The sequence below is a fragment of the Endozoicomonas montiporae CL-33 genome (assembly GCF_001583435.1).
Classification (GTDB): Bacteria; Pseudomonadota; Gammaproteobacteria; order Pseudomonadales; family Endozoicomonadaceae; genus Endozoicomonas_A; species Endozoicomonas_A montiporae.
Genome location: NZ_CP013251.1, coordinates 3,206,915 through 3,264,585 on the forward strand (window position 1 = coordinate 3,206,915; position 57,671 = coordinate 3,264,585).

At 49.8% G+C, this 57,671-nt stretch carries 52 protein-coding genes and 1 pseudogene (2 of these 53 running past the window's edge); 16 read left to right on the forward strand and 37 right to left on the reverse strand.

Annotation, left to right across the window (positions count from 1 at the left end; all coding sequences use genetic code 11):
- From EZMO1_RS14665 to EZMO1_RS26890, 5 genes are all read right to left on the reverse strand, one after another.
- On the reverse strand, nucleotides 1-741 hold the 5' portion of the coding sequence (locus EZMO1_RS14665; protein ID WP_034872625.1) for a hypothetical protein. It extends 693 nt beyond the left edge of the window; 741 of the gene's 1,434 nt are visible here — the first part of the coding sequence; its start codon is at nucleotides 739-741; its stop codon lies beyond the left edge, outside the window.
- Nucleotides 742-832: 91 nt separating this feature from the next.
- The gene (locus tag EZMO1_RS14670; RefSeq protein ID WP_034872623.1) at nucleotides 833-1,282 is read right to left on the reverse strand and encodes a hypothetical protein; all 450 of its coding nucleotides are present in this window, start codon (nucleotides 1,280-1,282) and stop codon (nucleotides 833-835) included.
- Between the two features lie 199 nt (nucleotides 1,283-1,481).
- The gene (gene mazG, locus EZMO1_RS14675) at nucleotides 1,482-2,315 is read right to left on the reverse strand and encodes a nucleoside triphosphate pyrophosphohydrolase (protein ID WP_034872622.1); all 834 of its coding nucleotides are present in this window, start codon (nucleotides 2,313-2,315) and stop codon (nucleotides 1,482-1,484) included.
- 3 nt (nucleotides 2,316-2,318) lie between these two features.
- The gene (gene relA / locus EZMO1_RS14680; protein WP_034872620.1) at nucleotides 2,319-4,571 is read right to left on the reverse strand and encodes a GTP diphosphokinase; all 2,253 of its coding nucleotides are present in this window, start codon (nucleotides 4,569-4,571) and stop codon (nucleotides 2,319-2,321) included.
- Between the two features lie 146 nt (nucleotides 4,572-4,717).
- A complete protein-coding gene (locus EZMO1_RS26890; protein WP_160173996.1) occupies nucleotides 4,718-4,873 on the reverse strand; it encodes a hypothetical protein in 156 nt (51 codons plus the stop codon).
- Between the two features lie 481 nt (nucleotides 4,874-5,354).
- Between EZMO1_RS26890 and cysM the strand changes: the two genes are divergently transcribed.
- Complete coding sequence (cysM, locus tag EZMO1_RS14690) at nucleotides 5,355-6,233, forward strand: cysteine synthase CysM (RefSeq protein ID WP_034872616.1); 879 nt, start codon at nucleotides 5,355-5,357, stop codon at nucleotides 6,231-6,233.
- Between the two features lie 3 nt (nucleotides 6,234-6,236).
- Here the strand turns inward: cysM and EZMO1_RS14695 are convergent, their stop codons facing one another.
- Both EZMO1_RS14695 and EZMO1_RS14700 read right to left on the reverse strand, forming a co-directional pair.
- Entirely contained in the window at nucleotides 6,237-7,325 is a 1,089-nt protein-coding gene (locus tag EZMO1_RS14695; RefSeq protein WP_061509548.1) for a hypothetical protein, read from the reverse strand.
- The gene (locus tag EZMO1_RS14700; RefSeq protein WP_145912613.1) at nucleotides 7,318-8,886 is read right to left on the reverse strand and encodes a hypothetical protein; all 1,569 of its coding nucleotides are present in this window, start codon (nucleotides 8,884-8,886) and stop codon (nucleotides 7,318-7,320) included. The genes EZMO1_RS14695 and EZMO1_RS14700 overlap by 8 nt, the downstream gene beginning before the upstream one ends.
- Before the next feature lie 360 nt (nucleotides 8,887-9,246).
- Here EZMO1_RS14700 and EZMO1_RS14705 point away from each other — a divergent pair, with 360 nt between their 5' ends.
- The 3 genes from EZMO1_RS14705 (at nucleotide 9,247) to EZMO1_RS14720 (ending at nucleotide 13,381) form a co-directional block, all read left to right on the forward strand.
- Nucleotides 9,247-11,577, forward strand: a complete 2,331-nt coding sequence (locus EZMO1_RS14705; RefSeq protein ID WP_145912614.1) for an ATP-binding protein — start codon at nucleotides 9,247-9,249, stop codon at nucleotides 11,575-11,577.
- Nucleotides 11,578-11,623: 46 nt separating this feature from the next.
- A protein-coding gene (locus EZMO1_RS14715) for an IS3 family transposase (protein WP_145912435.1) occupies nucleotides 11,624-12,731 on the forward strand; the annotation gives its coding sequence in 2 pieces (ribosomal slippage) (nucleotides 11,624-11,892 and nucleotides 11,891-12,731; 1,110 coding nt in all).
- A gap of 68 nt (nucleotides 12,732-12,799) precedes the next feature.
- Nucleotides 12,800-13,381, forward strand: a complete 582-nt coding sequence (locus EZMO1_RS14720) for an Hpt domain-containing protein (RefSeq protein WP_061509553.1) — start codon at nucleotides 12,800-12,802, stop codon at nucleotides 13,379-13,381.
- Nucleotides 13,382-13,412: 31 nt separating this feature from the next.
- Here the strand turns inward: EZMO1_RS14720 and acpS are convergent, their stop codons facing one another.
- The 9 genes from acpS to EZMO1_RS14765 all read right to left on the reverse strand — a co-directional run bounded on the left by acpS (nucleotide 13,413) and on the right by EZMO1_RS14765 (nucleotide 22,574).
- Nucleotides 13,413-13,790 (reverse strand): holo-ACP synthase, encoded by a 378-nt coding sequence (acpS, locus tag EZMO1_RS14725; protein ID WP_034872606.1) that lies wholly within the window; start codon nucleotides 13,788-13,790, stop codon nucleotides 13,413-13,415.
- Nucleotides 13,787-14,533 (reverse strand): pyridoxine 5'-phosphate synthase, encoded by a 747-nt coding sequence (pdxJ, locus tag EZMO1_RS14730; protein ID WP_034872604.1) that lies wholly within the window; start codon nucleotides 14,531-14,533, stop codon nucleotides 13,787-13,789. The genes acpS and pdxJ overlap by 4 nt, the downstream gene beginning before the upstream one ends.
- Before the next feature lie 548 nt (nucleotides 14,534-15,081).
- The gene (gene recO / locus EZMO1_RS14735) at nucleotides 15,082-15,789 is read right to left on the reverse strand and encodes a DNA repair protein RecO (RefSeq protein ID WP_034872603.1); all 708 of its coding nucleotides are present in this window, start codon (nucleotides 15,787-15,789) and stop codon (nucleotides 15,082-15,084) included.
- A gap of 33 nt (nucleotides 15,790-15,822) precedes the next feature.
- Nucleotides 15,823-16,773 carry a GTPase Era gene (gene era, locus EZMO1_RS14740; protein WP_086936417.1) on the reverse strand — a complete coding sequence of 317 codons (951 nt, stop codon included), beginning with the start codon at nucleotides 16,771-16,773 and terminating at the stop codon, nucleotides 15,823-15,825.
- Nucleotides 16,770-17,459, reverse strand: a complete 690-nt coding sequence (gene rnc / locus EZMO1_RS14745; protein WP_061509555.1) for a ribonuclease III — start codon at nucleotides 17,457-17,459, stop codon at nucleotides 16,770-16,772. The genes era and rnc overlap by 4 nt, the downstream gene beginning before the upstream one ends.
- The gene (locus EZMO1_RS14750) at nucleotides 17,456-17,824 is read right to left on the reverse strand and encodes a DUF4845 domain-containing protein (protein ID WP_222842121.1); all 369 of its coding nucleotides are present in this window, start codon (nucleotides 17,822-17,824) and stop codon (nucleotides 17,456-17,458) included. The genes rnc and EZMO1_RS14750 overlap by 4 nt, the downstream gene beginning before the upstream one ends.
- A gap of 185 nt (nucleotides 17,825-18,009) precedes the next feature.
- Nucleotides 18,010-18,825, reverse strand: coding sequence for a signal peptidase I (lepB, locus tag EZMO1_RS14755; protein WP_034872600.1), 816 nt, complete (start codon nucleotides 18,823-18,825; stop codon nucleotides 18,010-18,012).
- Nucleotides 18,826-19,061: 236 nt separating this feature from the next.
- Nucleotides 19,062-20,861, reverse strand: a complete 1,800-nt coding sequence (gene lepA, locus EZMO1_RS14760) for a translation elongation factor 4 (protein ID WP_034872598.1) — start codon at nucleotides 20,859-20,861, stop codon at nucleotides 19,062-19,064.
- Nucleotides 20,862-21,089: 228 nt separating this feature from the next.
- Nucleotides 21,090-22,574, reverse strand: coding sequence for a DegQ family serine endoprotease (locus EZMO1_RS14765; RefSeq protein WP_236631923.1), 1,485 nt, complete (start codon nucleotides 22,572-22,574; stop codon nucleotides 21,090-21,092).
- A gap of 1,043 nt (nucleotides 22,575-23,617) precedes the next feature.
- Between EZMO1_RS14765 and EZMO1_RS14770 the strand changes: the two genes are divergently transcribed.
- Nucleotides 23,618-26,434 carry a hypothetical protein gene (locus EZMO1_RS14770; protein WP_145912615.1) on the forward strand — a complete coding sequence of 939 codons (2,817 nt, stop codon included), beginning with the start codon at nucleotides 23,618-23,620 and terminating at the stop codon, nucleotides 26,432-26,434.
- 23 nt (nucleotides 26,435-26,457) lie between these two features.
- On the opposite strand, the gene EZMO1_RS14775 is transcribed toward EZMO1_RS14770, so the two are convergent.
- The 4 genes from EZMO1_RS14775 to rpoE form a co-directional block, all read right to left on the reverse strand.
- Nucleotides 26,458-26,940 carry a SoxR reducing system RseC family protein gene (locus EZMO1_RS14775; protein ID WP_051789245.1) on the reverse strand — a complete coding sequence of 161 codons (483 nt, stop codon included), beginning with the start codon at nucleotides 26,938-26,940 and terminating at the stop codon, nucleotides 26,458-26,460.
- Nucleotides 26,937-27,947: a MucB/RseB C-terminal domain-containing protein gene (locus EZMO1_RS14780; protein ID WP_034872595.1), complete on the reverse strand. Its 1,011-nt coding sequence runs from the start codon at nucleotides 27,945-27,947 to the stop codon at nucleotides 26,937-26,939. Before EZMO1_RS14780 ends, EZMO1_RS14775 begins: the two co-directional genes overlap by 4 nt.
- A gap of 62 nt (nucleotides 27,948-28,009) precedes the next feature.
- On the reverse strand, nucleotides 28,010-28,702 hold the full coding sequence (locus tag EZMO1_RS14785) for a sigma-E factor negative regulatory protein (RefSeq protein ID WP_034872594.1): 693 nt from the start codon (nucleotides 28,700-28,702) through the stop codon (nucleotides 28,010-28,012).
- Nucleotides 28,703-28,804: 102 nt separating this feature from the next.
- On the reverse strand, nucleotides 28,805-29,389 hold the full coding sequence (gene rpoE, locus EZMO1_RS14790; RefSeq protein ID WP_034872593.1) for an RNA polymerase sigma factor RpoE: 585 nt from the start codon (nucleotides 29,387-29,389) through the stop codon (nucleotides 28,805-28,807).
- 711 nt (nucleotides 29,390-30,100) lie between these two features.
- On the opposite strand from rpoE, the gene nadB reads away from it, so the two are divergent.
- Nucleotides 30,101-31,726, forward strand: a complete 1,626-nt coding sequence (nadB, locus tag EZMO1_RS14800) for an L-aspartate oxidase (RefSeq protein ID WP_034872591.1) — start codon at nucleotides 30,101-30,103, stop codon at nucleotides 31,724-31,726.
- A gap of 104 nt (nucleotides 31,727-31,830) precedes the next feature.
- Here the strand turns inward: nadB and EZMO1_RS14805 are convergent, their stop codons facing one another.
- The 3 genes from EZMO1_RS14805 to EZMO1_RS14815 form a co-directional block, all read right to left on the reverse strand.
- The gene (locus tag EZMO1_RS14805; RefSeq protein ID WP_061509557.1) at nucleotides 31,831-32,349 is read right to left on the reverse strand and encodes a group II intron maturase-specific domain-containing protein; all 519 of its coding nucleotides are present in this window, start codon (nucleotides 32,347-32,349) and stop codon (nucleotides 31,831-31,833) included.
- Nucleotides 32,350-32,415: 66 nt separating this feature from the next.
- A complete protein-coding gene (locus EZMO1_RS14810) occupies nucleotides 32,416-33,813 on the reverse strand; it encodes an IS110 family RNA-guided transposase (RefSeq protein ID WP_061509303.1) in 1,398 nt (465 codons plus the stop codon).
- A gap of 236 nt (nucleotides 33,814-34,049) precedes the next feature.
- The gene (locus EZMO1_RS14815; RefSeq protein WP_244886701.1) at nucleotides 34,050-34,646 is read right to left on the reverse strand and encodes a reverse transcriptase domain-containing protein; all 597 of its coding nucleotides are present in this window, start codon (nucleotides 34,644-34,646) and stop codon (nucleotides 34,050-34,052) included.
- 170 nt (nucleotides 34,647-34,816) lie between these two features.
- Here EZMO1_RS14815 and EZMO1_RS14820 point away from each other — a divergent pair, with 170 nt between their 5' ends.
- Entirely contained in the window at nucleotides 34,817-36,244 is a 1,428-nt protein-coding gene (locus EZMO1_RS14820) for a transposase (protein WP_145912468.1), read from the forward strand.
- A 24-nt stretch (nucleotides 36,245-36,268) separates the two neighbouring features.
- Here EZMO1_RS14820 and EZMO1_RS14825 read toward each other — a convergent pair whose 3' ends face one another.
- From EZMO1_RS14825 to EZMO1_RS14850, 5 genes are all read right to left on the reverse strand, one after another.
- Complete coding sequence (locus tag EZMO1_RS14825; protein ID WP_034872589.1) at nucleotides 36,269-36,460, reverse strand: hypothetical protein; 192 nt, start codon at nucleotides 36,458-36,460, stop codon at nucleotides 36,269-36,271.
- Between the two features lie 458 nt (nucleotides 36,461-36,918).
- Nucleotides 36,919-37,245: a hypothetical protein gene (locus EZMO1_RS14835; protein WP_145912616.1), complete on the reverse strand. Its 327-nt coding sequence runs from the start codon at nucleotides 37,243-37,245 to the stop codon at nucleotides 36,919-36,921.
- 10 nt (nucleotides 37,246-37,255) lie between these two features.
- Complete coding sequence (locus EZMO1_RS14840; protein ID WP_145912617.1) at nucleotides 37,256-37,537, reverse strand: hypothetical protein; 282 nt, start codon at nucleotides 37,535-37,537, stop codon at nucleotides 37,256-37,258.
- 238 nt (nucleotides 37,538-37,775) lie between these two features.
- On the reverse strand, nucleotides 37,776-38,285 hold the full coding sequence (locus EZMO1_RS14845; protein ID WP_145912618.1) for a hypothetical protein: 510 nt from the start codon (nucleotides 38,283-38,285) through the stop codon (nucleotides 37,776-37,778).
- The gene (locus EZMO1_RS14850) at nucleotides 38,251-38,526 is read right to left on the reverse strand and encodes an FAD assembly factor SdhE (RefSeq protein WP_034872581.1); all 276 of its coding nucleotides are present in this window, start codon (nucleotides 38,524-38,526) and stop codon (nucleotides 38,251-38,253) included. Before EZMO1_RS14850 ends, EZMO1_RS14845 begins: the two co-directional genes overlap by 35 nt.
- 193 nt (nucleotides 38,527-38,719) lie before the next feature.
- Between EZMO1_RS14850 and ygfZ the strand changes: the two genes are divergently transcribed.
- Nucleotides 38,720-39,736 (forward strand): CAF17-like 4Fe-4S cluster assembly/insertion protein YgfZ, encoded by a 1,017-nt coding sequence (gene ygfZ / locus EZMO1_RS14855; protein ID WP_051789242.1) that lies wholly within the window; start codon nucleotides 38,720-38,722, stop codon nucleotides 39,734-39,736.
- Nucleotides 39,737-39,783: 47 nt separating this feature from the next.
- Here ygfZ and EZMO1_RS14860 read toward each other — a convergent pair whose 3' ends face one another.
- Nucleotides 39,784-40,005 carry a hypothetical protein gene (locus EZMO1_RS14860; RefSeq protein WP_034872579.1) on the reverse strand — a complete coding sequence of 74 codons (222 nt, stop codon included), beginning with the start codon at nucleotides 40,003-40,005 and terminating at the stop codon, nucleotides 39,784-39,786.
- 20 nt (nucleotides 40,006-40,025) lie between these two features.
- Nucleotides 40,026-40,490: a hypothetical protein gene (locus EZMO1_RS14865; RefSeq protein WP_222842122.1), complete on the reverse strand. Its 465-nt coding sequence runs from the start codon at nucleotides 40,488-40,490 to the stop codon at nucleotides 40,026-40,028.
- Nucleotides 40,491-40,763: 273 nt separating this feature from the next.
- Here EZMO1_RS14865 and EZMO1_RS26250 point away from each other — a divergent pair, with 273 nt between their 5' ends.
- Nucleotides 40,764-41,084 (forward strand): hypothetical protein, encoded by a 321-nt coding sequence (locus EZMO1_RS26250; RefSeq protein ID WP_145912619.1) that lies wholly within the window; start codon nucleotides 40,764-40,766, stop codon nucleotides 41,082-41,084.
- A gap of 84 nt (nucleotides 41,085-41,168) precedes the next feature.
- Here the strand turns inward: EZMO1_RS26250 and EZMO1_RS14870 are convergent, their stop codons facing one another.
- Nucleotides 41,169-41,900, reverse strand: coding sequence for a hypothetical protein (locus EZMO1_RS14870; RefSeq protein ID WP_034872575.1), 732 nt, complete (start codon nucleotides 41,898-41,900; stop codon nucleotides 41,169-41,171).
- A gap of 270 nt (nucleotides 41,901-42,170) precedes the next feature.
- Here EZMO1_RS14870 and EZMO1_RS14875 point away from each other — a divergent pair, with 270 nt between their 5' ends.
- Both EZMO1_RS14875 and EZMO1_RS14885 read left to right on the forward strand, forming a co-directional pair.
- On the forward strand, nucleotides 42,171-43,421 hold the full coding sequence (locus EZMO1_RS14875) for a DNA polymerase Y family protein (protein ID WP_034872573.1): 1,251 nt from the start codon (nucleotides 42,171-42,173) through the stop codon (nucleotides 43,419-43,421).
- A 343-nt stretch (nucleotides 43,422-43,764) separates the two neighbouring features.
- A complete protein-coding gene (locus EZMO1_RS14885; RefSeq protein ID WP_034872570.1) occupies nucleotides 43,765-44,754 on the forward strand; it encodes a hypothetical protein in 990 nt (329 codons plus the stop codon).
- A gap of 120 nt (nucleotides 44,755-44,874) precedes the next feature.
- Here the strand turns inward: EZMO1_RS14885 and EZMO1_RS14890 are convergent, their stop codons facing one another.
- The 3 genes from EZMO1_RS14890 to EZMO1_RS14900 form a co-directional block, all read right to left on the reverse strand.
- Nucleotides 44,875-45,228, reverse strand: a complete 354-nt coding sequence (locus EZMO1_RS14890) for a VOC family protein (protein WP_034872568.1) — start codon at nucleotides 45,226-45,228, stop codon at nucleotides 44,875-44,877.
- Between the two features lie 20 nt (nucleotides 45,229-45,248).
- Entirely contained in the window at nucleotides 45,249-45,584 is a 336-nt protein-coding gene (locus tag EZMO1_RS14895; protein WP_034872566.1) for a VOC family protein, read from the reverse strand.
- Nucleotides 45,585-45,723: 139 nt separating this feature from the next.
- On the reverse strand, nucleotides 45,724-46,356 hold the full coding sequence (locus EZMO1_RS14900) for a helix-turn-helix domain-containing protein (protein ID WP_034872564.1): 633 nt from the start codon (nucleotides 46,354-46,356) through the stop codon (nucleotides 45,724-45,726).
- Between the two features lie 577 nt (nucleotides 46,357-46,933).
- Here EZMO1_RS14900 and EZMO1_RS14905 point away from each other — a divergent pair.
- From EZMO1_RS14905 to gcvP, 3 genes are all read left to right on the forward strand, one after another.
- Nucleotides 46,934-48,316, forward strand: a complete 1,383-nt coding sequence (locus tag EZMO1_RS14905; protein ID WP_034872563.1) for an alanine/glycine:cation symporter family protein — start codon at nucleotides 46,934-46,936, stop codon at nucleotides 48,314-48,316.
- Nucleotides 48,317-48,625: 309 nt separating this feature from the next.
- Nucleotides 48,626-50,005 (forward strand): L-serine ammonia-lyase, encoded by a 1,380-nt coding sequence (locus EZMO1_RS14910; protein WP_034873425.1) that lies wholly within the window; start codon nucleotides 48,626-48,628, stop codon nucleotides 50,003-50,005.
- 90 nt (nucleotides 50,006-50,095) lie between these two features.
- Nucleotides 50,096-52,975, forward strand: a complete 2,880-nt coding sequence (gene gcvP, locus EZMO1_RS14915; protein WP_034872561.1) for an aminomethyl-transferring glycine dehydrogenase — start codon at nucleotides 50,096-50,098, stop codon at nucleotides 52,973-52,975.
- A 77-nt stretch (nucleotides 52,976-53,052) separates the two neighbouring features.
- On the opposite strand, the pseudogene EZMO1_RS14920 reads toward gcvP, so the two are convergent.
- A pseudogene (locus tag EZMO1_RS14920) lies at nucleotides 53,053-53,469 on the reverse strand (IS1595 family transposase); the annotation flags it as partial.
- Nucleotides 53,470-53,814: 345 nt separating this feature from the next.
- On the opposite strand from EZMO1_RS14920, the gene EZMO1_RS14925 reads away from it, so the two are divergent.
- Complete coding sequence (locus EZMO1_RS14925) at nucleotides 53,815-54,618, forward strand: hypothetical protein (protein WP_034872558.1); 804 nt, start codon at nucleotides 53,815-53,817, stop codon at nucleotides 54,616-54,618.
- Between the two features lie 78 nt (nucleotides 54,619-54,696).
- Here EZMO1_RS14925 and EZMO1_RS14930 read toward each other — a convergent pair whose 3' ends face one another.
- Nucleotides 54,697-56,274 carry an AbgT family transporter gene (locus EZMO1_RS14930; protein ID WP_051789510.1) on the reverse strand — a complete coding sequence of 526 codons (1,578 nt, stop codon included), beginning with the start codon at nucleotides 56,272-56,274 and terminating at the stop codon, nucleotides 54,697-54,699.
- Between the two features lie 417 nt (nucleotides 56,275-56,691).
- Between EZMO1_RS14930 and EZMO1_RS14935 the strand changes: the two genes are divergently transcribed.
- Nucleotides 56,692-57,048: a RidA family protein gene (locus EZMO1_RS14935; protein ID WP_034872557.1), complete on the forward strand. Its 357-nt coding sequence runs from the start codon at nucleotides 56,692-56,694 to the stop codon at nucleotides 57,046-57,048.
- A gap of 40 nt (nucleotides 57,049-57,088) precedes the next feature.
- On the opposite strand, the gene pepT is transcribed toward EZMO1_RS14935, so the two are convergent.
- Nucleotides 57,089-57,671, reverse strand: the final stretch of a protein-coding gene (gene pepT / locus EZMO1_RS14940) for a peptidase T (protein WP_034872556.1). Its footprint extends 635 nt past the window's final position; 583 of the gene's 1,218 nt are visible here — the last part of the coding sequence; its start codon lies off the right edge, out of view; the stop codon is at nucleotides 57,089-57,091.

Below are 57,671 nucleotides of genomic sequence, written 5' to 3' on the forward strand. Positions count from 1 at the left end.
ATAACCTGCCCAGCGAGCGCCGGAAGCATTGCCAAAGGAGTAATAGTCTTTGCCATTCTGGTCTACGGGGCGATCACTGGATACCAGCACTTTAACAATACGTTCAGCCAGCGACGGGTCATTCAGGCTAACCCCGACAAACCCTCCGGGGTAAAGCCGGATTATTTGCTGTAACAGCGGTTTACCCAAAGGGGATGCAGCATAGCCAGCCAATGCACCCAATAGAAAACAGGTATGTCGCCGATCCAGTTGAGCAATATCAGAGGGTTCAGGAACACCATCGTTAAAAAGAACCGCCTTTTCCTGATGGGCAAACCCCTCGGTAGCGTCAGCCATATTACCGAGCAGGCTCTGATCTGGCACAAACATATCGACCTGATTGTCATACAGCTGCTCTTTCCACTCCGAAGCTGGAAAACGTGCCTGTTTCCATTCTGGCACCGGTTGCGGATCGGCAATACGCGACGGTGTCATAAGCGCTTTAGCCTTGCCAAAGGTACGCAAAAGCCTTTTGCCTATTGCCTGTTGAAAACGTGAAATTTTTCCCTGGTAAGGTTTCAAGCTTAAGCGCATTTCAGGCTCATGCTTTTCAACACTGTGCAGGCCAAACCGGGCTTTGAAACGGTTATGCAACTCAGGGTTTGCAGCACTGCCAGTGTCCTGAGAATCAGAAACCACAAAAGAGTCCGGCAAACCCTGAGAATGACTTGTCCGGTTATCGGGGGAAAGAGGATCAGACATAAGCGCAGCCACTAATGATCGTTTTAAAGTGATCGCCTTAAAGCGATTATCGACGGCGAACTGAACTTTTACAGACAGAGGTCAAACCGGGTTAGTTTGTCGAATCAGTTTCGTCTGACGGGTCTCGACGATTGCAGCAGGTAAAATAGTAGTTTCTGCCCAGATAGATAATATGCAACGATGCAGCCAGCGGCAGCAGGTATAGAAATGCCCAGACTTCAAACAACTTCTCGATGGCATCCGCATAATAAAGAATCGCAATGGACGACAACATGCCCATCAACGACAGCAGGCGAATTTTACCATCACAAATGGTATTCGATTTCGGATTACAGATTTTGTAGCACAGGGCCAGCAGAGCAAAGAGACCAATGATACCGCCCACAACCATCATCACCATGGTGATGGCCTGAAACTCGCCACTCAGCGCAGACAATATCCAGAAAGGTATAAAAGCAATACCAATAATCAGGTAACAGAGGGATGGTCCGTAACAGATCATCAACTCGAGCATTAACAGTAATTTACCGATTGGCTTCATGTATCAGTCAACATCTCTTCAATGGTTGACGCACCCGGATCTGCTCCAAACTACAGCTTTCCCAAGCCGTAGCCCTTCCAAAACCATAGAAAGGCGCGTTCTATTTTTATCACATCCTGCATCAACTCAGATACATCTCAGCCTCTGATCAAACAGAAATACAATCTTTATAACAAAAATGACAAAAGTAACACTTCCTTTAATCGTTATGTCTTTTGCTTTGCTGCCAGTAATCTTCCATCTCTTCCAGTGTCAGCTGCTGAAATTCCAGTTCTTCAGTCTGCGCCAGTGATTCCATGGTACGGAATCGCTGCTCAAATTTCCCTGTGGCTTGCCGCAGCGCCAGTTCAGGATCTACCTGCAAATGACGACCTAGATTGACGCAAGCGAACAGCAGATCACCAAATTCTTCAGCCACTCGCTCCTGACTTTCGGTTTCAGCTTCCTGAAGTTCGGCAAGCTCTTCCTGTATTTTGTCGTACACCGGTGAGCAGTCCGGCCAGTCGAACCCGGTTTTCGCAGCCGCTTTCTGGATTTTTTTAGCTCGTTCCATGGCTGGCAGTGCTGCGGGCAGCTTATCGGGCATCGCAGAAAGCGGTCCGGACTTTACAGCTGCCTTTTCCTGCTGTTTGATCTGCCCCCAGCGCTCGGTCACCTGCTCCGGTGTTGTAGTTTCGTCTCCGGTACGCTCAGAGTGCAGATGCCCGTCAGGAAACACATGGGGATGACGGCGAACCATTTTACTGACCAGACCATGCACCACATCAGACAGATCGAACAAAGACTCTTCCTGTGCCATTCGGGCATGAAAGATCACCTGAAACAGCAAGTCACCCAATTCTTCTTTCAGGTTTTCATGATCTTTGCTGGCAATGGCTTCCAGCACTTCACAGGTTTCTTCCAGAGTGTAGGGCGCAATGGTGTCAAAGCTTTGCTTCAGATCCCAGGGGCAGCCCGTCACCGGGTCCCGAAGACGGTTCATCAAATACACCAGATCGTCGTAACTGAATCGTCTGTCAGAACCCTGTGTCATGGCTTACTTTCCTCTCGCTTCTTTACGGTAACGCACCGCTTCAATGACATTAGGCAGTTTATCCACCTTGGCTAACACCACGCCCAGTTGTTGCAGGCTATTCACTTCCAGCAGCAGTCGCATCGTTGCCATATTGTCTTCCTTGCTGGTGCGGGTGCTGACTTCCAACACGTTCACTTTTTCATTGGCGAGTACAACGGTAATGTCCCTTAACAGCCCCGACCGGTCATAGGCCAGAATCTGCACTTCCACCGGGTAAGCGTACTCGGGAGAGTGACCCCAGTTGACCTCAATCAGACGTTCCGGCTCCTGATTCTGCAGAATCAGCGCATTGTTACAATCCTGACGATGGATACTGACACCGCGACCGGTCGTGATGTAACCGATGATGGCATCACCCGGCACAGGCTGGCAGCAACCGGCCATCTGCGTTAACAGGTTACCAACGCCATCAATGTTAATGGTGCTGTCGGAGGTTTTTTCCTGCCTTGGTTTGGTGCGAATCTCAAAGTCTTTCTCTTCTTCCGGCGACAACTCGCGCTGCGCCAGCGTAGTGATCTGTGCCATCCGATAGTCACCGGCACCAATAGCCGCGTACATATCATCCAGACTTTCAAACGGTGTTTGCTTCAACAAGGGTTGAAGGTCAACAGCGGTCAGAGCCAGACGCTTCAGCTCGGCATCCAGCTGGCTGCGACCATCGATCAGGTTGGACTCCCGATCCTGCTTTTTGAGCCAGCTGGTAATTTTGGCACGTGCCCGGTTGGTGGTGACATAACCCAGATCCGGGTTCAGCCAGTCACGACTCGGGTGAGCGTTGGAAGCGGTAAGGATCTCCACCTGATCCCCTGTTTTCAGGGTGTGATTCAGGGGAACAATGCGCCCGCCCACTTTGGCACCACGACACTTAAGACCCACTTCCGAGTGAATACGGAAGGCAAAGTCCACCGGTGTCGCGCCCACCGACAAATCCACCACATGACCATTGCGGGTGAAGACATAAATCCGGTCCGGCTCAATATCGGTGCGCCACTCTTCTGCAATACCACTCAGGTCGCCCAGTTCTTCATGCCACTCCATAACCTGACGCAGCCAGGCCAGCTTTTCTTCGTAACTGTCGCTTTTGGCATTAACGTCAGTGCCCTTATATTTCCAGTGAGCACACACACCCAGCTCGGCTTCTTCGTGCATATCCTCGGTGCGAATCTGCACTTCGAGTGTTTTGCCATTCGGACCAAACACCGCCGTGTGCAACGAGCGATAACCATTTTCCTTGGGGGTTGCGATGTAATCATCAAACTCCTGGGGGATATGGTTAAACAAGGAATGCACCACACCCAGAGCGGCATAACAGTCCCGCACCTGATGGGTAATGATCCGGAAAGCCCGGATATCAAACAGTTCGCGGAAGTCGAGCCCTTTGCGCTTCATTTTGCGCCAGATACTGTAGATGTGCTTGGCACGACCATAGATTTCACACTCTATGTCCGCCTCTTTCATGGCTTCCTGCAGCTGCTCAACCACATTGTCGATGTACTCCTGTCTGTCCAGACGTTTTTCATCCAGCAGACGGGCAATCTTCTTGTAGTCCTGAGGCTTCAGATAGCGGAAAGACAGGTCTTCCAGCTCCCATTTGATGTAACCAATGCCCAGACGGTGCGCCAGCGGTGCATAGATTTCAAATACTTCACGGGCCACGCGCTGACGTTTTTCCTTGTCCGCATCCCGCAGGGCACGAATAGCACAGGTACGCTCGGCCAGTTTGATCAATGCAACCCGCACATCATCAATAATGGACACCAGCATCTTGCGGACTTTTTCCAGCTGATCCTGGGACTGATCCAGCACCTGTGTTCGTGCAGGATTCAGCAACGTACTGATGGCAGCCATTCCCTGAACAGACTTGATAAGGGCGGCAACCGTTGTGCCAAAGTGCTCTTCAACCGTTTTCAGTGCCAGCTTTCGCTCACGCACCGCCCGGTAAAGCGCTGCAGCGACCAGACAGTCCGGGTCAACTTTCAGCTCGGCCAGGATTTCGATCATTTCCAGACCGGTTCGATAAGCGCCCGGCCCCGTTGGCCATACGGTATCGGCCTGCAAACGCGCCTGCTCTTCGGCAGTACGGCTCATTTCGCAGGCTTCCCGAAGACGTGCGGTATCGTTGATACCATGGGCATCGGCCAGACGTCTTAACCAGACATCCAGATCGACAGACCCATCGTACCGGGTTGGGTGATCTTCTCTTACCTTGACCATATCAGTCTTTCCATATCCGATGCGCCGGGGTGTTCTCCGGCGGGCAGATAACTGCCTTCAATTACTCTTTCATTCTGATCTGAGATCATGCTGTGAGCCCTCAACTTCCCCAGACTCGCCAGCTTCTGACAAATAAGCCCATGGATTCAACATGGGCCGTTTGCGGAAACATATCCATACCCCCAAGCCTTGCCAGCTTGAACCCTTGTTCCGCCAAAACGCCTGCATCTCTGGCCAGGGTTGCAGGAAATATAGAGTATACGATCAGGCAATCTCTGTGCCATTTGCTCAATAATCTCCATGGCACCGATGCGCGGCGGGTCAAGCAGCAGAATGTCATAATCCCGCGCGAACCAATCGTTGCCCTTTGACAGTGCAGACAGGCCGGCCTGATGGAAATCACCGTTTTCCAGATGGTTCAGTGTCGCATTATAACGAGATGCCTGCGGCTACAGCCAGTCCACTGACTGAGCCACCATTAGCAGTCACACCCAATGGAAAGGATTCCGACTGCCCTGAAAGTGCAAACACTTATTGTATCGGGATTCGCTGTCAAGATCAGTGTCTGAATGTTAAAAATCTGCATGGAATCATTGACTGAGTTTCTGCAGGTGTTTCTGCCCGTTAACAAACCCTTGTAGTAACGTTGATAAAATAGTGACGCTTCGTACTGCAAACAGACGAGGAATATCGTCATGACCTTTGAGTATGGGACACACTGTTTAGTGATGAGTTATCCTTCTGAAAAATAAAATTAATGAACCTGTAATGGAATTTTGCGTTATGAACTACCCAACCATTGAGTCACTGGTCGGCAATACACCGTTGATTCGCCTGCAGCGACTGACCAGCAGTTCATCCAGTACTGTTTTATTAAAAATGGAAGGGCAAAATCCTGCGGGTTCGGTTAAAGATCGTCCGGCTTTATCCATGATTACTGAAGCGGAGTCCAGAGGCGACATTCAACCAGGCGACACCCTGATAGAAGCCACCAGCGGAAACACAGGCATCGCTCTGGCTATGGCTGCCGCGATTCGTGGCTACCGGATGGTTTTGATCATGCCTGACAATATGACTGAAGAACGTCGCAAATCCATGTCAGCCTATGGTGCCGAATTGATAGAGGTAGCACAGGCACAAGGTATGGAAGGCGCCCGGGATCTCGCTCTGGAAATGGAACGAAGTGGTCAGGGCAAAGTGCTCAATCAGTTTGCCAACGAGGATAACCCACTCGCTCATTATAAAGGTACTGGACCTGAAATCTGGGAACAGACTCGGGGCACCATCACACACTTTGTCAGTGCCATGGGCACCACGGGAACCATTATGGGCACTTCCCGTTATCTCAAGAAACAAAATCCGGGCATTGCAATTGTTGGCCTGCAGCCCGCTGAAGGCGCAAGCATTCCCGGCATTCGCCGCTGGGCTCCAGAGTACCTGCCACAAATATACGATAAAAGCCGTGTGGATCAGGTACTGGACATTTCCCAACAGGAAGCGGAACAGACCATGCGCGAACTTTCAACTAAAGAGGGTATCTTCTGCGGCCTGTCATCAGGTGGTGCTGTAGCAGGTGCATTGCGTGTGGCACAGGCAGTTAAAGGTGCCACCATTGTCTGCATTATCTGTGATCGTGGTGACCGGTATCTGTCTATTCTCTGAAGCTCAAAAATCACCGTACTCACCATCAAATCTCCTACTTTTGATGTGCCTGTTAAAATCTTGTGACATCGACGTTGCCAATGAACAAACTACCAGAAAGGCAGCCGTACAGAGGATTGCAGTGGTAGCTACGATTGCCCTCGTCATTGTATCCCGTTCAGTTTGATCACATTGGAAGTACCTTAGATCGGGGTATATTGTGCGGGCTTCGTATGAACAGCCATACTCACATTTCTGATTCCACAACCACTGCTGACTAGCACAGGCCCCGGCAGAACAATGCGCTTTAAAATGATCAGGGACATAACTGAAGTTACAGAAAGCGCCGGACTGACATCCTACCCGGTTCGGTCGAATATGAGAACCATAAGAGAGCTGGCAACTTTTGCCATCTTCGCAAAGATTCAAGCAGTAATAGGATTTATGGGGACACTCAAAGTTAAGATTTGCGGATGTTCTGCTAACAGCAGCACAGGAATACTGTCCACCCCAGTCAAGAAAAGGCTCTTTCAAAGCCAGACAGCTTTGACCATGCTTTTCAACCATGCAAAACGGGCTATTACCTTTGTAAACCAGGATACCAGATGCATTCAAAGCAAGGGGCTGGGTAATGTTAAACTTGCCACTCCCCATATCTTCAAGGTTTTTTTCTGAGTAAGTCACATCTTTCCGGGCAAAATCGGGATACCAGACCAGAGTCGTATTGCTGGCAGGTTTGAACAACCCTTCGATATCAGGTCGGCTTTTTTTGGGTCGTATATCAAAAACAGAAAAATCATTCATACGAACCAGAGATAAATAACTATCTTCTGCATGCAGGGTTCCGTCAATACCGACCAGACTGACAGACAATAACCGAATCCTGGCAACCTGATCAGCGCAGGGGTTGCTAAAGACATAGACACCCTTTGTTATCTCATTGGCTAAACAGTACTCACCACCTGCTGTATAAACTCCCTGAATAAAGTAAACGCCAGGTCTTTCAACCTCCTGCTCATCAGCAACAGTCAAAGCACCATTGCCAAGTCCCAGCAGCAGTATCAGGAGCCTGAAAAAAGTAGCGGCCCAGTCTTCAGTAAATGGTCTATTCATGGCTGTTCATCCGGTGTGGAACAAGCACATCGTAAGCCCCGTCATTACCTGGATTCCCAAGAGTAGGTGTCTGACCGGGCGGGTCATCGGGGGGAATGGGGGGAAGGGGTCCAAGTAATGCATCGTAAGCCCCGTCATTACCTGGATTCCGAGCAGGCATCTGACCGGACGGGTCATCGGGGGGAAGGTTCGGCAGCTCATAAGCGGGCTGTTCCTGTTGCTGATCAGATTCAGTCCTGATACAGATACCATATGTCCCACAACAGCTCAGCCATCGAACAAAGACTGTCCAGAAATGTTCAAGACGACCCGACTCGATTTGACCGGATTCCAACATTACTCTCCAAATAGATTCCCGCATTAAAAAAGCACTGTCAGAACTGGCTCGCGCCCGTTTTAAAAAGCTTTCGTTGACCTTGTCAAACAAGAGATTTTCAGGGACATAATGAGTATAATAGAGATGGATTACCATACTCTGCGTGTCGCTCGGAGAGACACCCGATATGACGTACTTAAAGCAGTCACTAACGGACAGACCACCCACAGAAGCAACGACTCTTTTAACAAAATCAATTTCAGACTCACCCTCTTTCTGTACATAGGAAATCTGATAGTAATATTTTCTGTAGTTGACAAGGCTTCCGGAAGGCGGAGTGCGTACGTTTTGAGTGTTTTGAGTGTTTTGAGTGTTTTGAGTGTTTTGAGTGTTTTCCAGAAAAGTCGTGAAAATTAACATTTCGGTGTCCAGAGTATCTGGCCGGTCAGACAGTAGGAAAGTATTATCACTGGTCACAGAAATTCCTGAGAAAAATCTGTTTAGATTCAGGATAGGAATGAATCGGTATAATCCGTCGGTTTTTTGTTCAAGGTCGTGTGAAGTTGACAGCACATAAAATGGTTTGGTTGATGACGGATGTTCTTTTTTTTCTTCCACCCGGTACAGATACATGATTGCTGTCGGTAGTGGGCGCTGGTCTGTTACTATCCCCCCCACGGCCCCTTCTTCACTGGACTGAATCTCTTCACTGACTTCCAACGACCCGGAACCAGACGGATCATTCCCGGTTATCTGACGACTCATATTTTGATAGAGTTTGTCAAACTGATCCCGATTGCCCGTCGCCAGGCTTTGCTGAATTTGCGAGAGATATTCAGGCTGTTCACTGGCTGAAGAGGCGGCGGTCCGAAAGGTAAAAAAACCAGCAAATTCCTTGCTTAATTCCACAGCCAACTGTTGTTGAGGTAATGACGTCACAACCCCAATGACCATTGACCCTCTTCTACCCAGACGGGATATTATATAGCGAATAGTGTAACTGCTGATCACATTTCTACAAATCAGGGCTGACAAAGCATCATTCACATATGCCTTCATAGGCTCAAGCTCCCCAGTGAGCTGAAAGGCAAAATCAACCTCCAGAGTGTCTGGCTGGGCAGTCTGAGTTCCCCAAGAGTTCAATCCACTGGCATAAAGCCTTGAACCAGAGCGCAAAATATCCACCAAGCTTTCTGTCTCGATCCGCCGCCTCTGAGCTTGACTACCATCCTTGGGGGATGTCATAACGCCGCCCGTCACTGTAAAATACTCGGATATCAACGCCGCCTCTGTCTCTGAAATTGGCGTGGCGGTGATCTGAAACGACTCTGAAAGCAGAGTACAGTCCAATTTTAAATGTCTTTTATCAATTCTGATGACTAACTCATTGCCGCCTTGCGATAGTCTGTAGTAGTTATACTTCGGAACGCCGTCAGCAGATAATAAAGGCGACAGAGTAGTGACAATCAGAAACAAACAGAACAGACTGCCAAGATACACAACTGCACAATAACAACGATATTTTTCATAACTATTGTCTGTATTCTGGAACTGCGCATTAGGTTAGACCAAAAGACCCTTTTTTCCAGATATGTTTAAATTGAGGTGCATTCAACATTAAGCGAGCCTGTTAGCTTTCAATATGGCAACATTAATTTTAATATTCGCAAAAAGAATAATGCACTACTCACAGGCACCTGCCACCGTATGACGCCCCATCACAACAACAATACGACACAGGCAGTCAAACAGAGAATCCTGCTGATGGCACTGCTGCCAGGCATACTGATCTCTCTGATAATGGGCAGCCTCTATCTATGGACACGTTTTTCAGAGCTGGAACACCAACTGCTGGAGAAGGCACAAAGCAACAGCGCGCGCCTGTCCACATTTATCGACTTCGCCCTGACGGACGGAGACCTTCAGCAAGTGCAGGAGCTATCATCTCTGGCACTGGAAGACGGCGATGTCAGAGCCATCAGCCTGCTGGACGAACATGGGCGCGAAATAATTCATGCCGGCCCTAAACTCGGGGTCGCTGAAAACCTGCAGAAATTTCCGACCATACCAACACTGGTGTCCGGTGATGAATCCCTGCTGGTGACCTCCCCTCTGTATCGCATTGAAAACAATTATTCCCGGGTCGCCGGCTGGTTAAGAGTCGAATATTCTTACGGACCAACCAGTCTGAAGAAATACCGTTCACTGGTTTTCAGTGCCTTGCTGGTTTTACTGGGACTGGGGGCTGGCATACTGTTCTGTCTGCGACTCGGCCATTCCATATTGCAGCCACTGGAGCAGATGATGGATCGCCTGGCAGCGATCAACGGGGGCAACATGCATCAGCGGCTGGACACCAATCCTGCCGGTCTTCTGCATGAGCTGGAGTCCACCATCAATACCATGCTGGACAGTATCGAGAAAACCAGTGACGCCATGCGTAAAAGTGTTGACCAGACCACCGAAGAGCTACAGGAAACGCTGGAAACGATAGAGATACAAAACGTCGAGCTGGATCTTGCCCGCAAAGAGGCGCTGGAGGCGAGCCGCAGCAAGAGTGAATTTCTTGCCAATATGAGCCATGAAATCAGAACACCACTGAACGGCATTATTGGTTACACCAGCCTGATGCTGGAAGGTGAACTGAAGCCCCAGCAACGCGAATACCTCACCACCATTGAGAAATCCGCCCAGGGGCTGATGTCAATGTTGAATGATATTCTGGACTTTTCCCGTCTTGAAGCCGGCAAACTGGAACTCGACAACAGTCGTCTGAATCTGCATGCAGTGCTCGATGACGTACTGTCGATTATGGCACCGGCGGCTTACCACAAATCACTGGAATTGGTCAGTTTCATTTATAACGATGCACCCGCCGACATCATGGGGGACCGACAACGACTGTCGCAGATTCTCATTAACCTCGTCAGCAACGCTATAAAATTTACCAACCATGGCAGTGTTGCCGTCCGGGTAATGCTGGAACATAAAGACAATAATGGTTTCATGACACTGAAATTCACCGTCACCGATACCGGCACAGGCATGACACCGGCACAGCACTCAAAGTTGTTCAAAGCCTTTTCTCAAGCTGATTCCAGCCGCAGCAGAAAAGCCGGGGGCACGGGGCTCGGGCTCGCCATCAGTAAAAGCCTTGTGGAACAGATGCACGGTGAAATCGGTCTGGATTCGGATCTGGGTCGAGGCTCCAGTTTCTGGTTTACCATACGTACCCATGCCGCCGAACAAACGACCACCAGGAAGTTACCACGCCCGGCAAAACGTTCCGTTCTGCTTTACGAGCCACTGGAACTGTCAAGACTTGCCATTACTCACCAGCTGGAGCGACTGAACTGCATCGTCGATCCGCTGCGACATAAACAGGATATTGCCAGACACCTGAAATCCAGTCAGTTTGACCTGATCATTGTCAGTCAGGAAGACAGGCCATTGAATAGCATTCTGGCAGATGTCTCCGAACGCTTACAAAAAACACCGGTACTGGTTCTGACCACAACCAGCTCGATGGATGAGTATCCTGACGAATTACCAGACAACGTAAGTACATTATCAAAACCCGTTGGCCTGCAACGCCTTTCAGATGCCCTGACAGACATTGACTCGGGTAAGCGACCGCAACATCATCAGGAAACCCTTACCCAACCGCAGTCCAGACAGTCCATCCTTGTCGTGGATGACAACCCGGTAAATGTGAAACTGCTTAAAACCATGTTGTCGAATATGGGTCAATCCGTCAAAACAGCCAATAGTGGTTTTGAGGCCATTGAGCAGTGCCAGTCAAACACGTTTGACCTGGTTCTGATGGACGTACAGATGCCCGGAATGGACGGTATAGAAGCAACACGACAGATCAGGGCGATGGAACATATTGGTCAGTCACTGCCTATCATTGGACCCCATAAACTGGACAGGTAGCTAAGTTAAGTTTTCTGGCTGTAAGATGACCCTGCAGGATGGAATCATGACAGCAAAAAGAAAACGACATAAGCCCGAATTTAAGGCACAGGTAGCACTCGAAGCCTACAAGGGCGAAAAGACCATAAACCAGCTGGCAAGCGAACACGAAGTTGCAGCCGTTCAGGTTAGCCAGTGGAAGCGACAGCTACTCCAGGGGGTTCCAGAAGTCTTCGGCAGGGCACGGCCAGAGGTAGATCCAGATGCGCTCACTGCCCCCCTGTATCAGGAGATCGGACGGCTTAAAATGGAGCTGGACTGGTTGAAAAAAAAATCTGGCAATGTCCATTGATGACAAACGGAGATGCATAGACCCGGATCACTCGAAGATCAGCATTCAGCGCCAATGTGAACTGGTTGGGTTAAGCAGGTCAAGCTGGTATTACCAAGCTTCTCCAGCTTTGGAAAGCCCTGAGAATCTGAATCTGATGAGGCTCATTGATGAGCAGTATACACGTACACCGTTTTACGGCAGTCGTAAGATAACTGCATGGCTGAATGAGCAGGGCTTTCCGGTCAACAGGAAGCGTATACAGCGACTTATGAGGCTGATGGGCATACAGGCTGTCGGACCAAAACCGGGCACAAGCCTGAGAAACAAAGAGCATAAGGTTTACCCGTACTTGTTGAACGGCGTTGATATTGTGAGACCCAATCAGGTCTGGAGTACTGATATTACGTACTGCCCGATGCCTCAGGGGTTTATGTATCTGGTTGCCATTATTGACTGGTACAGCCGTTACGTGGTCAGCTGGGAGCTGTCGAACACACTGGATGCAGACTTCTGTATTCATGCGCTGGGTCGAGCTTTGGAACAAGGTGAACCTGATATATTCAACACTGACCAAGGGTGTCAGTTTACCAGTAATGATTTTCTGGCACCTCTTCAGGAACGGGAAATACGTATCAGCATGGACGGGAAAGGGCGAGCACTGGATAACATTTTTGTCGAGAGGCTGTGGCGCTCCGTCAAACATGAATGGCTGTACACGCATGAATTTCAGACTGTTCCAGAGCTTTATACTGGGCTGGATGAATACTTTGAGTTTTACAACACTGAACGATTACACCAGTCGTTGAGTTATAAAACGCCTAAGGCAATTCACTTTGCATGAGGGCTTTGGACCACTGCCAGGACTTAACTTAAATTTGTTGGTTTACTGTCTTGACAGTGGGGTCCACCATGCCTATCATTGCAGTCACCGCTCATGCACTGCCGGATGAAAAGAAACTGATATTGCAAAGTGGCCTGAATGATTACATGACCAAGCCTGTCAATGTACGACAACTGGCTAACATGGTCAGCCACTGGACCAATCAGCCTGTTAAGAACAGTCTTTTGCCGAGAGACAATTTACCCAGCGTCGTACAGGCAACAGAAGAGATCAGCGAGCCTTCTCCTGTTGACCGGGAACTGAGCATACAACTGGCCGGAGGCAATGCAGATTTGGCTGATGAAATGCTGGACATGCTGGTTAAAGGACTGGACAACGATATTGAAACACTGCAGCGGCATGCACGCCATCACTATCATAAAGGCTTACTGGAAAGGGTTCACCGTCTACACGGTTCCTGCCGTTATTGCGGTGTACCGGAACTGGAAGAAAGCTGCCACCAGCTGGAAAGCCTGCTGAAACAGGATGAACAAACAGACAACCCGGATGTTGAAAAGCTCCTGAATCGCCTGCTTGCAGCCATTGATAATCTCAAAGGCTGGTACCGGGCACATCAACCTCACGAGATATCTGCAAAGGAAACAGCCTGAGCACATGGTGAGCAACTCAGGCTGATATCAATCAGGACTCCAGCACAACAAAGGCAACAGCCGCATCCTGTTCATCCGACAAACTCAGATGTAACGAATGTATTCCCCGCTGCAGCTGAAGCTCGCGGGCATAACCGCTGAATGTTAACAACGGGGCGCCGAGTTCATCATTTGTCACTTCCATATGCTGAAACGACACCTTGCCGATACCGGTACCCAAAGCCTTGGATGCCGCCTCCTTGGCAGCAAAGCGTTTTGCCAGATAAGACGCAGGGCTGGCATGTTTGGAAAACACGTCCATTTCAGCCTCTGTCAGAATACGACGGGCAAAGGCTTCACCCGTGCTTTTTTCCAGCGCTTTCTTTATGCGTTCAATCCGAACGATATCTGTACCTATTCCAGCAATCATCGGTGCAGGGAAGCCCTCAGCATCAGAGTTTTCATTTCCCTGACCGCATCTTTTAAACCGACAAACAACGCACGTCCAATAATGGCATGACCAATATTCAGTTCGTTGATGCCTGCAGTAGCGGCAATGGGTTCCACATTCTGGTAGTTCAGGCCATGACCGGCATTCACAATCAGCCCTTTACCCAGAGCGAATTCTGTCGCTTGTTCCAGGCGTTTTAGCTCGGCCCGGATGCATTCATGACTGGTCGCCTCGGCATAAGCACCGGTATGCAGCTCAATCACCGGAGCGCCGGCATCCACTGAAGCCTGAATCTGGTCAATGTCCGGATCAACAAACAGGGAGACTTCAGAATTCTGTGCCGCCATTCGCTGACAGGCAGCGGCAATGGCCGACTGATTGCCTATAACGTCAAGACCACCTTCTGTAGTGAGTTCCTGTCGTTTTTCCGGGACCAGACAAACACATTGGGGCTGAATTTCCTCAGCAATGGACAGCATCTCTTCGGTCACTGCCATTTCAAGGTTCATGGGGGTTTGCAGCACCTGACTAATCAGTTGCACATCCCGATCCTGAATATGTCGGCGATCCTCCCGGAGGTGCAGGGTAATACCGTCGGCACCTGCCTCCTCTGCTTCAATCGCAGCCTGAACCGGGTCCGGATAACGGATACCACGAGCTTCTCGAATAGTCGCTACGTGGTCAATGTTGACACCCAGCAAAATACGCTGATGAGGGATCATGCAATTACTCCTTGTTCAATCGAATGAATCTAGGAGGCTGTCCGAGAATAGTCTGCCCTACCGGCAACTGCTCCTGCGTTGCCCTAGGAGCCTGTCGGACTTACCACTGACCTACTGCGAAAAAGCCGGATTTGGCCATTTTTGACGATCCTTTTCGTTGAATAGCTCGCTATTCGCCTCAAATGATCGTCAAAACTGTCTCAAACCGGTCTTTTTCTCGCTACGGTCGGCTAAGTCCGACAAACTCCTAGCTCCGGCATCCATACCGTCGAGCGGTCGTAGTAAATTGGTCTAAAAATCCGCTTTTGTTCGTCAAATAGCTCGCTATTCTCCTCTCAAAACCGAATTTTTATCCTCAATTTTCTACGATCCTCGCTACGGGCGCTATTCTCGGTCAGCCTCCTAGTGAGCCTGACCGGTGAGTTTAGTGGGTTGAAGACGAAACTGCATCGATACTGTTTTAATCGCGAGTTAATCACGAGCTAACCATGAGCTAACCATGAGCTAACCATGAGCTAACCATGAGCTAACCATGGGTTAACCATGGGTTAACCATGAGTCAACCGCGTGAAAAGCTCACGACTCCGCAAAGGCTTTTCACCAATAAGAGGTTGCAAGGCTAAGCGGGTAAAACGTTTGAATGAAGGCAGCCACTGACTTTGGGTAAACGTTCTTGCCGACATTGCCTGCAAGGCTGCACCGGAAAAACAGTCCGCCTTGAGTGGCATATCTTCGTTCAGCCGAATCAAACCCTGCTCTGGCACCAGCCGGTAGCGGGCATCAGGCTGAACCGCCTGACCTGTTTTTGTATCATGCTCAAGGTCAGGTAGATAACCGGTCAACTCCAGCAATTCCAGCTCAAACCAGCGCAATACAGGCTCTATGGACGACTCGTTGTGAAGTCTCTCAATCACCCGTTCATACAGCTCCGACAAACCATCCATGGGTTGCCCCGGCAGCACCGCACGCATAATCAGTTCATTGACGTAAAAGCCGCAATACAAAGGCTGTCCCGTCAGACGGACAGAACGGGACAGTTCAATACTGGACAGGGTTTTCAGTTCACCGCGCCCTCGCCAGCTCAACAATACCCGGGTAAAAGGCTGCAACAGGGGGGCTGTTCGTGACTTTGCCTGACGAACGCCCCGCACGACCATTGCCAGGCGTCCATAGTCTTCCACAAGTAATTCAGCAATGACCGAGCGCTCCTTATAAGGTCTGCTGTGTAACAGCCAGGCGGCGCTCAGGTCATTCATACGTTTTTATCTGACTCTTTGTCTGCTCAGACGTTATTTGGAGTAGTCGTAACCAAGGCTTTTCAGTGCACGATCATCATCAGACCAGCCACCTTTTACCTTCACCCAGAGGTTCAGCATGACTTTTGCATCAAACATGTGTTCCATGTCCTTACGAGCCTCCTGACCGATGGTTTTCAGCCGGGCCCCCTTATCGCCAATCACAATGGCTTTTTGCCCCTGACGTTCCACCAGAATCAAGGCACTGATGGTCAGCAGCGGGCCTTTGGGGCGCATTTCATGTTTGAACTCTTCAATTTCAACCGTCATTTCATAAGGCAGCTCATCACCCAGCTGACGCATGATTTTTTCACGCACCAATTCTGCTGCCATAAAGCGGGAACTGCGATCCGTCACCTGATCTTCCGGGTAGAAATGGATGCTTTCAGGCATCATGCCTTCAATCATGGTTTCCAGTTCTTTCAGGTTATGACCGTGCTGGGCAGAAATCGGCATAATGGCTTTGAAATCGTGCTTGTCAGCCAGTTCCTGCAGATGTGGCATCAATTCGGCTTTATCTTCAATACGATCAACCTTGTTGACCGCCAGTATTACCGGACAGGAGGCATGTTGCAGCTTGTCCAGAACCAGCTGATCTTCGTGGTTCCACTTCAGCCTGTCTACCACAAAGACAATCGCATCAACACCGGTCAGGGCACTGGTCGCAGCCCGGTTCATGTAGCGGTTAATCGCCTTCTTCTGCTCTTTGTGCATTCCCGGCGTATCAACATAAATGGTTTGAATACCGTCTTCCGTTTTGATGCCCAACACCTGATGACGGGTCGTCTGCGGGCGACGGGAGGTGATGGACAGTTTCTGACCAAGGATATGGTTCAGCAGTGTCGATTTACCCACATTCGGGCGACCGACAATCGCCACATAACCGCAACGGGTGTCATCATTATTCTGCACAGACAGATTCAGCTCGTTTACTTCAGTACTCATGAGCTTTTCGCTCCCAATAATTCCAGTGCCTTGCGGGCCGCCTGTTGCTCGGCACCGCGTCGGCTTGATCCTTTACCCTGACTGCTGATGCTCATGGTTTCCAGTTCACACAATACGGTGAATTCCTGATTATGGGCATCGCCTTCAATACCGGTCACACGGTACTTGGGCAGAGCTTTCTGTCGTGCCTGCAGAAACTCCTGCAAACGGGTTTTCGGGTCCTTGTTCTGCTGATCTGTGATCGAGAGTCCAGCCAGACGGTCTTTAAACCAGCTGCGAATGCGCTCATGGCAGGTTTCCATTCCGGCATCCAGATAGATCGCCCCGATAATGGCTTCTACGGCATCTGCCAGAATAGATTCACGACGGTAGCCGCCGCTTTTTAACTCGCCGGAGCCCAGTCGCAGACAGTCTCCCAACTCAAACTCACGACCAATTTCTGCCAGTGTCACACCTCGTACCATGCGGGCACGAAGTCGGCTCAACTGACCTTCCCGGGCATCGGGAAACAGTTCGTACAGAGCTTCGGCAATAACAAAGTTAACAATGGAGTCACCCAGGAACTCCAGCCTTTCATTATTGCGGCTGCCGCAACTGCGGTGCGTAAGCGCGAGCTCCAGACGACTTCGGTCAGAAAATGTATAGCCCAGCCTGCGTTCCAGCCGGGCAAGTTCATCAGACTTCACTGAGGTTTTACTTTCCAGTCATGTTCAAAAGATACGATCAGGTCTACGTTCCTGATAAATTTAATACGACGTTCATAATCTATATCGACCATGACCCCGTCGTACCTGTCCTGCTTTACCCGAATCTCTTTCGGGTCAAGTTCAACCAGATTGGTCTTCAGGCCCTTGTTCAACCACTCCTTCACTTCCGGAACGCCTGCCGAGGCTATGCCGGGCTTGTCATCCAGAGACTTCAGTACCCTTGCAATGGCATAGTCATCCATATACAAAGGTCCCAGCTTGACGACTGCCGTAAACACCACGCCACCGACCATTATAGCTATCAGCGTACTGAACAGGCTTAAACCTTTCTGTCTGCTTTTCATTCCAGTCATTATTGCTTTCTCCCTGATAAAAAGCCGCTACAGCAAAGGCATTTGGCGGCTTTGCAATTATTTAAACGTCCTGATTAAGAATAAAACAACCATCTACACAGGGTGGTAACCCTGTGCAAACCAGGCGGACAGGAGGTTGCCCAGACTGCTTCAGCAACACACCGTCAGACTAACGGTTAATCGATACTTCCATTGTTCTTGAAATTCGGCAGTTTTGTCCAGCTTGGCCAGTGCATCCAGATATAAACGGCCTTACCAACGATGTTCTGCTCCGGGACAAATCCCCAGTAGCGGCTGTCGTTACTACGGTCCCGGTTGTCGCCCATCACAAAATACATGCCTTCCGGCACATGCCAGATGCCTTCTGCCATCAGGCTGCGCAAGTTCTTATCCTTGCGAATCTGATGCTTGCTGTCACCAATGGTTTCGTTATAGAGGCTATGCGGATGGCCATCATTCAGGTTGGCCACCAGTTGCTCTTTCACCTTCTTGCCATTAATGAACAATGCCTTGTTCACATAGCGAATTTCATCACCCGGAATGCCAATGACACGCTTGATAAAGTTGATGTCAGGGTTCATAGGCTCCTTAAACACCATCACTTCACCACGCTGAGGCTCAGCGTTGGACCATATCTTGGTACCAGATACCGGCAGGCGCAATCCGTAGTCAAACTTGTTCACCAGGATAAAATCGCCTACTTCCAGTGTTGGAATCATGGAGCCAGACGGAATCTGGAACGGCTCAAACAGAAATGAGCGCAATACCAGAACCATTGTCAGAACCGGAAAGACGGAAATCGATGTTTCAATCAGTGAAGGTGGTTGCTCCAGAGAATCAGCCACCTCCTGATCAAAGTCTCCGGTCAAACCTGCCTTATAACTGACCACGGCTGCACGTCGGCGAGGCATGAAGACCAGCTTGTCAGCCAATGCAATCACTCCGGTAACAGCCACCGCAATGACAAGCAATAATGGAAAATTAATATCCATAGTTATTTGTTCTCAGTCTTCTGATCTGATTATTGTACCGTTCAAACAGGGGAGGTACAGCCTCCCGACTGCCTGTTATACCAATTCCGCTTTCTAAATATAACCATGAGCAAGTCATTATCGGTCACGGGACAAGGCGGAACGACGAGTAATAGCGAGCTATTGCAAGGAGTTCCAACGCAGCTCCCGTGATTCAGAATGGCTGCGCAATTCATGTTTAGAAGGTGGAATTGGTATTACTTGTCCACCTTCAGCACCGCAAGGAATGCTTCCTGTGGAATTTCTACACGCCCTACCTGCTTCATCCGCTTTTTACCCGCTTTCTGCTTCTCGAGCAGTTTTTTCTTACGGGTTGCGTCACCACCGTAACATTTCGCCGTTACGTTCTTGCGCAGCGCCTTTACGGTGGTACGGGCAACAATCTGACCACCCACGGCTGCCTGAATGGCCACATCGAACATCTGACGGGGAATGATCTCTTTCATTTTCTCCGTCAGGGAACGACCGCGCGGAATGGCATGATCTTTGTGGGCAATCAGTGCCAACGCATCAACCTTTTCACCGTTAATGAGAATATCCAGTCTCACCATTCGTGCAGCTTCAAAACGATCAAAGCTGTAGTCCAGCGAAGCAAAGCCACGGCTGACAGACTTGATGCGGTCAAAGAAGTCCAACACCACTTCGTTCATGGGCAAATCATAGGTAATGGATACCTGGCCGCCAGTGAACTGCATATCTTTCTGCACACCACGGCGTTCAACACACAGGCTGATGACATTACCCAGATAGTCCTGCGGCACCAGAATGCTGGCCTGAACGATAGGCTCGCGAATTTCTTCAATGGCAGCCGGATCCGGCAGGCGGGACGGGTTATCCACTTCGACCACATCGCCGTTCTTTAGTTCTACCTGATAGATGACTGTTGGCGCGGTAGTGATCAGATCCAGATTGTATTCACGCTCCAGACGTTCCTGAATGATCTCCATGTGCAACATGCCCAGGAAACCACAGCGGAAACCAAAGCCCAGTGCGTCAGAGCTTTCCGGTTCGTAGAACAGGGAAGCGTCGTTCAGGCTCAGCTTTTCCAGCGCTTCACGGAAGCTCTCGAAATCATCGGAGCTGACCGGGAACAGGCCGGCATACACCTGTGGCTTTACTTTCTGAAAACCGGGCAAGGCAGGTACATCCAGTGTTTTAGCGTGGGTCAGGGTATCGCCCACCGGTGCACCATGGATGTCTTTGATACCGGCTATCACATAACCTACTTCACCAGCCTTCAGCTCTCCTGTGGCATCCATTTTCGGGGTAAAGATACCAACGTTGTCAACACCATAAGTCTGACCGGTAGACTTCACCAGAATCTTCTCGCCTTTGCGCAGCACGCCGTGTTTGACACGCACCAGGGAAACGATACCGAGGTAATTATCGAACCAGGAGTCAATGATCAGCGCCTGCAGTTCACCGTCCAGATTACCTTCCGGAGCGGGAATGGTTTTAACCAGTTCTTCCAGAACGTCTTCAATGCCCAGACCGCTCTTGGCCGAGCAGCGAACGGCTTCAAGGGCATCAATGCCAATAATTTCTTCTATTTCCTGAGCCACACGCTCGGGTTCTGCCTGAGGCAGGTCCATCTTGTTCAGAACCGGCATCACTTCCAGCCCCTGTTCAATAGCGGTATAGCAGTTGGCTACTGACTGGGCTTCAACGCCCTGGGCGGCGTCAACCACCAGCAATGCGCCTTCACAGGCAGAGAGGGAGCGCGATACTTCATAGGAAAAATCCACGTGTCCCGGGGTATCGATAAAGTTGAGCTGATAGGTTTTACCGTCTTTGGCGGTGTAATCCAGGGTTACGCTCTGCGCCTTGATGGTGATCCCGCGCTCACGCTCAAGCTCCATGGAGTCCAGTACCTGTTCCTGCATTTCACGGTCGGAAAGGCCGCCACAGGTTTGGATAAAACGGTCTGCCAACGTCGACTTACCATGGTCGATGTGGGCAATAATACTGAAATTCCGAATATGGCTTAGATCGCTCACGATTTCATCACTACAAAAAAGATGTCCCCGCCGGACGTGTTACCACTCCGGAGGGGACAGTTGTTCAGCTTGCAGGGTCTTCACCATCACCGATACACATATCAAATAGATCAATATCAGCCGGTTAAGCCGAGGGGCGGGATGGTTGAAGCTGCTGTAATTAAACTAGATTCTACAGCATGTCGGGCCGCCACTCCACAATTGCGACCCTGACAGGCTGATAAACCTTTAATCCGTCAGGCGGAATGAAATATAGGCAGGCTGTCGCTGACGCACAACCCGCATGGAAATCGAGCGATCTTTCGGTAGCTTGCGTACGGCCACCTCAAACTCTTTTGCCTTCTGCACCGGCTGATTATTCAGGTGGGTAATAACATCGCCCTGACGCAAGCCAATGCTTCGGCCAACACCGGACGTCAGACCGGTGACAACAACACCCTCGGTATTTTCACCCAGACGCAGCTTGTTACGATAGTCATCATCCAGCGTTTCAACCTGAACACCCAGACGATTTCGGGTATCGGGTTTGGCTTTTCGCTCAGTACGACTGCTCTGCTCGTCAGGCAGCTCTCCCACCTCGACCTTCAACGTTTTGCGTTTGCCATTACGAATCAGTTCCACCTCGGCATCATTACCGGGTGTAATCACCCCTACAGCCATTGGCAGACTGCCGGAGCGCAGAATGTCTCTGCCGTTCAGTTTGATAATCACATCACCCGGTTGCAGTTTGGCCTTGTCTGCGGGACCACCCGGCACCACCTGACTGATCAAAGCCCCCATTGGCTTGTCCAGCCCGAAGGATTCGGCCAGATCACGATCCACTTCCTGAATCGCGACGCCAAGCCAGCCGCGGGTCACATAGCCTTTCTCCTTCAGTTGCGCGACGGCCCAGTCCACATGATTCGCGGGAATAGCAAAAGACAGTCCCATAAAACCACCGGAACGGGTGAATATCTGTGAGTTGATGCCGATCACTTCGCCTTCCATATTGAACAGCGGTCCACCGGAATTACCCGGATTGATTGGAACATCGGTCTGAATAAAGGGCACATAGGAATCACTGGGCAGGCTGCGGTTCTTGGCACTGACGATCCCCTTGGTGATGGAGTACTCGAAATTAAAAGGTGAACCAATTGCCGCAACCCATTCACCGGGACGAACCTTATCAGAGTCCCCCATTTTTACCACTGGCAGAGACCGGTCAGCCTTGATTTTTAACAGTGCCAGATCGGAACGCTTATCGGCTCCAATCAGTTCCGCTGTTTTCTCACTGCGATCGCTGAGACGGACGATAATGGTGTCAGCGCCGTCAATAACATGATTGTTTGTCAGGATGTAGCCATCTTCAGAAATAATAAAGCCGGAACCCAACGACATGGGCTGCGGGCGTCCTCCGGAAGGTTCATCCGGCATCGGGACACCAAAGTAACGGCGAAAAATTTCCGGCAGGTCTTCAGCTCCGGGCCCATAGAACTGACTGCGGTTATTTTTGGGTGTAGACAGTGTACTGATATTAACAACAGCAGGGGATGCCTGTTCAAACAGGGATGCAAAATCCGGCAACACCTGCATATTGGCAGAGGATGGTATGGGAGCTGCCGCAACCAACTGCGTGGTTAACAGACAGGCACCGATTATTTGCAGTGGCTTTTTAAAGAGACGGGAAATCCCTTTCATGCCACCTCTCATCAAAATGGTTTTCCCAACTTTCATGAAGCTGACTTCTCCTGATAGCAGGTGATATTCCTGTGGGTTAAGAGCCTTACTGCTTTCCGATACTTCCTTTTCCTGTTTTTCAATCTGCGGGATAAGAAACTATCACGTCTTTGATCTACAACGTCAAGCTCTGCACAAGGTTATAAAATAGCGTTTTAAGTCCGGTTAATCTGTATCCTGCTTGCCAAACTTCTGTAAACATTTCCTAAAGAAACAGTTTCGAACTTTCGCCCATGAGAATGATGCTACTGAACTCACCAAGGTGCAAATCCTGACTTTTTCCTACACATTTTTTTAGCTGCATCTACATTTACTGACTCGTTGACTTACTGAAAACAATCGATATAGCAAAAACTTCTAAGTATCAGTCCTGAAATAACTTCCCGATTCTTCAGTTTTAGTTCGTCATCCCCGCGAAGGCGGGGATCCACTGTTAGTGGTGGATTCCCACCTTCGTGGGAATGACGCAAATACGGAAGTTATTTTGGGACTATTCCTAAATTAATAACTGATGTTACGCACCTTAAACGAAGGAATCAGGGCTACAGAGCAATGACCTCGTTCGGAAATCTTGATGATTCGTAGAGGGTGCGTAACTCCAGTTAATAACAAAACAATGAGAGGCCAATGTCATGCATCGGGTTATTGCAAGTGCAACATTGTTGATTGTTTTTTCCAGGGGAGTTTACAGTCAGCAGCCAGACAGCGCTGCAAAGCTCTCAGCACTGACACTTCTGGCAAGTATTGCCCTCGAACTGAAAAGTATCAGTGATACAGTTGCCCCAGACAGCCGTTTTCTGCTCCCGCCTGCCTGGCCTGAAGATTACAAACAGGCTCCCAGCTCTGGTAAACGCACAAAAAACAAAAGTACGCAAGATCCCAAGGGTTATTCAGCTAACCCCATATCCCCTCCCCCACCAAAGCCAGCTCAGTCATCGGTCAGTGCCTCAAACGGAGGCGGAGGAGATGGAGGTGACGGCGGAAGTGGTGATGAACCGCCTGAAGACAAACCAAACAATGTTGCTGACTATATGCCTCCGGTGAAAGACCGTCAGGCTCTGCTGGAAGAGTTTATTAAAGCGCTTATTATCGCGCTGGATACTGACTTTACTGATACATTGGCCAACTGGATAACCTCTCATCCCGATTTTTGTAACAACCTGTCACCCCAAGAAACAAGTATTATTCTTAAGCGTCTTAATAACTTGCAAATTTCCGCTGCTGCTCAAGAATTATTACCTCAAGCATTGCTTAAGGCTTACAGCCAAAGCCAAAGACAGAATCACTCAATAAAACAGAAGCCTCCAAAGACTGATGCTAAAAAAGAAAAGCTCCCGCCTCAAGTTTCAGCAGCATCTACAACGAAACCAGCGGAGAATCCGAACAGTAAGCCACCCCGTAAGAAAGTAACATTTCTCTTGCCACCCAAGATATCGCCTGATCAACCACTCCAAAGGAGAAAGAAAACCAGCTCAGCTTCAGAACAGCACGGCAAGAGTCATGCCTCTACAACTCAACAGGACTCTGTTGCTGAAGACCCTAAAACAAACACCTATGACACTGACTACCCCAAACTACCCGCACCTCAGCCACCAGTGACAGTGAGGGTACCTAAAATCTTAAGGACGGGTGCGTCCAAACCTAAAGCCAGTGACACTTCACCGGCTACAGGAGAAAATACCTCCGAGCCAATTAGCGCACATGGCAATACAGACAAAAGAAAAAGCAAGGAAAAAGTGCCCCGTAAGAAAAGAAACAACCGCAAGCAAAGTCCTGCTGAAGCATCAACGATACCCACAGCCGATCAATCTTACGAATTATCCGCAGAGCCTGTACCTTCAACCTCAGCAGCAAAAACCAGTAAAAGTAAAAGTAATAAAGACTTTCTACCACCGCTGAAACCTCTTTCAGAGGAAGAGCTGCGGGCTCTGATACGAAAAAATGAAGCCAAAGAAGCTAAAAAGCAAAAAACTCTTGAAAAAAAACGCATAATAGCAGAAAAAAGGAGGGCAGATAAAGAGGACGAAAAAGACAAAAAAAAGTCCCTAAGCCACAATCAGGCACAGCCTTCAACGTCAGCAACTTCAGAGTCTCAATCTGTGGCACAGTACGCTGAGCCACTCCCACCTGCATCTGATGACAAATCAGCTACCCCGCTCCAAGGGGCGGAGTATGAAGTTAGTTCTGTGAGTAATTCACCGCAAGCGGCGAGGAATAGGACCCACAGAGATTCAAAAGGGAGTAAATATAAGAGGAAAAAGAACAAAAAATTCCCTGAAAGCACGCTGATAAGCCAGACGACATCACCAGAATCAGGTATTCAGAACCCAACCTGCTCAGCAGACTCGCTCGAGCAGCCACCTTTGTCAGAACAGAACGTGATTCAACAATACAGCCTGGAAATCGCTTACCAGTACTTTATGGACAACCCGGACAACCATTTTCAAATCTGGGAAGCCATCTCCGGGGCAGTCAATCAGTTCATCCAAAATCAGGAAGCAGTCCCTGAACAACTGGAAACGCTGTTATGGATTGCAGCCAGAGAAAACCAGGAAGCACTGCAGGCCTTATTCCGACTGCACTCTATCGGCAAACTGAACCGGCCGTTAAGGTTACTGCGCACACTGCAGTACTTTCTTGCCTGCAGGTATGAGCTACTTCAACAAAATACTGGCAACATCAATTCTGCACCACTGGGCTGGATTGTTGTCCACACAGTTTCAAATAACCCCATTCCTGAAAGTGATACCAGCTGGGAAGAGATAAAAGCTTTGTTACTGTCACTTCTTACTCACCACTCATCTACCACAATGGCAACTACAGCTCCAGACAATCATTACGGTATAGCCTACTTGCTAAGGTGGTTCTCAGAGAGAGGCTTTCATTCCACTTCATCACCAGCACAACTTCCGGCACAGCGGGAACAACTCACCAATGATTTTCTGGCCGATAGCAACTTGCTTTCCTCTGTCAGTTACAGACTGCGCCAGCGAGTCGTTCAGATGATATTAATAGCGCATAAAGCCAGTAAGCCTGATTTACTGCCAGATCAGAAAAAGGACTTGAAGGCCTTACTGTACGATCACTACCTAAGACTTGAGCAGTGGGTAAATTCACTACCTGCGCACATTCAACACAGTGAGTGGGTAAATTCACTACCTGCGCACATTCAACACAGTGCAGAGATTGATCCTGTCGCATTCATTCATCAACACCTTGACCGCCGCCTTGCAGCCACCTGGGTTAACGCACTGGGTGCCTTCGCGGACATCCCGCAACATGAGCTTAACCACTTGTCACGTACACTGCTTGAAGGAGATAAATATTACGAAAAACATTTTTGTGAAGTCTGCAAAGACTACAATCCTTACCCATGTCAGTTTTGTTGTGACAATGAACACCTTTTCTTTATGCATGCAAACTGCGCAAGTTCAGAGCCACCCAAAAGTACAACCAGAAAGTGTCCGGAAAACAGCAACCCGGCAGCCCCTTGTCAACTGGAAGCAAATGGTTTCCCTGACCACTATGCCCGAAAAGAAATAAGAGAAGGTTTCAGCAGCCTTAGAAATTTAGAAGCACTCAGTTCTGCAGCACTGTTACCACAAAATTACTTCTCAGACACTCCTGCCGTAGAATTGCTAACTCAATTAGTGGCTGCAGACATTAGTAACCAGGAATCATTATCAGGTATAGTGCGGTGGCTGGAACTGGAGTTTTTTGATGGTGACGGTCAATTTCTGACACAATTCAGGGAAGCGTTAGAAAAACTGGTACAGCAGTTGTCGGATGACAAAATCGAACACGCGAGAATTGTCATCCAGAAAATCAACCAACTGCTTGCAAAGCTTAAATACTGATCATTGGCTATCAGTATTTTTATTCAGGCAACCCAGGGTCGCAAGGGCACCAGTTCCGGCTCATCAAGCTGCCTTGGGGTGACTTTTAGCACCTGCACATGACACATGTCTCCGGCTTTTTGCCCAAGCATTCGCACAGGTAAAAAGCCCGCAACCAGGCCGGACAGCGACAAGAGCATGGTCCACAAATCCCCGATTGCCAGAAAGCTACCCAGAAACAAACCCGCCATCATGCTGAGCAGTGGCAGCAGATATACCACCATGGATGCTTTCATCAGAGCATTTTCAGGTATACCAATGGTCACCTCATCGTGCTCTTTGATGCTTGAACCGGAGGCATTGGAGGCTCGAATATAAGAGTGAGTCTTACTGCTTTTGTATTTTTCTGCCAGATGCTGCCCGCAGCCATTTTTGGCACTGCAGCCAGAGCAGGTTGTTTTGCGAATCGTTTCTACCCAGATGGCGTCACCTTCAACAGCAACTACCCGGCCATGCTCTTCGATCATCGTTTATCAGCCTGTTTCTCACTGGCAGGTCGTACCGACACCGCCACCCGCTCTGCGGTACCCAGGGGAACTTCACCTACAACAGTGACATGGAAATACGTTTCGTTATTACGGAATACTTTAGACACGGCAGCCATGGAACCAATCTGCTCTGAAGTCTGGCTGAGCACTCTGGTTTCATCAGGTTCTACGAACACAGAGAAACTGGCAATACCATCAGAATAAATCACCGTATCGACCATACGATCACTGACTGGCGACTGCCGACGTGCACGATTGCGCACCTCAAAACCGTCCGGAATCCAGCCAGCTTCCCAACCCCAGTTTTCATGCGGTTCCTTGTCCGGCGAGCTCATGGTCACCGTGGTTTCATCAGGCTGCCCTTTGGAAGTGCGGTTAAGCAGCTTTTGTTCCTGTTCTGACAATCGTTCGGGAAACTCAAGATTGGTAAACTGCATCCGTTCGATAATGCGACCTTCACTGTCAACCATCACCGATTTCAGCATCAGACTGCTTTGACGGTCCAGCCAGATCTGATAACCATAACGAAAACGATCCGTGGGAACGACCAGCAATTGTAAGGCTTCACGGCCGGCAACCCGATCCAGTGCAGCAGGCCGCAACTGATAATACTTACCCAGATTATTACCGGTAAAACGCCCCACCATAGGCATCAGGGATTCATGTTCAAAACGGACGGGAGGACGATCCGCACTGGCGAAGGTAATCTCGCGCCCGTGGCGCAGCACTTCTCTGGGCAGACCATCAAGATAACGGATAAGCTCTTTTTCATTACCACTCTGCTGAGCGTGGAGAACCGACAGCGTTTCCAGACTGGAACCCTGCTGGTAGACAAAATGACCTCGATACGTCAGCTGACGAGTGGCCTCAGCCATGCTTTCCAGCCAACCTTCAGGCTCTGACGCCCGCGGAAACGCTGCAGTGGCAGGAGTTGACTCGGTGTTTTTGATTGAGACCACTTCTTTCGCCTGCATGGGTACAGCCATGAGCACAGACACCAGTAACGCCGCCAAACTCCCCCTGTTAAAATGCATTCCTTTCATAAAGCTCACTGTGTGTCGAAACTGGTCAATCTCGCAAAGGGCAGCATGCCCTGACCACCCTGAACCGCACTCATCTCTGCATGCTGCAGAGCGTAAGCACGAAACCGCTCACGGGTTGCACGACTGGCAACATTTTGCGCCTGAGCCAACTGCTCAGGTGTAATGGTATTGTGTTGACGGGAGCTGTAACCCGCGCGAATGCCGGAAGCACCGTATTCATTTCTGGCAATCTGCAAAGGCTGGGTCAGCGTTGCCTGATCAGACACGTCTGCGACAGTGTGCACTTCTTCAACCTGATTGAAGTTGCGCAGTCCGACGATAACGGCAAAGGCAACCGAAGCCGCCACTGCCACACGCCCCATGGAAGACCACCAGTTATCCAACAGGCTGACAACATTGCCTTTTTTCTCTGTGGGTTGGATGAGTGGCTGATCAAGCTTCTGGTGTGTCACTTCTTCCTGAGCCACCCTGTCGCGGATGCCTGCAGAAAGGTCAATATTTAAAAACTGGCTGGTTTCATGCCGAATCGAATCACCCACCAGCTGATAGCGGCGGGCAGTGGCGCGCAAGTCATCATCACTGCCCAGCTTTTCCAGAACCCTGCGCATTTCCAGCTCAGATGCCTGGCCATCCAGTGTGGCTGAAAGGGACTCGTTCAAACGATCCCGGGCATGATTGTGAGATGGCTTCTCACTCATAGATACACCCCTGGTGTTATCTTTCACTGTTCCCCTGATAAAACCGGGCAAACAGGTTATCACTGTAAGTCCTGACGACTTTCATTACTACCTTAAAAATAGTCAGCCTCGTTTAAGCAGCGGCTCTATTTCACGATCAATGGCTTCCCTGGCCCGGAAAATCCTTGAGCGCACAGTGCCAACAGGGCAGTCCATAACATGGGCAATCTCGTCATAACTTAATCCGTCGAACTCGCGCAACATTACGGCGGTACGCAGTTCGTCCGGCAAGCGACGGATAGCATCATGAATAACACGTTCCATTTCGTCACGATACAGGTTGCGTTCGGGAGTATCCACCACCCTCAGGCTGGCTGCTGTGTCCAGAAACTCGGCATCGTGTACATCAATATCCGATTCTGGCAGCTTGCGCCCTTTGGACACCAGATGGTTCTTGGCTGTATTGACGGCAATACGATACAACCATGTATAAAACGAACTGTCTCCCCGAAACTTATCAATGGCTCTGTATGCCTTGATAAAAGCTTCCTGTGCGACATCCTGGACTTCCTGATAGTCATTCACATAACTACTCACCAGTCCCAGAACGCGATGCTGGTATTTAATCACCAGCAAATCAAAGGCGGCTTTATCGCCTTTCTGCACCCGTTCAACCAGCTGTTGATCCGCTTCCTGAGGTTCTACCATGCAAATACCCTCATCTGCTGGCAGCCCTGCTCCGGATGACGCAGACGACACTTCACTTCTGTTTCGGAGGGCTGTACAGACGACGAAGTCCATACTATCTTTTTCCAGTCCTGCACGTCACCTGCAAACTGGTTAAAAGGCTCCCGAGAAAGAGTGTTCTCTGCGCTGCGGATTCTTTCTGCTTCTCTATAGACCATAATCCGGCCTGAAAGTTCCCGAACTCGTTAATTTTTTTCAGTTTTTACTGAAAAGATGATTCGGATCACCACAGCGTACTATAGTGCCGACCGTAATTTCTATATACTAACAAGCCGTTTACAGGTCTTATATGTATATTTGAAGACTGTCTCATCTTTCAGTGCATCTCGTTTGATCCATCGGCACCACAGACTTGAGACTTTAGACTCTGCTGGCATCTAGTGCACAGGACTGCAATGGATCAGTGCATCACTCCTGCGATCTGAGTTCGACAGGTAACAACTGCCAAACCCGCAGTTTCGCAATGCGCCGGCAGTATGCTAAATAATATCCATCCTGTTAAACATCTTTGCAAACCGTTTAGGACCATGACACTCAGGAAACCTGATGCCAGATGACCGCGGCGAACCCATTCCGGTTCATGCACGTATCTAATGGCAGGCTCCGCCATAATCACAACCATTATGGACCGGATGCCCAGTATCGTCAGATACCAGGGTTCAGGGAATTCAAATGCATCAGTCTTATCATTACGACGTCATCATTATTGGCAGCGGTGCCGCCGGTCTGACTCTGGCACTGCATCTTGACCAGAATTTGCGAGTCGCCATACTCAGCAAAGGTTATCTCAGCGCCGGTTCCTCATCGGGCGCCCAGGGGGGCGTCGCCGCAGTACTCGATCCGTCTGGCGACAGTCTGGAACAACATGCCCGCGACACTCTGGTTGCCGGTGCCGGATTATGCCGCAAAGCATCGGTCGAACATATTGTTAAAAACGGCAGGGACAGCATTCAGTGGCTCATCGACATCGGCGTCCCCTTTACTGAAGACAAAAAACATAACCGTCCCTTTGACTTTCATCTCACCCGCGAGGGCGGGCACAGTGCACGGCGTATTATTCATGCCGCCGACGCAACAGGACTGGCTATTTCTGACACATTAATTGCCAGGGTTCGTCAGCAAGCCAATATTGATATCTATGAGCACCATCTGGCCATTGATCTGATTACCAGCCAGAAACTGGGAGCACAGCAACAGCAGGGACTCGGGGCTTACGTTCTGGATCTGAAATCTGACCGGGTTCACCTGTTCAAAGCCAGGGCCCAGGTGCTCGCCAGCGGTGGTGCCAGCAAAGCCTACCTCTACAGCAGTAACAGCGATGGTGCCAGTGGCGATGGCATTGCCATGGCCTGGCGTGCAGGGTGCCGGATTGGCAACATGGAATTCAACCAGTTCCACCCGACCTGCCTGTACCATCCCAATGCAAAGTCCTTTCTGATCTCGGAAGCGGTTCGCGGTGAAGGCGGACAACTGCTGCGCCCTGATGGCACACGCTTCATGCCGGACTACGATTCTCGTGCCGAACTGGCACCCCGTGATATTGTTGCCCGTGCCATTGACCACGAAATGAAACGACTAGGGGCCGACTGCCTGTTTCTGGACATCAGTCACAAGCCTTCAGAATTTGTACGCTCCCATTTCCCTACGATTTATGAACGCTGCCTGGAATACGGGATAGACATAACCAGAGAGCCTATCCCCATTGTGCCTGCCTCTCATTACACCTGTGGTGGTGTTCTGGTCAATCATCAGGGTCAGACCGATGTACCAGGCGTCTATGCCATTGGCGAATGCGCCTTTACCGGCCTGCACGGTGCTAACCGGCTGGCCAGCAACTCTCTGCTGGAATGCTTTGTCACTGCACGAAGCTGTGCAGAGGACATTAATCAATCCATTCACACCCTGATCGACAGTGACACCTTACCCGACTGGGATGACAGTCAGGTAACGGACTCGGATGAAGGGGTTGTCATTTCCCATAACTGGGAAGAACTGCGCCGTTTTATGTGGGATTATGTGGGTATCGTTCGCACCACGAAACGTCTGATCAGGGCTCGCAACCGGATCAAACTGCTGCAATCTGAAATCAACGACTTTTACAGTCATTTCAAGGTTTGCAATGATCTTATTGAGCTGCGCAACCTGACGCTGGTGTCTGAGCTGATTATTGAAAGCGCCCTGTCACGAAAGGAATCGAGAGGGTTGCATTATACGCTGGACTATCCGACCACCGCAGAAACAGCAGAAGATACGATTCTTACACCTGAAAATTTCTGCCCGGCAAATGCAATTGAGTGACACAATTGGTATCACTCATGCCTGATCGGGATAGGGCGTAGCCTCACAGCTACGCTCCTCCCACACCACGCAGCGTACGGGTCCGTACTACGCGGTTCGGCCAGTTAAGCAGCCAACAACCTGATCAATCCTAACCCGTCAAACCAACTATTCGGTAGCGCCATATGTAGAGCTGGACTCCGGCTCATTCGCCAGTGCCCTTTTCCTGAAGCTACCGTTTGCCTTGTCAGTTTGTCACTGATTCCCTGCTTTCGCAGTTCCTTGTACCGCTTTGGGCTCCTTTTCCATTGATACCAGAGTAAACTTCTTAATCGCCTTCTTATCCAGCAATCAAAGTGCTCAAACTCTGTGCAGGTTTCTATTTCCCGGAAGTAGTTCTTCCAACCCTGCAAGTATCTGTTGAGTCCTTCCAACCTCTGTTCAAGGGATCGCCCTCCCTTTCGGGTTAGCTGTCTGATTTTATCTTTGAAACGCTTGCAGCTCTTTGCCGCAAGGGTTTTCCTACCGTCTCGGGTAAAACTGTATCCCAGAAATGCGAGCTTCCATGCACGATCTACCGCACTCTTTGTACGATTGACCTTTAGCTTCATTTTACCTTCGATCAGCTTAACCAGACTTGCCATCACCCTTTCGCCTGCCTTCTTACTTCTGAGTAACTCCCCATGAGCTCGCCGGTTGCTAAAACAACCCTAACCGACGGCGGTTTCAACCGGCGTTAATGTGAAGCCCATATCTTTAGCCTTCTGCTTCAGGGTTTTTAAAACTCTTTCTCTGTAACGCTGCTCAAAATATTCCTGACCTTCATCTACATACTGACTCCCATGTTTGAGCATACTGTAAACCAGCCTTGCCAGCTTATGTGCTGTTGCCGTAATCGCCTTTGGAGCACCAAGCTTGCTTCGCATTCTACGGTAATAGGCACCCAGGGCGCTTTTTGAGTTGGCCAGTGCATAAGCCGCCAACCTGAATGCTGTTGCGGCTGCGCCTGGCAAACGCTTGGTTTTCCGGTTCAGAACTTTACCACCGGATATTTTGGTTCCGGGACAGAGCCCTAACCAGGAGGCAAAATGTTTAGCGGAAGGCCATCGACTCATATCCAAACCGATTTCTGAAACAATCTTCAGAGCCGTATTTTCGTCGATGCCGTCGATATCAGTCAGATCGACACCGCTCACCCGGTTGAGCTCTGAACGCACATCAAAGTCTGGAGCGCAACGGGACTTCCGTTTTTTTGAAGGCTTATCTGGCGTAGAAGGCTTTTGAGAGTCTTTATCATCTTTGCTGTCAAATGTGTTGAGCTTCTGTTCCAGAGCTTTGTCACAAGCCCTGATTTTTTCATCATAAGTATCGTAAAGTTCAACAGCTTGCCGCAGAGCAAATACATGCTCATCCCGGTAATGCCCCTTCAGGGATTTGGCGATTTCTTCCTCGGATTTTTTGCAGTGCTTGTCACGATATCTGGCCAGCTCCACAGGATTCCGCTGCCCATTCAGTATGGCGCGGATAATAGTCATACCGGTTTTTCCGGTAATATCAGTCACCACATTATCCAGTAACAGATTCATCTGTCGAAGTGCCTTTTGCATATGCTGGATGTGGGAAGCACGGTAGCCAACAAGAGTGTCACGTTGTCGTCTATAAGATCGTAAAGAGCAAACCTGCTCATCAGGGCGGAACGCGCCATTGAGCAACCCGTAAGTATGTAACTGCAAAAGCCATTGGCAGTCCAGAACATCAGACTTACGTCCGGCAACATTCTTTACATGTCGTGCATTGACCAGCTTTACATCAAGTCCCCGGGATTCCAGTATTTCAAACGCAGGTATCCAGTAAATTCCGGTTGACTCCATCACAACGGTGGTAATGCCAAGCTTTACGAGCCAGTCAGCCATAGCTTCAAGGTCTGCGGTAAAACAGCCAAACGAACGCACCGGTTGTTCATCTAACTCTTCTGGCACTGCAACAAAGTGTGACTCTGACCCGATATCAATACCGGCGGCAAAGAGATTGATTTTCTCCAGATGTCCAGCAATACGCTTTTTGACTCTGTCAGAATGGGAACGGTTGGATTTGCTGCGGCGAGACATGGTTTACCCTCTATACTTCCGTGCGAAGGCATATCCGGATATGGGGCTGTCGATGATTCGCATTCTTCCGAACGAGATCGCATATTGCGTCATCAGTGATGTTGTCGCCAGCTCCCCGACCACGCTTTCAAACGGGCAAAAGGCACCAGTGTGTTTACGGTCTCTGGTCCGGATATGTCTTCCTTTCTATCATAGGCATGTAGGCAGTAGTTGGGAGAAAAGTTACTCATAGATGTTCAGCCGGGGGCCCGGCTTGGAGCGCTTTTAACAAACACACGACAGTCGTCTGCGTATCGAACAAACCGTAACCCTCGTTTTTCAAGCGTTTTGTCGAGTTCGTCCAATACTATGTTTGAGAGCACAGGAGACAGCGGCCCTCCTTGTGGCACACCTTCCGTTTGCGGTTTTGACAGTCCATTTTCCATCACTCCGGACTTCAGGAATCGATGAATCAAACGCAATACATCCTTGTCCTGTATATGCTCTGCCAGCTTTGCCATCAGTCGATCATGATTGACTCGATCAAAGAACTTCGACAAATCAATATCAACCACCCAGTCGTAACCATCCTTTATATACGACTGAGCCTGATGTGCTGACCTCTGCGGTCTGAATCCATAGCTGTAAGACGAGAACCGTGGCTCCCATTCTGCCTGTAATACTTGCTGTATTGCCTGCTGCACCATTCGATCAAGAGCTGTTGGAATGCCCAACTTTCGCTCTCCACCATCCGGTTTGGGGATCAGAACTCTTCTTACCGGAGTTGGTTTCCACAACCCTCTCAGCAAACATTGCCTCAGTTGACGACCATGCTCTTGTAAATACCTGAACACTCGATGCTGCAGTTTTTGATATTTGAGGGAGAGCAGGAAATGGCAGGGTGGCATAAGAGCAGACTACTACTGCAGCTCCGAATTCAAGCCTTGCGAGATTCCATCATAGCCACAGCAGCAGGTTGGAGGTAAGATCTCATAGGAACTTAATAACCGTCAAGTGTCGTATCTTGCTAATTCGCCCATTACCCGTTGTCACTGCCTTTCTGGATGCTTTGAATGATTCGCTCAAGTCCATCAATTCCTCTGCGCAGTTGAGTAGATCCCAGAAAGTGGCACTGGGCGTTTTTATCATGGGAATCGTGGTAACTAAAACTATTAACTGGGCTGCTTTTGAGCGCAGAAGCTTAGGCAGATTCAAAGCGACCCGTCTGTGCTGGATGTTTTATCAAGCAGAAATTGCATGGCAAAGCCTGCTACAGGCCAGCGTCAGAAATATTCTTCTACGCTATGGAATACAAAGTGGAACCCTTGCTATCGACGATACAGGAAAAAAGCGCACTAAAAGGACTTCAAAAATCGACGGTGCCCATAAGATAAAAGACAAATCAACAGGTGGTTATTTTAATGGGCAGGAACTGGTGTTTATGGTGCTCGTTACTGAAGTAGCTACCTTTCCAGTAGGGTTTCGCTTTTATATTCCTGACCCTGAGTTATCTGCATGGAGGAAGAAAGACAAGGCGCTCAGGAAGCAAGGCATTCAGAAAAAAGAACGACCGAACCGTCCTGAGCCAGATCATGTTCGTTACCCCACCATGCAGTCGTTGACGCTGGTTATGCTGCAAGAATTTGTTGATTCGTTTCCCAACATTACGATCAAAGCAATTCTCGCTGATGCACTGTATGGCACAGGAGACTTTATGGATAAGGCTGCGGAAATAACAGGCGGAGCCCAGGTTGTCAGCCAACTGCGCTCGAATCAGAAAGTATCCAACCGAAACCACTCGGAAGCGACTCTCAAAGCTTACTTTTCGCGCCAGAAAGGCGCTGAAACTCAACTCATAATACGCGGTGGCAAAGAAGAGCAGGTCACGATGCTGGCTGCTCGGCTGTATGTTAAGGCTCATGGGAAAAGACGTTTTGTTATTGCCCTGAAGTATGAGGGTGAAGAGGATTATCGCTATCTGGTGGCTTCAGATATGTCATGGCGGCATACCGACATAGCCAGGATTTACACCTTGAGGTGGTTGGTCGAGGTTTTCATTCAAGACTGGAAAGCTCATTGTGGCTGGAACAGGTTGAGCAAACAGCAAGGTGCTGACGGATCGCAGCGCGGCGTGATCCTGAGCCTGCTGTGCGAACACATGCTGTTACTGCACCCTGAGCAATTCGTCCTACTGAAAAACAAACAGGCCGGAATGCCCGCAGGCTGTCTGATCGAACGCCTCAATGCAGAAGCCTTGCTTGCTACGGTGAAATCAGTGGTTGAATCGGAAGATCCAGATACCGAGCTTAAGGCTCTGGCCTTAGCCTTAGAGCATACTTTGCCCAAGCGGGAGTCGAGCAGGCATATGGCTGGTAGAGACCTGGGAGAACAAAAGGCAACTGACTCACTCAAAGCACACGCCCGGAAGTTTAAACTTTTAGATGCAGCTTAGAATCGAGATAAATACGTTACTTGTTTAGGTAAAACTGCAGCATCGAGTGAACAGGTCATCCACCGTCATACGGTCAATGCCTGCCGCTCCTTTGTTGCGTTTTACTCGTTGAAAGGCTTTCTTCAAGTTGTTGGGATGAGCAATGCGTGCCATCAGGCTTGCATCGCTTGCCGGGCTTTCGTAATCCTGTGATACCGACACAACCTCAGCCCTCATAGCGTCGCAGCCTCCGGTTCCGCCGTGACCACTTGGTATGAGTTCCAGTGTTTGCTGGATTTGTCTGCGTCCGGTGTTTCGAATAACAGAAACTACTCACCACTCTGTACCGTTCAGGCCTTCACTGACATGCGCCAGCTACTATGCCGTCTGCTGACTTCTGTATGGCGATCAAATCACCTTACGGTGACCTCAGTCCGAAATATCAGACACCACACAGACCTCCCGAGGTAAGTCACACCGCCTTCGCCGCACAACCACCAGATCTACTGCCTGAATGTCCGGATGAGTATGGACTTCGTCATCAAGTGCTGACTCGTCCTCACGCAAACAGCCTCATATCTGATTTCTGTTCGCTGGCTCGCGGTTTTGCTCTACACTGCCTTCAGCCTGCACCTCGCGATACAGACCTTGTGCTTCGCTAGTCCTTCGCCCTCATCTGGCTGGACAGGGGACTTTCACCCCCAAGCTGTGTGACATGCTCGGCACACACCAGAAAGCCTGCCTACGGCAGGCTTTGTCCCCTGACGCAACCCCAGACAATAAGCACCCACAGCACCTGTCAGCCCACTGATAGCCAGGTAATAACCCGGTGACGCCAAATCTCCGGTCACACGAATCAACCACAGACCAATCATGGTGCCCATCCCGGCAAACAGCGTAGCGCAGATATTGTAACTACACGCCAGTCCGGTAAAACGTACCGCCACAGGAAAACTGCTGACCACCAGCAAAATAGCAATGCCTTCCACACTGCCCCACATCAGGGCTCCGACTACTGCCACCACCAGAAGGTCAGCCTCTCCGCTGGCGTACCAGCTGAATACCGGCCAGGCCGTAGAGATTATTCTGTTCTATCACTTTGTCTGAACAGGCAAAAAAGATGGGCGCTGGAAGATCCGAAAAATGTCTGCCTGATATATCGTATTTTTCAGGTAGCCCGAACACCCGCCTGGTATGGGTATTCATATAAAAGGCACGTCCGTAACAGTCATGCACACCCCATGCCCGGGAAGAGCCAGACTCCATATAATTCAAAAAGTCCTGGGATATAGCAGGTTCGAGCATTGTCATCATTGTCACCGCAATACCGTCATCTTGTCCTACTGGTTATTCAGCAGCCCGTCTATGACCGCTTATTCTCAAACCCGAACGAAGAGCCCGTCTCTGAAGTCATACGTTAACGCTTGCAGTTCGAGCATAGCTTGAGCTGCACGCAGACTCTGGAGACGGGCTCTTAGAATTCTGAAACAGTTTAGTGGAGCTTCAGAACCACAGCTGAAATATTTTTAAATTAATACTCTTCTTATTTGTATTACCTTTCAGCACCGTTGTGCTTTTTTAACAGCAGTCGCAGCCTCAACGCATGCAGCGACGCAGTTTCACCCGTATCCGACCACAGGCAAACCCAATAGTTCCCTGACCGGATTCCGAGGCTATTTCGTGACAGCCTGACGTTTTTTGCTTCTGTACGGAATGAAAAAGCCATGAGCCATGGCGTCACCAGCAACGTTCCTGATGGCCAGACTCGCTGCCAGCCAGAATGTGTCAACAACAACCACTGATCATTGCGATAACGCAGTGCTTTAACACTGTCCGGACGGGTACGGGCAATCTGTCGCTGGTAAAAACGCCAGCCATGAATCAGTACCAGTAAAGAAACGGAGGTCTGCAAAGGAAAGGAGAGATTGGACAGCCAGGGCGCTACCAAGGCAAGAAAGTGAACACTGGTCCCGACAACCAGCATTGACCGGGACCGTTGCAGACGAATATCAATCAGCTCATCGTCTTCACACACCATCGGTGTTAAAGCTGCGACGGGCATAGGTGATGATCGTATCGATCATGGCAGCCAGCGCTTTGTCTTCCGGACGTTGTTCACTCATGAACCAGGTAAACAGATCCGCATCCTGACAATCCAGCAAGCGCACATACACCTGCTGATCTTCAGCGGGCAAGTCTCTCAGCACTTCGTTAGTGAACGGTTCCAGCAGAACATCCAGCTCCAGCATCCCACGGCGGCTATGCCATTGAACCCGCTTAAAATCATCACCGCTCAGTTTCATTCGGTAAACTCCTTGTTAATCAAGAGTGCATTATAAGTTCGCCACTCACAGGAAGCGACTTCCATATTAACAATTTTTTTGAGCGGTATTTATTAAGACAGTGACACACGCCACAGTGTTGTCCAGCCAGACTTTCCTCTATGATTGGGCTCAAACACGCTGGTATTTTCTAGAGTACATATCCGAGCCTATTATGAATAATGACCACGCCTCACTCTTTGCCCCCTTTCTTGAACAGGTTCTTCCTGCCAGCCTTGCCAGTCTGCACCAGCCATCCATGAGTCTGCTGGCTGATCGCGGCTTTCTCCGTGTCAATGGTCCGGACAGCCAGCGATTCCTACAGGGACAACTGAGTAATAACCTGGACACACTGGAACCTGCACAGCACCACCTGAGTACGGCCTGTACGCCTAAAGGCAGAATGTACAGTGCTTTTCGCCTGCTCAACTCAGAAGACACCTTTCTGCTGTCAATGCATCATGGGCTGCTGGACACCACCCAGGCGACTCTCGGCAAGTATGCCGTCTTTTTCAAAACCGAGCTCACTACCGACTCTTCTCTGGTTGCCCTGGGTCTCTCAGGCTCAGACATCAGCACGACGGTCAATGAAGTGTTTGGTCGCACTCCGGAGGCCGGTTGCGCGATAGAGGTGGGCGAAAACATCTGGTTACTGGCGGTTCCCGGTGCCTGTGAACGTTATGAACTCTGGCTGCCAGCTGATCAGCTTTCTGACTGGTGGAACCGGCTGAAAACCAGCTTCCGGCCTCTGGCGCAGTCCCACTGGCGTCTGCTGGATATTGAGGCAGTGATTCCGGAGTTGCTTCCGGAAGCCATTGAGCAATACATTCCCCAGCACCTGAATCTGCCCAGTCTGAACGCTGTCAGCTTTCGTAAAGGTTGTTATACAGGACAGGAAATTGTTGCCCGCATGCAAAACCTGGGACAGCTGAAAAGCCGCTGCTATCGTTTAACCGCCAGTTCAGCCGTTGAGCTGCCTGCTAACACCAAACTGGTGAATGCTGCAGGAAAGACCATGGGTGAAGTCCTGTACGCTGCCACTCCCTCCGATACTAACCAGACAGAGCTGCTGGCCGTTATTCGTGTTGAAGCTGCAGAAACCGGTGACGTACAGCTACCTGACATTGACATCACCTTTACAGTGTCGTCTTTGCCTTACAGCATTGATGTAAAGGCAGAGCTGCAACGCTGATTAACCGGGAGAGGCATCGCCTCTTCCGTCACTGCACGGATTCCGGATCAATAAGCATTTCGTCTATGAAAAACCCTGACCCTGCTTCCTGCCGCACCTTCCTCACATAAGCAGCACTCATCCAGCGGCTCGACAGCCCCTACTTCCATCACCTGAAACCTGACATCACCCAGCATGGGAACATTGACACGATGTTGAACAAAGTCCGGCCTCACCTGAACAACAAAGGTCATGATCCAGGGTTGTCTGGCTGGATCAAACAATGGCATGACATCACTGCGCTGCCCTCCTAGAAAAAGCTCAGGCCAAACATCAAACACTGAGGTGTATCCCTGTTACGTCGTTGCTGCTGAGGCTGCTCTTTTTGCTTTTGCTGACTCTGTTCTCTGATCGCTGCCAATTCTGCACGGTTAACGAGTTGAGGATACAAGGGGAGATCAAACACCATCAGATAGTCTTGATTAGTCAGCTCTACCAAATAGGCTGTACACCCATTCGGATCTATTCTTCCGTTTCCGTCGTCGGAAAGGTTCACTTCATAAACCTGCCAGACAGAGCAGTCATTAAGTGTTACAGAAGGCGGGGCAACAGGTGTGCGATTAATCAGCCCCAGCCTGATCGCGCGATGAAGCTCCCAGATTTGGGTATACCCATTGACCTGATGCTCTTTCACATAACCATCTTCCGTAAGAATTTTGAAAGAGTGTTCACTCACCTCAACAAGGTGAGCATGGGTCAAAAACGAGATAAACAACAGTATAAAAGCGAATAATTTATCAGCCTTTGCCCGGATCATTACCAGCCCTCTTTAGCAGGAACCGAATCAGTGCAAGTTCCAAAAACCAGCTTGCAGTGATTGTCAAAATCAACGGGCTCAAGCTGCATGCTGTGAGCAAAAGGCAATAATTTTAAAACGATCATTCAGGAGTTGACCGACAACCCAGAAAAATCGATTATAGCAGACCAGAGTCAGGCCTTATGACATAGATAAAAAACACCAACAACAATTTAAAAAACGGTGGCCAGAATGGTCTTTCATGGAGTGACCCGGCAGATATGCCAGAGACGGCGTGTTCCTTTAACAGAGATTAACAGCGGCTATTGCTACGACTGGGCAAGGCTGGCGCTTCAATACTGTCCTTCGGCGCAATTATTTTACATTCGTCGTTTAGTTCCCCATGCTTTTATTTATTTTTCCGGACAGTGGTTTGATGCTCAGGCACCATCCGGCGTCAGGCACTGGCGACTGCTGCCCTTACTCAAGCCCTACCGGGAACTGTTTCAGTCAAAGGATCTGGTGTGTTGGCAACCCGGGGATGGATACTGGCATAAGAAACTTCGATTGTAATACGATTGAAGCAGCTGCGGGTCTTTGCAAGATCCGCAGCTGTAATGATTTATACAAACCAAATGCTTAACACTGCATCACAGTTCACTTTTTTTTGTCTTGTCTACCGGTTGTTGCTTCCCGGGTAAAAATATGAAGCGTCGCAGTATCAGTGGTGTGATCACAGAATAAATCCGAGTAAAGCTCACCATAATTTGCATAACCACAATGTGCTCTGCTCAAGGATTTTCTTGATATTCCTTGATCATAAATATCTCTACCACCATGGGACTTTGAGAAAGACACACTCAGTTCATTGGATTGACTTTCCGGATCATCACTACCGAACACCACAGAATATGCCAGCTCAGGGGCTTTTGGATTAAATGCTGTGTAGTTTACGTTCTGAAGCCTTACACGGATAACGGTGTTAAACCCACCTCGTCCATCCGCAGGACTGACGCTGATCAAGTCCCAGCCTGCAATATTTACAGCCCCACCTCGCCCATCCGCAGGACTGTCTCTTTCAATAGTACCTAAAGTTAATGCTCCAGCACTGTCAGACTGATTATTGATGCAGTCTCTTGTCTCATCCTTTGTTACACATATCGCTTTATTAATCGGGTTACCCAATGTGATAACAGCGCTGTCTCCAGGCTTAATATGCTGCGTGCCTGTTCCTTCTTTACCTATAAAAATATGCTCTTTAAGGTTGTTATACACAGTTACCTGACCCTCTCCCTCAACGGGACCACTGCTGCCAGACTGTGCCAAAACCATGGCAGGCAAACAATTCACACCAAGAGCAACCAATAACGATGAGCAAAGCTTTTGCATAACAACTCTCCAAAAGCTATCTGTGAACAGTAACAAATGTGTTCTCTGCAACATTCGGCTCAAAACAAGGACTGTCAGGTAATCAACCAGACCTGTAAGACGCTTAAAACCAACAGCAGTTTTTCAGGCAGAAAAAAGACACCTGTTTAATATAGTTACGGGGAACAATTATTCAAACTTTAAATTTATTGACTCACTGCACCAGACCCGATCGAAAATTTCAATCGTCATAAGCTTGCCTTCAGAGGGCAAATACAAAATACTGTATAAATGAACAGTAATACTATAAAGCAGAAACCATGGTCGAGAATGATTGCCCTGGTGGATATGAATGCTTTTTTCGCTTCTATTGAACAACTGGACCGGCCGGACTGGCGGGATCGCCCCGTGTGCGTCACCAATGGCCGCACCGGCACCTGCATTATCACCGCCTCTTACGAAGCCCGGGCTGTCGGGATCAAAACCGGCATGCGCCTGCGCGAAGCACGCACACTGTCACCGGATTTAATACAGGCGCCTTCACGTCCGGAACGCTACGGACAGGTGTCTTCCAGCATCATGTCTGCACTGGAAAGCATTACGCCGGAACTGGAAATTTTTTCCGTGGATGAAGCGTTTCTTGATATCACCAGCTGCCAGCAGGTGTATGACTGCACCGTGGAAGAGCTGGGGCAACGTATTAAAACCTGCGTTTTCAATGCCTCGGAGTTACTGTGTTCGGTCGGCATCAGCAGCGACAAGACAACGGCCAAATGGGCAGCCAAACAGCAGAAGCCTGATGGTCTGACCGTGGTTCTGCCGGAAAACGCAAAGGCCCGGCTGGCACCGGTGCCCGTTACAGAGTTATGTGGTATTGGTTCCGGCATTGGTCGTTTTCTTGCCCAGTACGGTGTACTCCGATGCGGTGATATGCAAAAGATCCCCATCAGTGTACTGGCAAAACGCTTTGGCAATCTGGGTCGTCGCATCTGGCTGATGGCTCAGGGCATGGATCCGGACCCGATTCACAAAGAGATCAAAGCGCCTCAGTCCATCGGACATGGCAAAGTCATTCCGCCCAACACCATCGACCGAGAGATTGTGCGCACCTATCTGCTGCATATGGCAGAAAAGGTCGCAGCCCGCCTGCGCCGTTATGAACTTCAGGCACAAACCTTTGCGATCGGGGTGAACACCCGCCGAGGCTGGATTCATCGCAAACTGCAAAGCCTGCACCCAACGGCGGATGGTGATCAAATCATGGCTCTGGCTGATTTCTTTCTGGACGTTTACTGGGATGGACGGGGTGTGCATCAGGTTCATATCGGCGCTCTGGACCCTCAAATCAGAGACAATCAGGGTGAGTTGTTCAGGGAAGACCATGCGCGCAAAGACCAACTGCTGGCAACACTGGATGCCGTCAACCATCGCTTTGGCGAGTTCGCTCTCTGTAAGGCTCCCCTGCTGAACCGTTCAGACATGCCCAACGTTATTTCCCCGGCCTGGCGGCCTGACGGGCACAGGAATACTCTTAAGCCCTGAAACCTGATGGTAATAAAGGAACTTTAATCCCGCTTCAGGGTCTTTTTTATTTTGGAAGCGTACAGGGATTTTTTCCATGAATAATGAGTCACTTTTTTCAGAAACCACGAAACCGGGTTCATCACTCCAGTTACCGCAAAAATTGTCTACTTTCGAGCAGACAGAAACTGACTTCAGCTCCCATCAACTCCCTGTCAGCTGCCATTTTGCAGGCCGATCGATCAGTATTCGTTTGGCTCAGTTCAAATACACTCTACAGCAAGATCCATTCGATCATGCAGCTAATGCCAAAGCACTTTTCGACAGATTGATATACCAAAAAGAGCAAAACAATTAGCCTGAAATGACACAGGAAGATACTCTGATACTGGGGAATGTCGAACACTCAAGCAGCTCCGTTTACGAACATGCTTTCGATAAAATCCTCGATTTTCGCAAAACTGTTCGAGACTACGGGCTTGCATGCTTGCTTGACAAACCAACAGCGGCTGACAGCTCTGGGAATCTGTCCTCATCTTTAACGCGGGTGCTGATGCTTTCTGAAAATCCTGAATTGTTTGATGAATTCACCCGAATTTATAAAGATCCGGAATTTTTTACAGAAAACTCTCAGGATTATATAGAAGGCGTTCTCGAGTTCTTCAATAGCTGTGACATAGACCGCCGCACCCTAAGAAGTGCTTTTGAAAAAATCGGTTTACCTGCGTCACTTTCGAAACCAGAAAAAATTTGTTTAAAGGCACAAAGCCAACAAACTGATAGCCCAGCGCATAAATTATCAGACTCAGAATGCAGTGAACACGATATCGCCAGAAGCCCGGAGATTAATGGTACGGTAGAAAATAACAATCTACCCTCCCAAAGTGAAAACGCACTAACAGATGCAACCTTGCTGTCTCACGAAAATATTCACAAGAGCAATACTCCGCAAAAGAGTGCTCACCAAACTACTGAGAACGAAAGGCAGCGACCGAGTTTGCCGAAACAAAAGGTCGGAGACAACAAGGGCAAAAAGGATGATTTCGTTAAAGACCCCTATGTTACATGGGGCCTGCTGATAGCGTCTGAACCTTCGTCACCAGACTTAGATGAAGAGCCTGTCGAACCCTCTCCACCCCCTAAAACACATGATGTCCATCAAACAGATGAAGCGAAACTGGAACCTGACAATCACAATCAACTTGAACAGGTTCTGAATCACTTCAACGATCCCTTCGAGAGTACCTTATTCAGCATGGCGTTATGGGGGCATTTGATGTCAGGAAACCAAAGCGAAAACGCTCTGCAAGGCATTTGGAATCAAAGGCATTACCACTCAAACCGGCAAAATTAAAAATACAGCAGAACCGTCACTGCCGACCAGAGCAGAGCTACTGGCAAAGTACGCAAAATCCGATCAACCACCTTTGAGAGAAGTGCGGGTTGTGATCCCGAAATGCCGGTTACCTGAAATTTAGCGATCGGACCAGACAGCCAGCTCATTACCGCTGGGCTCCCGAAAATGAAAACGACGCCCGCCGGGAAAAGCGAAAACGGGCTTCACAATGATCCCGCCTGCCTGTTCAACCCGGGCAAGACAACGATCCAGATCATCACTGAACAGCACCACCAGCGTCGCCCCATTACGGGTATCGGAACACAGCTCCGACTGATAAAAGCCGCCGTTGCCGCCACGGCTGGAAAAGGCAGAATACTCTGTTCCGAAGTCCTGAAAAGACCAGCCAAACACCTCGGTAAAAAACGCTTTGGTATGCTCAAGATTCGTTGCTGGCAGTTCAATGTAATGCGTTGTTTGTTGGTCAGGCATGGCTGTTCCCTGTGTTTATTTTATATACCGGCCTCGGCAATGGTTCGGTCTACCTGTAAGAACTCTATGGGTGCCCCGTTATCCTCAATAAACGCAACCCACACACCGGGGCTGGGGCTATTGGGTTCAATAATGACATGCTTGCCTTCAATGGCCTGCTGCAAATCATCCACCTCAAAACAGACATGAGGCACGGTTTTTACCAGCTCGGGGTAATCGGCATCGTCTTCAAAGCGCATCCACTCAACCCCGTAAGGGTTGCGTCCAAAACCACTGACATACACTTTCAGATGGGGCAGATGTTTCTCGTCCTTTAATGTTTCCCGGGTAGGAATGCCAAGATGGTGGTATTTCATGCCTTTATTCTCGTGTAGAGTTTGCCCACAGTATGGCATGTTTGTTCGGCGCTATTGCTCAGCTCTTTATCGCTCACTCGACCCTACTGCCAACTTTTTGCTCAACTCTCATCTCCAGTCGCATCCCAACCAGACCGAATCAGGCTGTAACCCACAGGACCACCGCATCTTCGTCGCTGAGCGAAACCAGCGCGTGGCCCATCTCGGCATCGTAATATGCACTGTCGCCTTCTGCCAGTTCGACCGGCTGGTAGAATTCGGTAAACAGCGCCAACCGGCCACTCAGTACCAGCAAAAACTCCTCGCCTTCATGCCGTACCCAGTCCTGATAATCATCAAAAGACCGGGCAAAAACGGTGGTTCGGTAAGGAATCATACGCTTTCCCGACAGTTCTTCTGCCAGCAGTTCATGCTCATAGGTGGTTGTCGGGTGCAACTGCCCTTTGCCTTTACGGGTCACCGCACGTCTGCCACTGGCGGCAGGCCGGGTACTGGGTTGGGTAAACAGCTGGGGAATATCAATGCCCAGCCCTGTAACCAGTTTGGTCACCGCCGCAAACGTTGGTGAAATCTGTTCATTTTCAATCTTTGACAGGGTAGAGCGTGCCAGACCGGTCAGTTTGCTGGCTTCCTCCAACGTCAAGTTTTTGCTCTGGCGAATTTCCCGAACCCGTTGTCCCAGTTGCAGAGGCTCAACCGATGCTTCCCTGTCGCTGCGTGTTGCCAGAACGGACTGTTTTTCGCGTTGTAAGAAATGAGCCTGCTCAGTCATTGTTATTCTTTACCTGCGTAATTTTATTCAGCTTTTTTGCAGCCATCAGCCCCTGCACATCATTGTTTATGGAGAAATTGATTTATGGCGAAAAAAATACCCAACAAGAGATAGTAACCAAGCCTCGCCCTGAAATGAACTACCCCGGAGCAAGCGGGTGCAATTAAAAGTGTTCCTGACATGTTAGGTTTTCCATTTTTTAAAGCCCTAACCCTGCAGAAATGCTCGGAACAAAATTCCGAAAAATCATGATTTCAGCATTCTCGGAACACTTTTAATTGCACCCGGAGCAAGCTCCGGGGTATCAAGTTAGCTCTTGAGTAGTTCGCAGCAAGCTGCGGGGAATTAGACCCAAGGCTTCGCATTAAAGACAGACTCTCTGATTAGCGACATCGGTTTCCTATAAGAAACACGACAGAATACCTGCAGCCCGCACCAGCGTTGAATTTGCCAACTTCATCCATTAAGTTAAAACAACCTGCGGGCTGACGATTTTTTTTGCCGGAACTTTCATAGGGTTAGTGATTATTGTCCGGCCTGTAACACAGCGAAACGATAACAAACAACGGATAAAAGCATGGAACTAATAACCAATATGGTGAACGCCATTAACGGGGTCGTCTGGGGGCCGTTAATGCTCGTTCTTATTCTGGGGGTAGGACTATTCCTGATGCTGGGTCTGCGGCTGATGCCCCTGCTCAGGCTGGGAACCGGCTTCAAATTATTATGGAGTGGTCGTACACCGGCAGAAGGTGAAGACAAGTCCGGAGAAATATCCCCGTTTCAGGCGTTAATGACCGCCCTGTCCGCCACCGTGGGTACCGGTAACATTGCCGGTGTGGCAACCGCTGTCTTTCTGGGTGGCCCCGGTGCCCTGTTCTGGATGTGGTGTACGGCTCTGGTAGGTATGGCCACCAAGTTTGCAGAAGCCGTGCTGGCGGTTAAATTCCGCGAAGTAGACGACAAAGGCAACCATTACGGCGGCCCGATGTACTACATCAAGAATGGTCTGGGTTCTCGCTGGGCATGGCTGGGAACACTGTTTGCCCTGTTTGGCGCGATTGCCGGTTTTGGCATTGGTAACACGGTGCAATCAAACTCGGTAGCTGCCGTGTTTGCAGAAAATTTTGCCCTTCCAACCTGGGTCACCGGTGTTGCACTGATGGTTCTGGTCGGTCTGGTTCTGATTGGCGGCATTCGTCGTATTGGTCAGGTAGCAGGGGCACTGGTACCTTTCATGGCAATTACTTACCTGATAGCCGGCCTAAGCGTTCTGGCCATTAATGCTGCCGCCATTCCTGAAGCGTTGTCTCTGGTCTTTACCTATGCCTTCTCACCCGTAGCCGCTACCGGTGGTTTCGCAGGCGCTGCGGTCTGGGCTGCTATTCGTTTCGGTGTGGCCCGAGGCGTGTTCTCCAACGAAGCAGGCCTAGGTTCAGCACCCATTGCCCACGCTGCCGCTAAAACCAAAGATCCGGTGCGTCAGGGCATGATCGCCATGCTGGGCACCTTTATTGATACCATCATTATCTGCACCATTACCGGTCTGGTCATCATCACTTCCGGTCTGTGGACTTCCGGCGAATCCGGTGCTGCCCTGACCTCCATGGCCTTTGCCAAAGCCATGCCGGGCATCGGTAACTATATTGTCACCTTCTCGCTGGCTATCTTCGCCTTTACTACCACCCTTGGCTGGAGCTTCTACGGCGAACGTTGTCTGGTATACCTGTTCGGCCCACGCTCGGTGAAGCCTTACCGGGTGCTGTGGATCATTGCCCTGCCTATTGGCGCAACCCTGAACCTGAACTTTATCTGGCTGGTTGCAGATACACTCAATGCCATGATGGCCATACCAAACCTGATTGCTCTCGTACTGCTGAGCCCTGTGGTGTTCAAACTGGTGCGTGATTATCGGGCCAAAGAGGCGGATGAAAAAGAAGGTAAAACAGTGGCTGAATAGTCATTGCCTGCTCATTCCCAATAACATCCCATAGTAAAAACGACCATGATGCCTGAACAACATAATGGTCGTTACCCCTGTCATCTGCCCGCCCAACTGATCTGAATCATATTTTTCTTAGTTTCCAATAAGAAACTTTAACCTTGATATGAAACAGGTCGATTGTTACCCTTCCTGAATGCTTGCCCGACTCAGCTGGAGCTGGCAGAAAACCCGGTACACACAAATAACGATCAGCCGGTCATTTCAATAAAATAAATACGAACAACAGCCACGAGCAAATCAGTGGAACCTGACGGAGTTATTCCTATGGGCCTGAGTATCTTTGAACTGTTCAAAATTGGCGTTGGGCCCTCCTCATCACACACCGTTGGACCTATGTTGGCAGCCAACCGTTTTCTGGCCGAGCTGTCTGAAAAACAACTGATGAATCAGATCGCCAGCGTCAGAATTGATCTGTTTGGTTCACTGGCAATGACCGGTTCCGGACACGCCACCGACACGGCGGTATTGCTGGGTCTGCTGGGTGAACAGCCAGACCGGCTTGATCCTGACAAAGCACCAGCTCTGCTCAAAACCCTCGCCGACTCAGGGCAGATACTCCTGGCCGGACAATACCCTGTTGCCTTCTTTAAGGAACAACACCTGAAATTTCACTTCGGGCAGTCACTGCCCGCTCACCCCAATGGCATGACACTCTCTGTCAAAGACCACGCAGGCATGGTTCTGTACAGCAATAATTACTACTCCGTGGGTGGCGGCTTTGTGCTTGACGAACAGGAAGCCAGTACAAAGGCTGATGCAACACTTGCCCCCCGAACCATCCCTTACCCTTTTGATAATGCCGCCGAACTGCTTCAGCGCTGTCAGGAAAGCAACCTCACCATTGCCGGGCTGGTCATGGCCAACGAACACCATCTGGCTCGCCATCAAAATATCGAACAGGAAGTGCTGCGCATCTGGGAAGTGATGGAACAATGCATTGACCGCGGCTGCTCACAGGACGGTGTACTGCCCGGAGGACTGAACGTGGCACGCCGGGCACATGACCTGTACCAGAAACTGTTAAACCGTGAAGATCACCAGAAAGACCAGCTGGAGCTGATGGACTGGGTCAGCCTGTTTGCACTGGCCGTCAATGAAGAAAACGCCGTGGGCGGACGTGTCGTCACAGCCCCCACCAATGGCGCCGCAGGCGTGATACCTGCCGTTCTGGCCTATTACGTTCGTTTTGTAGAGTGCAGTGACCAGCAGGGCATCATCACATTCATTGCCACCGCTGCCGCCATTGGCATGCTTTACAAAAAAAATGCTTCTATTTCAGCCGCAGAAGTCGGCTGTCAGGGGGAAATAGGTGTTGCCTGCTCCATGGCCGCTGGCGGACTCTGTGCTGTACTGGGAGGCTCACCACTGCAAATTGAAAACGCCGCAGAAATAGGCATGGAGCATAACCTTGGTCTGACCTGTGATCCTATTGGCGGACTGGTTCAGGTGCCTTGCATCGAACGAAATACCATGGGCGCAGTCAAAGCCATAAATGCCGCCCGACTGGCATTAAGCGGTACCGGAGAGCACCGGGTTTCTCTCGATGACGTGATTGAAACCATGCGCCAGACCGGGCTGGATATGCAGGACAAATACAAAGAAACCGCCATGGGCGGGCTGGCTGTGAATGTGGTGATGTGTTGATACAGACACAGCCTGACTTAACAACAAACATCCACGACTGAGTCACCTTCGTAAAGGATACGAGAGACTGCGAGCAAGAAAGGTAGAAACATGGCCGTTGAGAAACAGACACTTGAGCAACTGGAGCGTAATGATGCATTTACCGGGCGTCATATTGGCCCGGACACCGACGAACAGCAGGCTATGTTAAACCAGCTGGGTGCTGACTCGCTGGCAGAGCTGATTGAAGAAACGGTACCGGGTGCAATTCATAACCTCGAGCCCCTGAAAGTCACCATCAGCATGACTGAACAGCAGGCATTGAACAGGCTACGCGCCCTTGCCGACCAGAACAAAGTGTTCAAATCCTACATCGGCATGGGCTACCACAACACGCATGTACCACCGGTGATTCAGCGTAATGTGTTGGAAAACCCCGGCTGGTACACCGCTTACACGCCCTATCAGCCCGAAATTTCCCAGGGACGTCTGGAAGCGCTGCTGAATTATCAACAGATGGTGATGGACCTGACCGGCATGGAGGTGGCAAACGCATCACTACTGGACGAAGCCACCGCTGCCGCTGAAGCCATGGCTTTATGTCGTCGCTCCAACCGCAGCAAACACCCGGTGTTTTTTGTCGCCGATGATGTGCACCCACAAACCATAGAAGTGATCCGGACCCGCGCGGCGCATATGGACATTCAGGTTGTGGTGGGTAATCCATACACCGAGCTTGATAAACACGACATCTTCGGTATACAGCTTCAATACCCCGGCACCTACGGTGAAATAGGCGACATTGCCAGTGTTATTAAACAGGCGCGCCAGCAAAAAGCCATGGTATCGGTAGCAGCCGACCTGCTGGCATTGGTGCTGTTGAAATCGCCGGGTGAACTGGGTGCTGATATCGCCCTGGGCAACACCCAGCGTTTTGGCGTTCCCATGGGCTTTGGTGGCCCGCATGCGGCCTATTTTGCCACCAGTACCAAACTGAAACGTTCGATTCCCGGCCGTATTATTGGTGTATCCGTTGACAGCCGTGGCAATCAGGCGTTGCGCATGGCGATGCAAACCCGTGAACAACATATTCGCCGGGAAAAAGCGACTTCCAATATCTGTACCGCACAGGCGCTGCTGGCAAACATGGCCGGTTTTTACGCCGTTTATCATGGTGCCAAAGGGCTGGAACGGATTGCTGAACGTGTTCATCGCCTGACCACCATTCTGGCAAGAGGACTAAGCACGCTGGGCGTCAAATGCAACACCTCCTACTTTGACACCCTGACATTCACCGTAGGCAGTGAACAGAATCATATTTACCGGAAGGCTCTGCAAGCGGGCTGTAACCTGCGCCTGATTGGCAGTGACCAACTGGGTATCAGCCTGGACGAAACCACCACCCGCGAAGACATCAGTCAGCTGTTTGATATTATTCTGGGAGCAGGCAATGATCTGGATATCGAACAGATGGATGCCCAGATCGAGATTTCAGGCATACACCACGAACAGCGCCGGACCAATGACATTCTGACCCACCCGACCTTCAGCCGCTACCACTGTGAAACGGATATGCTGCGTTACCTCAAACAGCTGGAAAACAAGGATTACTCCCTGACCCACGGTATGATTCCACTGGGTTCCTGCACCATGAAGCTGAACGCAACCGCAGAAATGTTGCCCGTATCCTGGCCGGAGTTTGCCAATATTCATCCCTTTGCACCCCGCAATCAGGTGCAGGGTTACATGACCATGATTCGCGAACTGGAGCAGGATCTGATCACCATTACCGGTTACGACGCCCTGTCGATGCAGCCTAACTCGGGTGCCCAGGGTGAATATGCAGGCCTGCTGGCGATCCGCAACTATCAGGAAGCCAATGGACAGGCACATCGTAATATCTGTCTGATCCCGTCATCAGCCCATGGCACTAATCCGGCTTCTGCCGCCATGCTCGGCCTGAAAGTGGTGATTGTGGAATGTGACAGCAACGGCAATGTTGATATCGGTGACTTGCAGCACAAGGCTGAACAGTACAGCGAGCAGCTGTCCACCCTGATGGTGACCTATCCTTCCACCCATGGCGTGTTTGAAGAAAACATTCGCACCATCTGTTCCATCATCCACAAACATGGTGGACAGGTGTATATGGATGGCGCCAATATGAACGCACTGGTCGGCATTGCCCAGCCCGGACAGTTTGGTTCTGATGTCTCGCACCTGAACCTTCATAAAACCTTTGCCATTCCTCACGGAGGCGGCGGGCCAGGCATGGGGCCTATTGGTGTTAAACAACACCTTGCACCCTATCTGCCAAATCACAGCGTCAGTCCGATAAAAGGCGCTCATGAAGGTATCGGTGCCGTAGCCGCGGCACCCTTTGGCAGTTCATCGATTCTTCCCATCAGCTGGATGTACATCAAAATGCTGGGACGCACCGGTTTGAAAGCATCGTCTGAAGTCGCAATTCTGAACGCCAACTATATTGCCGAACGCCTGTCCGAGCATTACAGCGTTCTGTATCGTGGCCGTAATAACCGTGTTGCTCACGAATGCATCATTGATATACGACCGATTAAAGACGACAGTGGAATTTCCGAAGAGGACATCGCCAAACGACTGATGGATTACGGTTTCCATGCGCCCACCATGTCGTTCCCTGTGGCCGGTACTCTGATGATTGAGCCAACAGAATCAGAATCCAAAGCTGAAATTGACCGTTTTATCGATGCACTGATTGCTATCCGTCAGGAGATCAAAAAGGTTGAAAGCGGCCAATGGCCTGTCGAGAACAATCCACTGGTTCACGCGCCACACACTCTGTCTGACCTGATGGAAGGCAACTGGGATCGTCCATACTCCAGAGAAGAAGCCGTATCCCCAGCCGGAAATAGAACCAGTAAATACTGGCCTGCCGTTAACCGGGTGGATAATGCATTTGGCGACAGAAACTTTATCTGCAGCTGCCCTTCTGTTGATGAATACCGATAATCGTACTGCAAGATCTGCTGACAAGGGGGCTTCTTAGGGTGGACATTAAGAAGAGGCTCTTATCGGATTCCAGACTGCTACGTAACCAGCAAGCTAATTAATGGTTGAAGTAACCCTTTACCCCGGATTCCGGCGTTATGAACGAACTCAAAGAAGCCGAGGTACAAAGGTAAGCTTTCCTGAGAAATCCCCCTGTGAGGTCTGAGCCATGAACGGAGCAATGACCAGAAGCCTTCCATGGTGTTTACGTGTACTTCATAAATACCATCCTTGTCATCATCCCGGGCGTACTCGCTTTTACCATGACAGACAGATTTATGCCTGTAACCCCACTCTTCAAGGGAGTTGTAAATGCTGTATTCATCAGTGTAAGTTTGGGTTCCCTTGGCTACATGCTTCGTAATGAAAGGCTTTATGGTGGCTTTTCGAACATTATCCAGCATGTTGATAATGACCTGACCTCCTCGCTGAATCATTCCCAGAACGGGAGGCTTGTCTTTTTCGAGAGTTCCTCTGCCCGGAGCTCCTTTTAATCTTCTTTTTCGGGGAGGGCGCGATAGATTTTTTTAAAGCTTCAGGATGTCCTTTGTGACATGCGACGATGTACACTTCGTCGAACTCTACCTCTCCCTCAAGAGTAATGTCAGGCTTGCGTTTAACGACAGAGGTTCGCAACAAGGTTGTCATTACATGTACATCACTCAGTGAAAGGTCAAGTTCTTTAGAAATCTGGCTGTTGGAAACATTGAGTCCCATCAGGTACAGACAGGAAACCCACACCTTAAGAGGCTGATGATGCCCAGCAAAGACAGTAGTGCTGTGATTGCTTTGACCCCCTCATGCCTGCCATTCCACACAGCCTTCGTGAAAGCTTGACCAATGATATTCAAGAAGCAGTCATGCTGGATAATTTCAATCCGTCCTTTTTTCAAGAAGAATTCAAACAGATTCTGCATTACTGCACACAACACCAGTCTGGCACCGCAGAAAACTGGCTAACCAAACTGGCCACCTTTGATGCCCAGTTAAAAAGCGGCACTGTTGATCACGTTTTGAAAACAGACATTATTGATACAGCCAGCCAACTGAAACAGCAGGGTATTGATCTGAAAACGCTGCTACTGTGCCGAAGCTGCGGCCTGAACATAGCGGCCATACGTTTCGCCCTGCCGGAATTAAAGCTGGAACGTTTCAGCGTGGAACCGTCAGATAGCATCGAGTGTCCGACACGTATTTATAAACCACTGTCTGATAACGACATAGAAACTGCAGCCCTGATGATGACTCGTCAACTGGCTGAATTGATCCCGGCTCTGTACGCCAATTTATACCTGCATAACGAAGGCGAGCGGATATCACAATCGTTATTTGACGAAGACAACCAATCCTCCCTGATGCTTGAGCGATTTATAGGCAGATTATTTTCTACGGTAGAACTCAGTGGTAACGAATTAAACCGGCAACTGGAGTCTGGTAAAACGGACTTACATCAGCTGGCTGATTTTCTTCAGGGGAAGTGGGGAGACGACTATTTTGCTGCCCTTCATCAGGCTGCCACAGCGCCAGAAAACAACGCAGTACGTCTGGGTTTAATGAAACTGACGACACAGGACTGGCAACGCATTCATAAAGCTGATCAGTGAAACATAAATAAACGGGCAGTATTATTACTGCCCGTTTTCTGTCAGGCGACGGTATCGCCTGGCTGTCATGCGTTGCAATTACATGAACATCACAGCACCCGGCCCCAGAGGCAGGTTCAGCATGCTCCAGACGATGAACAGAACAATCCAGCCACCCAGGAAGAAGAAGGTGTATGGCATCATCATGGAGATCACAGTACCCATACCGATCTTAGGACCATTTTCTTCCTGATAACGGGCAGCAAAGCTGGCAATAATCGGGAAGTAGGTCATCAGCGGTGTGATGATGTTGGTGGTGGAGTCACCGATACGGTAAGCCACCTGAGTGTATTCCGGAGTGAAGCCCATCTGCATGAACATCGGGATAAATACCGGTGCCATAATCAGCCACTTGGAGCTGGCCCCCCCCATGAACAGGTTAACCACTGCAGACAGAAGCACCATGGCTACCGCCAATGGCAGACCGGTAAAGCCAATGTTATTCAGCAAATCTGCACCGGACACCGCAGCCACAATACCCAGATTTGAGTAGGTAAAGTAAGAAACGAACTGGGCGGAAACAAAAATAATCACCAGAACGCTCGCCATGGTAGACATGGACTTGACCATGCCCTGCACCACACCTTCTGCACTTTCAAAGGTTTTGGAACCAAAACCATAAGCTGCACCCGGAATCAGGAACAAAGCGGTCAGAATCAGAATGATGGACTGCATGAACGGAGAGTTGCCCAGAATCTGGCCAGACGCAGGATCACGCAGCGGCGCAGCTTCAGGAATAATCAGAGCGCACAGCAAAGCCACCAGCGCAAAGAATGACCACTTGGCACGCTTCAGACCGGCCAGTTCTTCCGGGGTCATGGCATCGGCTTTTTCACCCATGTCACCACCGTATGAACCCAGTCGAGGCTCAACAATCTTGTCGGTAACAATCGTACCCAGAATGGTGATCAGGAAGGTAGACACCACCATGAAGTAGTAGTTGGCTACCGGCGTTACCATGTAGGTCGGGTCCATGATACGCGCCGCTTCAGTGGAGATACCACCCAGCAGCGGGTCAGTCGAACCGATGACCAGGTTGGCAGAGAAACCACCGGATACACCGGCAAACGCGGCTGCAATACCGGCCAGCGGGTGACGGCCAAAACTCATGAAAACAATCGCACCCAGTGGTACCAGAACCACATAACCCGCATCGGAAGCGATGTTGGACATGATACCGGCAAATACCAAAATAGGCGTCAGAAGACTTTTAGGCGTCGCCAGAACCATACGCTTCAGCATCGCGCTGATCAGGCCGGAATATTCCGCAACACCCACACCCAGCATCGCTACCAGAATGGTGCCCAGAGCAGCATGACCGGTGAATGCGTTGATCGCGTTGGTAAACATGAAGCGAACACCATCAGCGGTCAGAAGGCTTTTGATAGCAACGGTGGTAGGCACCAGCTCACCACTGGCACGATCCATGGCATCGTAAGTGACGGATACGCCAATCAGGCTCAGCAGTGCAGAGAGTGCTACGGTACCGACGGCAAAGTAGAAGAACATGATGATTGGATGCGGCAGAGCGTTACCACCACGCTCAACAATATCCAGGAAGCGCTGAAGTGCACCTTTCTGACCCGAAGCCGGGCTCGAACTCACTGCAGTGTTCATGAAAAAATCCTTATTTGAGGGAAATAATGTCTGAACGGATAAACGACCTGTCAAAGCACTGCCAGCCATAGCAATACTTCGACCAACCACCTTTTACAAATGAAAACAGTCTGTACAAAAAAACGGCTTACACTTACATCCAGTGATCAAATATCCAACAGACAGACGATAGCTATTTTCCGCATTTCGTTTGCATCAGTGCTGACATACGTCAATTTCATGCCAATTAAGAGTGTTTTTTTTGATCAATCCGCCTGATAAAAGTACTTATTTCTTAATAAGTTAGACATTTCAGGATTATTTTATGCGCTATTCGTATAGATAATAAACGACAGTTTTTTTAACTCTGCCATTTCGCAGTAAAAACAGTACACTGCCTGTTGTTTATTGAGTGAAACTGACAGGAAGTACTTTGATATGACGATTGAACGACAGCAAACCAGCCAGCGCATGAGCCGTATTGTGAAACATCAGGGAACAGTTTACCTGTGTGGTCAGGTCTGTGCCGATGCCTCTGCAGGCATTACAGAACAAACCCAAACCATGCTGGATAAAGTAGACACACTGCTGCTGGAAGCAGGTTCGGACCGCAAGCACATTCTGTCAGCCACCCTTTACATTAAAACCATGGACGACTTTGCGGAAATGAACGCGGTATGGGATGCCTGGGTACCGGAAGGGTATGCGCCTGCCCGTGCCTGTGTAGAAGCATCAATGGCACGGGAAGCACTGTTAGTTGAAATTTCTGTGATTGCTGCGGTAAAAGAAGACTGATCACACTGAAGGGGCATGCACTGCACGCCCCACTGCGTGCTTACCCGGCAGCCAGTCGGGCAATATTGACAATCACCTCAACCGCTTTTTCCATATCTTCCAGTGCAATAAATTCATAAGGCCCATGGAAGTTGTAACCGCCAGTAAAGACATTCGGGCATGGCAACCCTTTAAACGACAATCGGGCACCATCAGTGCCGCCACGGATCGGTTTAATCAGTGGCTTAACGTCTGAAGCTTCCATCGCCTTTTGTGCCAGCGTAATGATTTCCTGACGCGGTTCCACCCTTTCCCGCATATTCCGGTAATTGTCCTTAATCTCAAGCGTCAGGGTACCTGCACCGTATTTCTCATTGAACGCCTCAACCCGGTTTTCAATAAACGTCTTACGTCGTTCCTGATGGTCTTTATCAAAGTCACGAATCAGCCAGTGCATAAAGGTTTCACTGATGCTGCTGTCCATATTATTAAGGTGGAAGAAGCCCTGATAGTCATCCGTGGTCGCCGGTGTTTCATCTTTCGGCATAGTCTCGATGAATTCGGCTGCAATCAGCATGGCATTGACCATTTTATTTTTGGAATGCCCCGGGTGAACACTTTTGCCATGAACGGTAATCTGCGCC

What these genes read in the sequence shown, in the direction of transcription:
- EZMO1_RS14900 (WP_034872564.1), bottom strand. Translation starts at nt 46,356, where the DNA reads ATGACTGAGCAGGCTCATTTCTTACAACGCGAAAAACAGTCCGTTCTG.
- relA (WP_034872620.1), bottom strand. Translation starts at nt 4,571, where the DNA reads ATGGTCAAGGTAAGAGAAGATCACCCAACCCGGTACGATGGGTCTGTC.
- EZMO1_RS14775 (WP_051789245.1), bottom strand. Translation starts at nt 26,940, where the DNA reads ATGATCGAAGAGCATGGCCGGGTAGTTGCTGTTGAAGGTGACGCCATC.
- EZMO1_RS14825 (WP_034872589.1), bottom strand. Translation starts at nt 36,460, where the DNA reads ATGAGGGCTGAGGTTGTGTCGGTATCACAGGATTACGAAAGCCCGGCA.
- EZMO1_RS14840 (WP_145912617.1), bottom strand. Translation starts at nt 37,537, where the DNA reads ATGATGACAATGCTCGAACCTGCTATATCCCAGGACTTTTTGAATTAT.
- acpS (WP_034872606.1), bottom strand. Translation starts at nt 13,790, where the DNA reads ATGATTGCTGGAATAGGTACAGATATCGTTCGGATTGAACGCATAAAG.
- EZMO1_RS14750 (WP_222842121.1), bottom strand. Translation starts at nt 17,824, where the DNA reads ATGAAAAGCAGACAGAAAGGTTTAAGCCTGTTCAGTACGCTGATAGCT.
- EZMO1_RS26250 (WP_145912619.1), top strand. Translation starts at nt 40,764, where the DNA reads ATGGTCTTTCATGGAGTGACCCGGCAGATATGCCAGAGACGGCGTGTT.
- EZMO1_RS14925 (WP_034872558.1), top strand. Translation starts at nt 53,815, where the DNA reads ATGCCTGCCATTCCACACAGCCTTCGTGAAAGCTTGACCAATGATATT.
- EZMO1_RS14935 (WP_034872557.1), top strand. Translation starts at nt 56,692, where the DNA reads ATGACGATTGAACGACAGCAAACCAGCCAGCGCATGAGCCGTATTGTG.
- EZMO1_RS14670 (WP_034872623.1), bottom strand. Translation starts at nt 1,282, where the DNA reads ATGAAGCCAATCGGTAAATTACTGTTAATGCTCGAGTTGATGATCTGT.
- EZMO1_RS14780 (WP_034872595.1), bottom strand. Translation starts at nt 27,947, where the DNA reads ATGGCTGTACCCATGCAGGCGAAAGAAGTGGTCTCAATCAAAAACACC.
- EZMO1_RS14885 (WP_034872570.1), top strand. Translation starts at nt 43,765, where the DNA reads ATGACACAGGAAGATACTCTGATACTGGGGAATGTCGAACACTCAAGC.
- EZMO1_RS14890 (WP_034872568.1), bottom strand. Translation starts at nt 45,228, where the DNA reads ATGCCTGACCAACAAACAACGCATTACATTGAACTGCCAGCAACGAAT.
- EZMO1_RS14785 (WP_034872594.1), bottom strand. Translation starts at nt 28,702, where the DNA reads ATGAGTGAGAAGCCATCTCACAATCATGCCCGGGATCGTTTGAACGAG.
- EZMO1_RS14895 (WP_034872566.1), bottom strand. Translation starts at nt 45,584, where the DNA reads ATGAAATACCACCATCTTGGCATTCCTACCCGGGAAACATTAAAGGAC.
- EZMO1_RS14695 (WP_061509548.1), bottom strand. Translation starts at nt 7,325, where the DNA reads ATGAATAGACCATTTACTGAAGACTGGGCCGCTACTTTTTTCAGGCTC.
- EZMO1_RS14870 (WP_034872575.1), bottom strand. Translation starts at nt 41,900, where the DNA reads ATGCAAAAGCTTTGCTCATCGTTATTGGTTGCTCTTGGTGTGAATTGT.
- era (WP_086936417.1), bottom strand. Translation starts at nt 16,773, where the DNA reads ATGAGTACTGAAGTAAACGAGCTGAATCTGTCTGTGCAGAATAATGAT.
- gcvP (WP_034872561.1), top strand. Translation starts at nt 50,096, where the DNA reads ATGGCCGTTGAGAAACAGACACTTGAGCAACTGGAGCGTAATGATGCA.
- mazG (WP_034872622.1), bottom strand. Translation starts at nt 2,315, where the DNA reads ATGACACAGGGTTCTGACAGACGATTCAGTTACGACGATCTGGTGTAT.
- ygfZ (WP_051789242.1), top strand. Translation starts at nt 38,720, where the DNA reads ATGAATAATGACCACGCCTCACTCTTTGCCCCCTTTCTTGAACAGGTT.
- EZMO1_RS14850 (WP_034872581.1), bottom strand. Translation starts at nt 38,526, where the DNA reads ATGAAACTGAGCGGTGATGATTTTAAGCGGGTTCAATGGCATAGCCGC.
- EZMO1_RS14810 (WP_061509303.1), bottom strand. Translation starts at nt 33,813, where the DNA reads ATGTCTCGCCGCAGCAAATCCAACCGTTCCCATTCTGACAGAGTCAAA.
- EZMO1_RS14875 (WP_034872573.1), top strand. Translation starts at nt 42,171, where the DNA reads ATGAACAGTAATACTATAAAGCAGAAACCATGGTCGAGAATGATTGCC.
- EZMO1_RS14860 (WP_034872579.1), bottom strand. Translation starts at nt 40,005, where the DNA reads ATGCCATTGTTTGATCCAGCCAGACAACCCTGGATCATGACCTTTGTT.
- EZMO1_RS14845 (WP_145912618.1), bottom strand. Translation starts at nt 38,285, where the DNA reads ATGCCCGTCGCAGCTTTAACACCGATGGTGTGTGAAGACGATGAGCTG.
- EZMO1_RS14720 (WP_061509553.1), top strand. Translation starts at nt 12,800, where the DNA reads ATGCCTATCATTGCAGTCACCGCTCATGCACTGCCGGATGAAAAGAAA.
- EZMO1_RS14805 (WP_061509557.1), bottom strand. Translation starts at nt 32,349, where the DNA reads ATGGCAAGTCTGGTTAAGCTGATCGAAGGTAAAATGAAGCTAAAGGTC.
- EZMO1_RS14910 (WP_034873425.1), top strand. Translation starts at nt 48,626, where the DNA reads ATGGGCCTGAGTATCTTTGAACTGTTCAAAATTGGCGTTGGGCCCTCC.
- EZMO1_RS14700 (WP_145912613.1), bottom strand. Translation starts at nt 8,886, where the DNA reads ATGACATCCCCCAAGGATGGTAGTCAAGCTCAGAGGCGGCGGATCGAG.
- cysM (WP_034872616.1), top strand. Translation starts at nt 5,355, where the DNA reads ATGAACTACCCAACCATTGAGTCACTGGTCGGCAATACACCGTTGATT.
- pdxJ (WP_034872604.1), bottom strand. Translation starts at nt 14,533, where the DNA reads ATGATCCCTCATCAGCGTATTTTGCTGGGTGTCAACATTGACCACGTA.
- rpoE (WP_034872593.1), bottom strand. Translation starts at nt 29,389, where the DNA reads ATGGTAGAACCTCAGGAAGCGGATCAACAGCTGGTTGAACGGGTGCAG.
- nadB (WP_034872591.1), top strand. Translation starts at nt 30,101, where the DNA reads ATGCATCAGTCTTATCATTACGACGTCATCATTATTGGCAGCGGTGCC.
- EZMO1_RS14765 (WP_236631923.1), bottom strand. Translation starts at nt 22,574, where the DNA reads ATGAAAGTTGGGAAAACCATTTTGATGAGAGGTGGCATGAAAGGGATT.
- EZMO1_RS14905 (WP_034872563.1), top strand. Translation starts at nt 46,934, where the DNA reads ATGGAACTAATAACCAATATGGTGAACGCCATTAACGGGGTCGTCTGG.
- EZMO1_RS26890 (WP_160173996.1), bottom strand. Translation starts at nt 4,873, where the DNA reads ATGGAGATTATTGAGCAAATGGCACAGAGATTGCCTGATCGTATACTC.
- lepB (WP_034872600.1), bottom strand. Translation starts at nt 18,825, where the DNA reads ATGGATATTAATTTTCCATTATTGCTTGTCATTGCGGTGGCTGTTACC.
- recO (WP_034872603.1), bottom strand. Translation starts at nt 15,789, where the DNA reads ATGAATGACCTGAGCGCCGCCTGGCTGTTACACAGCAGACCTTATAAG.
- EZMO1_RS14930 (WP_051789510.1), bottom strand. Translation starts at nt 56,274, where the DNA reads ATGAACACTGCAGTGAGTTCGAGCCCGGCTTCGGGTCAGAAAGGTGCA.